Source organism: Streptococcus sp. 27098_8_69, from assembly GCF_041432445.1.
Classification (GTDB): Bacteria; Bacillota; Bacilli; order Lactobacillales; family Streptococcaceae; genus Streptococcus.
Genome location: NZ_JAPVZO010000012.1, coordinates 1 through 55828 on the forward strand (window position 1 = coordinate 1; position 55828 = coordinate 55828).

Sequence of the window (55828 nt, forward strand, 5' to 3'; positions counted from 1 at the left end):
GAATAAAATCCGAGCAAACGCTTCTGCTATATCATGTGATTCCTGGAATTTTTGCTGTAATTTCTCTAACTTCTCGGCAGTAGTCTCTAGTTCTTTCAACTCAGTTTGCTTAGTTGATAAATTGAACAAAATCCGAGCATACCGCAAAGCTATATCATGTGATTCCTGGAATTTTTGCTGTAATTTCTCTAACTTTTCGACAGTAGCCTTCCGTTCTTTTAACTCAGTTTGCTTAGTTGATAAATTGAACAAAATCCGAGCATACAGCAAAGCTATATCATGTGATTCTTGGAATTGTTGCTGTAATTTCTCTAACTTTTCGACAGTAGCCTTCCGTTCTTTCAACTCAGTTTGCTTAGTTGATAAATTGACCAAAATCCGAGCAAACGCTTCTGCTATATCATGTGATTCCTGGAATTGTTGCTGTAATTTTTCTAACTTTTCTGCAGAAGCCTTTCGTTCTTTCAACTCAGTTTGCTTGGTTGACAAATTAACCAAAATTCTAGCACATGCTTCTGCAAGTTTTTCAGATTTTGGGAATATCTCCTGTAATTCTTTTATCTTTTCCGTAATAAGTGTAAAGTCAGGGGAGTCTGTATCGTTAGTCGTTGACTCAACAAGTTTATCTAGCTCCGCTATACTCTCTTCAAGACTGAATGTCTGTTCGTTCATTCACTTTACCTCTCTAAAATCATTACTATTGGTAATTTGAACTAATTTATTTTTTCGTTTTATAATTAGTTTCTACATATTTTATTATATCAAAAACCACATTTTTCTCCTAGTATATGTATGATGCTTTTTAAATATATACTCATACAAAAAACCAGACTCAGTCTGGCTTGAAAAGTATGTTTATCTGTGGTAAATTCTAACCCCTTTTTAGAGGATTTTCTTAGTTTTATCTACCATAAAGAGGGAGATTGTCATGATGACATCAATGATGAGGAGAGCCAGAACAGCTGGAATCCAAGATTGAAACATGTCAAAACTATAGCCAAACAGAGTTGGTCCAAAGGCAGCTAGAATGTAACCACCGGTCTGGGCAAGTCCAGATAATTGAGCCGTTTTTTCAGGCGAGCTTGTTTTAATAGAGAAGCAAACCATGAGATAGGGGAAAAGTGCGCTACAGGCCGTGCCAATCAAGAGGTGAGCCATCAGCCAATAAAAGAAATTACTACTTGGGTATAAAAGCATAGCAATTCCTAACATACCAGCCAGAGAGATGACTGCTAACATGATTTGACGGTGACGATTTGACAAACGCGTCGTTAAACTTGGAATGGTCATGGAGAAGGGAATGCTAATTAGTGAAAAGATAGAAGCCAGAAGTCCGGCATCCGTATGAGCTAGCCCTGCACTGATGGCCATGGTTGGTAACCAGGTCATGCTGGTATAGAAGAGTAGGGACTGAAGTCCACCGAAGACAATAATAGCCCAAACTTGCTTGCTTTTTAGGATATTCTCTTTTTCTTTTTTCTCTTCATGCCCTTCTAGAAAATGATTGTGGCCATGGTTGGGGAACCAGACCAATAAGGTTAGCAGGCAGACCATGGACAGACAGAGAATCAGCCCCTTCCAAGATGTTGCCTGAGTAATGGGTACAGAGAGGTAGGAAGCTAGTGCTGTCGCGATTCCCATAGTCGTCACATAAACCGTTGTCAGGAAGCTAATCTTTTGTGGGTAGTTTGCCTGAATCATACTAGGAAGAAGTACGTTAAAAATAGCGACACTTGCTCCGATGAGTAAGGTTCCCAGATAGAGTAGAGGAAGATTGAAGATACGAATCACTGAACCGACGGTCAAGACGATAAGACTATAGGTGAAAAGATGCTCAAGTCCAATTTTTTGAGCCAAACGTGTCGCAAAAGAGGAGAAAAGAGCAAACATCAAGAGTGGAAGGCTGGTCAAAACCCCAAGTGAACTGACCTCAACTCCTAAACCTTGAGCAATATCTCCTAAAATAGTCGGTAAGGCCGTAAAAGGAGCTCTTAAGACCGCTCCGATTAAGATAATTCCTAGAATAAAAAAGAGTGATCGTTTTTTCATGTGAACCTCAATAAGCTGATTTTAATAACAGCTTATTTTAAGGCTTTTTCCAATAGATGTCAAGATGGTGCGAGAAAATCCGCTCCTTAGTTGCGCGAAATCATGGGGAAAAAAGAAGGATAGATTTACTAGTTTTTTTCTGGGATTCAAATAAAAATAGGAAAGTCTGGGAATTTGTGATAAAATAGTGAAAGAAAATCTATACATTGGAGAACTGCTGTGTCTGAAAATCGGAAATTTAGCGTCTTGATGTCAGTCTACATCAAAGAAAATCCTGTCTTTTTAGAAGAGGCTGTAAAAAGTATCTTACATCAAACGCTCAAACCTAGTGAAGTGGTTATCGTTGAAGATGGTCCACTGACACCTGAACTATATCAAGTTTTGGAGGAATTGGAAGTACAGTCAAGTATTCCAATCAAACGCTGTCCATTGGAGAAAAACCGTGGTTTGGGCTTGGCGCTACAGTATGGTGTTTTACAGTGTCAGTATGATGTCATTGCCCGTATGGATACGGATGATATTGCTGTTGAAGATCGTTTCGAGCAACAGTTTGACTTGATGGAAACAGAAAATTTGGACTTGCTAGGCGGTCATATTGCAGAATTCATCGATCAACCTGATGAAATTGTTTCTTATCGTCGTGTGCCGATTAAGCACGAAGAGATTATCGCCTACCAACGTATGAGAAGTGCCTTTAATCATATGACGGTTATGTTTAAAAAAGAGATGGTTCTCAAGGCAGGTAACTATGAAGATGGGCTCTATATGGAAGACGATTTGCTCTGGCTCAATATGATTAGTGCTGGTGCTCGGACTGGAAATGTGGATCAGATTCTTTGTAAGGTACGCGTGGGAGCGGGGATGTTTGAACGTCGTGGTGGCCTTCGCTATCTCAAACTCTATCGCCAAGCACGTCAAAGAATGCACGCGCGTGGACAGATTTCTTATGGCGAATATCTGAAAAGTGTTTTAATCCAAGTTGTCGTTGCCCTCTGCCCAGGATTTATCCGACAGTTTATATTTTTAAAACTATTGAGAAAAAGTAAATAGCTAATCAGTTTGAAAAAAACGTCTTGTAATTACTAGAAAATGTGATTTTGTGTAGGAGGATACCATTCACATGAATAAAAAAATGACAGATTATGTAATTGATCTGGTTGAAGTACTAAATAAACAACAAAAACAAGTCTTTTGGGGGATTTTTGATGCTGTCAGCATGATTTCCTCAATCATTGTTTCTTATATCTTGTTTTATGGATTGATCAATCCAGCTCCTGTGGACTATGTCATCTATACAAGCTTGACCTTCCTTTTCTATCAAATCATGATTGGATTCTGGGGGCTCAATGCTAGCATTAGTCGTTATAGCAAAATCACAGACTTTATGAAGATATTCATCGGAGTAAGTGTCAGCAGTGTTTTGTCTTATCTTCTTTGCTATGCCTTCTTGCCACTATTCTCTGTGCGTTTCATCGTTCTCTTTATTTTGCTCAGCACCTTCTTGATCTTGCTCCCACGTATTACTTGGCAATTGATCTATTCAAGACGCAAAAAGGGTGATGGAGAAGGGGAACATCGTCGTACCTTCTTGATTGGTGCGGGAGACGGTGGAGCTCTCTTTATGAACAGCTACCAACATCCTACGAGTGATCTTGAGTTAGTGGGTATTTTGGATAATGATGAAAAGAAAAAAGGTCAAAAACTAGGTGGAATCCCAGTCTTAGGATCTTATGAACAGTTGCCAGAACTCTCTAAACGTCATCAGATTGAAAAAGTTATCGTTGCGATTCCTTCTCTCGATCCATCAGAGTATGAGCGTATCCTAAAAATGTGTAACCAACTTGGCTTGAAGTGTTATAAGATGCCCAAGATTGAGTCGGTTGTACAAGGATTGCATCCTCAGGTAGGTGGTTTCCAAAAAATCGATATTACTGACCTTTTGGGACGTAAAGAAATTCAACTAGATGAGTCACGCCTAGGCTCAGAAATTACTGGAAAAACCATCTTAGTGACAGGTGCAGGAGGTTCTATCGGGTCTGAGATTTGCCGTCAGGTTAGTCGCTTTAATCCAGAGCGCGTGGTTCTCTTGGGGCATGGGGAAAACTCTATTTATCTGATCTATCATGAATTGATTCGTAGCTTCCAAGGAATTGACTATGTTCCTGTGATTGCAGACATCCAAGACTACGATCGCTTGCTTCAAGTATTTGAGCAGTACCAACCAGCCATTGTTTACCACGCTGCTGCCCATAAGCACGTGCCGATGATGGAACGTAATCCAAAAGAAGCCTTTAAAAATAACATCCTCGGAACTTATAACGTTGCCAAGGCAGTTGATGCAGCTAAGGTGCCGAAGATGGTCATGATTTCGACAGATAAGGCTGTTAATCCACCGAACGTTATGGGAGCTACCAAACGTGTGGCAGAGTTGATTGTTACAGGATTTAACCAGCGTAGCCAGTCTACCTATTGTGCCGTTCGTTTCGGGAATGTTCTTGGTAGTCGTGGTAGTGTTATTCCAGTCTTTGAGCGTCAGATTGCAGAGGGTGGTCCAGTGACCGTGACAGACTTCCGTATGACTCGTTACTTTATGACCATTCCAGAAGCTAGTCGTTTGGTGATCCATGCAGGAGCTTATGCTAAAGATGGGGAAGTCTTTATCCTTGATATGGGCAAACCAGTTAAGATTTATGATTTGGCCAAGAAAATGGTTCTTCTTAGTGGACGTACTGAAAATGAAATTCCGATTGTAGAAGTGGGGATTCGTCCAGGTGAGAAACTCTATGAGGAGTTGTTGGTATCTACTGAATTAGTTGATAATCAAGTCATGGATAAGATTTTTGTTGGTAAGGTTAATGTCATGCCACTTGAAGTCATCAATCAAAAGATTGAAGAATTCCGTGCCTTGCAAGGTTCAGAGTTGAAGCAAGCTATTATCGGTTTTGCTAACGAAACAACTCACATTCATTAAAAAAGTAAAAAGGTATGATTCCTAGCTTCATGTTAGAGGTGAGTGGAATTATACCTTTTCTTGATAACTGCTACTCCTTTACCAATTTTTGAACAAACTTGTCAATGTTGAACATTTATGGTAAACTAAATTTATACTATTTGAAAATCAAAGTAAATGAGGTCTGCATCGTTTGACTGTACTTAGATATGGTTTATAACGAACTTTCTAATTTGCTCTTTCATTTTCATTTCGTATGAATTAAAAAAATAGGGAGTAACTTATGATTAACGCATATAAGAATTTCTTTAAAGGTTATGTAGATTTTACAGGCCGTTCAACACGCTCAGAGTATTGGTGGATTTGGTTAACAAATATGATCCTCCTTGTCCCTTTTTACTCAGCATATTTTAAGGTGCTAGCAAATCCAAGAAATGAGGCTGCTCTAGTGGCCTTGGGTGGAATTGCTATTATCTACATGATTTTCGGGCTAGCCCTAATATTACCTATGTTAGCTTTGACAGTTCGTCGTCTACGTGATGCTGGTTTCCACTGGGCTCTAATCTTTATCATTTTTATTCCCATGGTTGGACCTCTTGTTCTTTTAGTTTTGTTAGCTATGCCAACGAAACAAGTAGAAGTAGTAACCATCAATGAAACTGAAGAAGTTGTAGAAGTTTCACCATTCGAAGAATCAAACAAAGACTAAGAAGTTTAGGTTTTACAAGTGAAACTGTTTTAGAGTTTTCTTTATATTGTTAAGCAAATATCTGACACTCCCATTTCTAAAAATAGATTTGGGAGTGTTTTAGAACGATGAGGCTACTTTATAGTATACAGTTGTTAAAAAGGAGAAATATCTTGTTTAGGGCTTATATAAATTTTTTAAAAGGTTATGTAGATTTTGTAGGACGCTCAACACGTCCAGAGTATTGGTGGGTTTGGCTGATGAATCATATTTTGTTTCTACCTCTGTATATCCTTATCTTCAATAATGAGATAAACCAAGGTCCTGCTCTGAACTTTACTTTAGTTATATTGGTTGTTAGTATTTATGCCATTTTGGCTATACTCTTTTTGTTGCCTACTTTAGCGTTAAAGATTCGACGTTTGCGTGATGGAGGTTTCCACTGGGCCTTCATCTTCCTTCACTTCGTTCCAATGGGTGGTATCGCTCTTTTGGTTTTGCTAGCTATGCCCACTAAGGAAGTAGAAATAGTCACTATCGATAGATCTAAAGAAGTTGAAGCCGAAGAAGTTTCCCCTTTTGAATAATTGGACGAGTACGGGGAATGTCATTCTCCTCATTAAGATCAGACAAAAAGCTCCCAAACCTAACTTTTAGGCTGGGAGTCTTTTGTTTAACGTTTTAATTGTAGATGCTGTAAAATGTCTGCCGGGTGGTGAGCAATCCAGTCAGGATTATAGTCCATTAGGTCTTTCTCCTCGCCAAATCCCCAGGTTACCGCTAATTTTTTAATACCAGTTTCTTGGGCACCAATCATATCAAACTTGGTATCTCCGATAATAACAACTGTTTCGGGCGCTAGATGATGAGTTTCCAGAGCCTGACGAATGACATCAGCCTTGTGTAGGGCTTGAGGGCTTGAACCATAAATGCCATCAAAGAAGTGGTCAATCCCAAAATTGCTAGTCATGTCAACTGCGGTTGGTGTATTCTTCGTAGTAGTGATATAAAGAGGATAATGCTCAGCTAGTTCTACAAGTAAATCTTTGATATGTGGAAAGAGTTGGGCTTCGTAAACACCCTTTTCCTTATAATAAGAACGATAGAGCTGAATGGCTTCTTCTATCTGCTCAGCTGGCAAACAACTAGCAAAGCTGGTCTCTAGTGGGGGCCCCATAAAACCTCGAATGGTTTTGGCACCAGGACTAGAAACTCCAAGTTGGTCAAAGGTATAGGTGAAACCATTGTGAATACCGATAGAACTATCAACTAGCGTTCCATCTAAGTCAAAAAAGATAGCAGATATAGATGACATTGATTCTCCTCATAATGATGAAATTATTCGCCGAAGATTTCTTTTTGAAGGCGACGGCCTGTCGGTGTGGCAGCGAGCCCCCCTTCAGCAGTTTCACGAAAGGCAGTTGGTAAGCTAGATCCTACTTGATACATGGCGTCAATGACCTCATCAACTGGAATTTTGGATTCAATACCAGCCAGAGCCATATCGGCTGCGATGAAGGCAAAACTTGCTCCCATGGCATTCCGCTTGACGCAAGGAACTTCAACCAAACCTGCAACGGGGTCGCAAATGAGACCGAGCATGTTTTTGATAACGAAGGCGATAGCCTGGCTCGCTTGATAAGGCGTTCCGCCTGCAGCTAGAGTTAGGGCAGCGGCACTCATGGCTGAAGCTGAACCGACTTCGGCCTGGCAGCCACCTTCGGCTCCCGAGATAGAAGCGTTGTTAGCAATCACGAGTCCAAAAGCACCTGCAGCGAATAAGAAGTCTAGTTGTTGTTCATGAGTTAAATCCAACTTTTGAATAGCAGCAGTGAGAACGGCTGGAAGACAACCGGCACTACCAGCAGTAGGTGTTGCACAGACCAGTCCCATCTTGGCATTGTGTTCATTAACGGCGATAGCATTACGGGCTGCAGACAAGACAGTAAAGTCTGATAGGGTCTTTCCTTTTTTGATGTAGTGGTCAAGCTTGGCAGCGTCACCACCTGTTAAGCCACTACGAGATTTTTTTTCACTAAGACCAAGCTCAACTGAAGCTTTCATGACTTCAAGGTTGCGTTCCATGAGAAGGAGAACTTCTTCACGTTCACGACCGGTTAGTTCAAACTCGGTCGTAATCATGAGTTCCGCAACGTTTCCTTTAAAATCAAGTTCGGCTTGTTGGACTAATTCTTTGATAGAGTAAAACATATTTTCTCCTATTGAAAGAAATTGACATTATGCAAATGAGGAATTTTACGAATCTCTTCGATAGATTCGTCACAGTTGCGACTATCAACTTCGATAATCATAATGGCTTTCTCACCAGCTTTTTCTCGGGTTACATTCATTTGGGCGATGTTAATGTCAAAGCGAGAGAGGGCCTCTGTTACGTGAGCGATCATACCAGGAACATCCTGATGAACGATGATAATGGTAGGGGTGTTCATGTTGAGGGATACGGCAAAGCCATTGAGCTCTGTCACCTGGATGTTACCACCACCGATTGAAATTCCTGTCACACTGATGGTCTTGTGCTTATTCTTAACAGTGATTTTCGTAGTATTTGGGTGAGGGGCGTTACTATCTTTCTGGATAGTCCAGACAATTTTGATGCCACGCTTATGGGCAATTTCTAAACTATTTGGAATTTCTGGATCATCTGTGTCCATTCCTAAGATTCCAGCGACAAGGGCTAGGTCAGTTCCGTGCCCGCGATAGGTTTTTGCAAAAGAATTAAAAAGCTGGAACTCGACCTCGGTTGGAGTATCGTCAAAGATAGAAGAGACGATTTTACCGATACGAACAGCTCCTGCCGTGTGACTACTAGATGGGCCAATCATGACTGGCCCAATGATATCAAAGACAGATTGAAAACGAAGTGATTGCATCTGTTTCCCCTTAAAAAGATTCTTAACTCTATTATATCAAAGATTAGATGCAAGCGCTCAATTCCATGATAAAATATCTAAAATCCCCATAAAGCCTATAAAATCAAGCCTTTTGTAACAAAAAGAGGCTATTTAAGTGAAATAAAACATAGTCTTGTAACATTTCTACATAAAACCGTCAAGAAACAGTAATAATAGTAGGGTATGATGGAAATATAAGAAAGAAGGAGAATCTTTTAATATGAAATCAACAACTAACAAAATTAAAACAGGACTTGTAGGAGTAGCAGCAGCGCTTGCTTTCCTTGCACCATCACTTACTTTTGCACAAGAAACAACAACTTACACAGTAAAATCAGGTGACACTCTATCAGGAATCGCTGAAAAATACAATACAACCGTTGAAAAATTGGCAGAAAAAAATAAGATTAAAGATATTCATTTGATCTATGTAGACCAAGTATTGGTTATTGATGGTGAAGCACCAGCAACTTCAACTACTTCAACTGCGACAGCAGAAGCTCCAGTAGTAGCACCTGCAGCTACTGAAACAACAACTTATGAAGCGCCAGCAGCAAGCGTAACTGTTGCAGAAGAAACTGTTGCTACAACAGAAACTTCAGCATCAACTTCAACTGTAAGCGGATCTGAAGCAGAAGCTAAAGAATGGATCGCTCAAAAAGAATCAGGCGGTAGCTACACAGCTACAAACGGACGTTACATCGGACGTTACCAATTGACAGATTCATACTTGAACGGTGACTATTCAGCAGAAAACCAAGAACGTGTAGCAGACGCTTATGTAGCAGGACGTTACGGTTCATGGACAGCTGCTAAGAACTTCTGGCTTAACAACGGTTGGTATTAAGAACTAACTAGCAGAATAAGATGCAAAAGTCGAGGGATTTCCTCGACTTTTTTATATTTCCTTTGCTTGATAACAGGTCTCTACTTCCTTTTTGAGGTAAGATAGCATTGAGGTTTCATCAGTTAACTCCAGAAGGGAGAAGCCCTTTTGAATAAGATGTTCATTACTAGTGCAAATACCTATTCGAACATAAGTGATTGCCAAAATATCGTATCTTTTCTTTTTCTGGGCATCCTCTAGTAAGGTGTAGCAGATTTGTTGACAGGTATTTTTATCTTGATTGTACAAGTAGATGGTGGACAGATTGAGTAGGATTGTCATTCGCAATTCATATAAATGTTGATAGTTTTTATATTCTTCCAAGCGCTGCAAGATTTGTTCAGTGATGAGGTGGAGGTGTTCGATGGGAAAGCTAAAAAGTATGGTGTTGAGGATTTTTAGGTCGCTTTCATACCATGTATCTTGTTTTTCAATTTTTTCCCAAAGCTTTTTTACAGTTTGTTCCACTTGGATTGAAAGTTGTCCTGTTCCATGTTGACGGATATAAATGACAATTTCCAGCATATCTCTGATTTCCTCTATAGGGATATCGTGATGAATCTTGAGATAGTCTTGGCATGTTTCAAATAAATTGACTAGACTACTGGTACCAAAGATGGAACTTGTATTGAGATAGGTTTGCATGATTTCTGTCCGTTGACTCGGCTGATAGAGATGGCAGATGTATTCAAACTCTTCAAAACTCATATTGATTTGACGGAGAAGAAACTCCATGTTTTCATATTTTGGAGTTGCCTTGCCACTTTCAAACTTGGAAAGACTGGTTCTTGAAAGGACATTTCCACAGACCTCTTCTTGGGTCAATCCTTTTGACTCGCGTATGTCTTTATATACTTTCCCGAAATCATAGCGCATGATTTTCTCCTCTTCGTGAAAAAAGTTAACAATAAATTGAATTCTATTAAACATATTGTATCATAAGAATATAGAAAGTAAATAAGAGGTATCATGTAGCTAGAAAATAATAGATTGGAGGTTGTTTCAATGCGTAAAAATAAAGATCTATTTCGGGTAATCATTGTCTTTGTGGCAGGGGTTATTTTGATTCTAGCAACACCAGTGTTATTTAGAGTTGTTATAGAACTACTGTCAAAATAAAATCTGCATTGATTAGATTCATTAGGATTTAAAATCATTACATGAGAGCTTCTGGATAAATTTAATTTGCTGTAAGATTTGCTTATTTCATCAATTGCTTTTAGTTAGAATCCTGATTTTTCATTTACCATATTTATATTCACAGAAGTTCTAATCAAGACATTAAAGTGGATATCATGAGAAGAAAATAAGAAAGGTGATTTTATCTATAGTAGGTAGAATCTAAAAAATAAATTATGATTCATTTAAAATTTTATATCAAATCCGTTCTTTGTTCATTGGTATTTTTTATCCTTTTAATTCTTTTTATTAAAAATATATATTACCCTGCTCTAAAGATAACTATTGAAGTTATTATGACGTTTTCGATAGGTAGTCTTTGTTATGCCATTTTTTGTAAAACAAATCGTGCTGCTTTTCTGCCAATTTCGGTTGTTTTATTTTTGCTGACACTCTATTTGATGGGAGCATAGTGTTTTAGCAGGAACTTTGTCAGTTTGCATTTTTTGATGATTGAAATTGCTACATTTGTATTAGGTTTATAATCAAGGAGTTAGGATAATTTTTTGCCTTGTGCGAACTAGAATAAGGATATTGTAAAATTATAATGCGTAAACTAATTATTTTCTTACTAATGCTCCCTCTTTTGGTCTTGTGGTTAGAGTTGTATGTCTTAGTGAATAATTTACCTTTGAATCGAGAAATTCCCCTTGATTTTATGATCAGTATGTGTCTTACTTTCTGTAGTTTGCTTATCTCAAAAATAGTTTTAGATCTACTATATGCATTGAAAGATGTATACAAGAAAGAAGGTCTTATTACGATTTTTCCTTTTATTTTTATAGGAAAGAAGAAAGTAAATGCGAGATTCTCACCCTATTTTTCATTCCATCGTAAAAGTTTGTCTACGGATGATTTAAAATTTAGAATTATATGGAGTTTCTTTCTTGAGATAGCCATTATCCTAGCATTTATTTTAAAAATTCCTTTTGCTATCATCATGCTTACTACAATATTTTTCTGGACTATAATGGATATCAACCATCTCGTTTTTAATAAGACGGAATTTCTTTTCAATCAAAATAAATGGCAAAAAGAAGATTCGTTTGACAGGAATTTGACCAATGCGTTAAAGGATAAAATACAAAAATCAGATTTAAGTTATTCTGATTTAATGTGTATTCTGCTGTATGATGCGATCAACCAATCCACCTTTTTAGCGAATAGTGACCTCTTTGAGGATATTTTGAAAACAATTGAAGATTTTCATAACACCCTTCTGTGTACAGCTCTTGTCGAGTTACTGATGTATGAGATTTCTATTAGTAACAATAACAACTGGTCCAACAAGCTTGATAAAATTAAGATACAGCTCATCAGAATCAATCAATTAAATTTTTTCTATTATACAAGTTGGTTAAGAAATAATTTTAATTTCTGTATGAACAGAGAGTATCATAAGATGAAATCACGAAGGATATTTATTAGCAATAAGAAGATAATCTAGATTCGTCTTGTGAGTTCAATAAATGAAAATATTTCAACAAATTAGTTTTACAAATTTGTTCATTTATAAAACATGATTAGGCAAAAAAGAGCATCTTATCTAGGTGATGAAGAGATGAAAAGTAAGCTGTCTATAGTTAGGACACTATCCTAACCATGCCACGTTCAAGAAGGGAAATCTTATGAAGTTAGTATTACCAAATAATAATAGAAGTTGTGATATTAACGGGAACTTTTATCCCTGGGAAGGATTAGACAGATGAGTAATGTAGATAAGATTCGAAAAATACATATTATCGTTTGTTGGATGTATATATTTTTGTCATTTAAGCCGATAATCAGTAACACGGAGTATTTTTTACTTATTTTTTTAGCTTTTATCTACTCAATAGTATCGCTACCTCTATATTCTGTGAAAAATAAAATAGTATCTATCTGTCTAGCCATAAATTCGGTTCTGTTAATGAGTTTCCCCATTTTAATCAATAAATTTTTCCCAGAAAATTTTTTCACTTATATCGTATTAATAAGTGTTTTTATTACAGAGTTGATAATTTTTCATTTAATTGATAAAGGTTTTGCTACTAAATTGACTAACGAATATAAGAAAATTAGTCAGTTTAGAAGCGAGGTGTATCAATTTCCTTGGATAAAATATTTAGAGATTTCTAGTTTCATATTAGCTATATTTCCTTTTATTCTTCATGGTACAGTTGATATTTCTGTACTGACTCTTATCTTTTTGATAAAAATTTGTATAGATACTATGATAAAATTTTTATTTATCAGATTATTTGATGCAGGTACTTTAATGAAGAGGAGAATATTTTTTCTTTTCGCATTGGATGCTATAGCTTACTTAGTTTTAGGATATCTTTTAGTGATTCAAAAAGCAGGTTATTTGTTTTCGGTTTTACTTCTTTTCTCTAATTTTTCAATTCCCTTTATCAGAGAAAAAGAGTATGAATTATTTAAAAATAGCAAGTAATAGAAATATGGGTGAAATCTTAGAATGGCTTAAAATCAGATATGATAAAGGGAAATAGTCTTATCTAGGTAACTAAGTACTACAAACACAGTCGAGGATCACTTATTAGGATTACACTTTAATTAGGCTTAATAAGAATGGAGTATTCCTATGGAAATCGTATGACTCTTAAGCTTCGAATACCTTAGTTCTCGTGATTTTGAGCTATTCTAGCTTTAGAATCCTTCAAAAAGTAAAATGTTAGGCAATAAAAGACTTAGAACAACCTCAAAACATTTATTTTATAGCAATTCTAAACTTAGAATCGTATGGATTCAATCTGTTCGATGGTTAGGACAGCTCTATTCTGGAAAATCTGGATGATCAATGGTTTAGAATAGTATTTCGCCAATGGTTTTTGTGGAAGGATTGATTGTTTTATGATAGTCTAAAATAAAACTGATTTAATGGAGCAAATGGAGAATCGTTACATGAAACATTTTTTTGCAGGAATTGGTGAGATTCATTTTTTGTTATTTTTATTATATCTAAGTATGTCCAATCACTAGTCCAATTATTGGACTAGTGATTGGACATACTAAAATAAATCTAATAAATTCTATTATTATTATAGTTCTTGGTATGATATTGGCATTAATTTTGGTATTATCAAGGGTGTATAGAAAATATTTTTATAGAGACGAAGATGACTAAAGTTTTAATCAATAATTGGCTCCATAATATCTATAGGGAATTTACCTACTACAAATATCATAGAGCCCTAAAAAAGAGCCTGGAATGGCTCTTTTTATGTACTATTATTTTTATTTGATGTAAACATTAGTGGTAGCAGATTTATTAAGGCTCTGACAAGTTTATGGATTTTCTACACCTGAATTAGTAGGTTGATGACTATTTGTATTGCTATCTTCAGCATTATTACTATTGGTATTAGCCTCTGCTTGATCTCCTGTATTGACAACATTATTTCCACCACTACCAGATGAATATTGCTCAGCTGCAGGTGCTTGGGAATTATTCAGGTTTCCATATGATTCAGAGTAGGTTGGAGTGTAGTTGCTATCTTCTGAATTGTAGGATTCTACTCTCTGAACGCTACTAGTCGTTTCAGTCTGGTTAGACTTTTGTTCTTCTTTTTTAGTCAAGACTTCAATTTGTTTTTGAAATTTAGAGATTAGTTCTTGAATTGGTTTAATCTTTTCTTCAAGAGCAGTTTGATCGTTTGCAGAATTGATATTTTTAATGATTTCTAGTATTTTTTGTAAGGAAGTAATGGCTGTTTCGAGTGTTTGTTTATCTTGAAACTGGCTATCAGAATCTTTTATATCTAGTTTTAAAGCTTTTTCACTATAATGATTTGTGACTTTATCGGCAGTAGAAGTAAGAAAGTCTGCTAGTGTTTTTTTGCCTTCATCAGTAGTTGGTTTCAATTCTTGGATTTTTTTCCAATCTTCTATAATGGTTTCAGAATCAATATTGAAGTTTTTAATAGCGTTTTTTACTTGTTCAACATCTTGATGATTCTTTTGATGGTTGACGAGAGCAACATTCCCTCTCTCTGCTTGGATTTTTTCTTGATGGAGGACTAAGCCTGTCAAAAGTCCAATACCTGCAATAAGTGTAATAATAAAAATAGTATTTTTTGATTTTAGAATATCTTTGTAGTTGTTCACATTAGTCCTACGCACATGGATGATGGTGTATATATGGAATCATGTGCGCATTCCTCCTTATTACAGTATATCATTTTTAGTTGATTTTAAAAAATAAGTTTATAAAGAGAATAGAGATTTAGGTATGAATTGATTTCTTTTGTATTCTTATCTTCATGTATTTACAGAAGAGGGTGATAGATTGTCAGCCTCTTTCTTGTCTTCTCTAACCAAGCGTGTTATAATGAATACTGCTCAAGCGACCTTCAATCGTTAAAGCACACACGACCTTCAATCGTGAACTAGTCATTTCGTTTATCTTTTATTACGTCGTTAACTCGAAATGAGATGCAAGCTGAGCTTGTCTGATTTATAACCTCAATCAGTCTCCCAGACTGATTGAGCGAACTCAAGTTATGCCTGCGACTCGTTGCCTAGTACTAAAAGCAAACGAAAAGACTATACTCGAAGAAATTCTATTGAAAGTCATAATAAATAGAATTTTGAAGGGTATGAATAAACGAATAGATGGGAGAACTACCATGAGTGATAACTCTAAAACACGTGTTGTCGTGGGGATGAGTGGTGGTGTTGATTCGTCGGTGACGGCTCTCTTGCTCAAGGAGCAGGGCTACGACGTGATCGGTATCTTCATGAAGAACTGGGATGACACAGATGAAAACGGCGTCTGTACGGCGACCGAAGATTATAAAGATGTGGCTGCAGTGGCAGACCAGATTGGCATTCCTTACTACTCTGTCAATTTTGAAAAAGAGTACTGGGACCGCGTTTTTGAGTATTTCCTAGCGGAATACCGTGCAGGGCGCACGCCGAATCCAGACGTTATGTGCAACAAGGAAATCAAGTTCAAGGCCTTTTTGGACTATGCCATGACCTTGGGTGCAGACTATGTAGCGACTGGTCACTATGCCCGTGTAGCGCGTGATGAGGATGGCATCGTTCATATGCTTCGTGGCGTGGACAATGGCAAGGACCAGACCTATTTCCTCAGCCAACTTTCGCAAGAACAACTTCAAAAAACCATGTTCCCACTGGGGCATTTGGAAAAACCTGAAGTACGAAAAATAGCTGAAGAAGCAGGACTTGCGACTGCTAAGAAGAAAGACTCGACAGGGATTTGCTTTATCGGAGAAAAGAACTTTAAAGAATTTCTCAGCAACTACCTACCAGCTCAGCCTGGTCGCATGATGACTGTGGATGGACGTGATATGGGCGAACATGCTGGTCTGATGTATTATACGATTGGTCAGCGTGGTGGCCTAGGTATTGGTGGACAACACGGCGGTGACAATGCTCCTTGGTTTGTTGTTGGAAAAGACCTGAGCAAGAATATCCTCTATGTCGGCCAAGGCTTCTACCATGATTCGCTCATGTCAACTAGCCTAGAGGCGAGTCAAGTCCACTTTACTCGTGACATGCCAGAGGAATTTACGCTCGAATGTACGGCTAAATTCCGCTACCGTCAGCCGGACTCGAAGGTGACTGTACATGTCAAAGGAGACAAGGCAGAGGTCATTTTCGCAGAACCGCAACGCGCCATTACACCAGGACAGGCAGTTGTCTTTTACGATGGTGAAGAATGTCTCGGTGGTGGTTTGATTGATAATGCCTACCGCGATGGCAAGGTTTGTCAGTATGTCTAACTGGAGTTAAGTAAAAACGATGAGTTCTCAATTTTTTTATGCATTTATGGCATTTTTCGCTATAATGAACCCAATTTCAAATCTTCCTGCTTACATGGCTTTAGTAGCAGATGATAGTCAAAAAATTTCACGAAAAATTGCTTTTAGGAGTCTTTTGATTGCCTTTGTTATTGTAACTGTTTTTATCTTTTCAGGAGATTTCATTTTTAAAGTATTTGGAATTACAATTGTTTCTTTCAGAATTGCTGGTGGAATATTAGTGGCCGTTATCGGTTATCATATGATTAATGGTAATCATTCACCCAGCTATAAAGGAATGGAGCAGCAAGCAGTAAATTCAGATCCAATGTCTATTGCTATTTCTCCTCTTGCAATGCCACTTTTTGCGGGACCAGGTACAATTACAACTGCTTTAAGTCTGGCTAATGGAGGTTTGCAGAATCAACTGATAACCGTAGTTGCTTTTGCTCTACTATGTGTCATCACTTATCTCCTGTTAAGAAGTGCAAAACAAATTGCAGGCTTCTTGGGAGAAAATTTGATGAAAATTATAACGAAAATGATGGGACTTTTACTATTCTCGATAGGAATACAGATGATTATCGTCAGTGTGCAGACCTTGCTCAAACAGTGATTTGCATTGACAAAATGATTTGATTTGATAAAATAACTTTAACAATAGTCATGATGGTCAAAGCTCATGGATATTGCAGGCTTTTTGTTCTGCACTTCTTACGAGTTTTGACTGTTTTTGTGTCGTTTAGAGGAAAGGATAAAAATGACTCAACAAGACTTTCGGACAAAGGTGGGGAACACAGTTTTTGGCGTTCGGGCGACAGCCTTGATTCTCCAAAATGGCAAACTTCTAGTCACAAAAGATAAGGGCAAGTATTACACTATCGGCGGTGCGATTCAAGTCAATGAAAGCACGGAAGACGCGGTAGTCCGTGAAGTGAGGGAAGAACTGGGTGTAAAAGCTCAAGCTGGGCAGCTAGCTTTTGTGGTTGAAAATCGTTTTGAAGAAGACGGCGTCTATTATCACAACATCGAGTTTCATTATTTAGTGGACTTACTTGAGGATGCCCCATTGACCATGCAGGAAGATGAGAAAATGCAGCCCTGTGAGTGGATTGATTTGGACAAGCTTGAGGATATTCAGCTAGTTCCAGCCTTTTTAAAGACAGCCCTGCCTGATTGGGACGGTCAACTAAGACACATTCATCTTGAGGAATAGGAGAGAAAATGATGGTTAAGCTTATTGCCCATGTACTTGTTCATAGTGGTGGTGATTATTTGCTCATTCAGCGTTCGGAAATTAAAAGAGGACAACCCAACGTTTATCCAACTTACTGGGATATTCCTGGTGGTGGGGTTGAAAAGGGTGAACTTCCGCGAGATGGAGCTCTTAGAGAATGTATTGAAGAAGCGGGAGTTAGGCTAGACAGCAGTTCGCTCAAACTTCTTCACGAAGATAGTCAACTGGATACCTCTAAGGATACTGTCTTTACTCGCTTAGTTTATAAAGCAGAGTGGGTTGGGGAGAAGCCAATTATCAGATTAGATCCTGAAGAGCATACGCACTTTAAATGGGTTACCATGGATCAAGCTCTAGAGGAGGGGAAGTTAGTTCCTTATTTGCGAGAAATTTTTGAAAGGTTAAGAAATGACTTATAATTTTACAGAAGAATACGATATTATTGTAATCGGTGCTGGGCATGCGGGAGTAGAAGCCTCTCTAGCAGCTAGCCGTATGGGTTGCAAGGTCTTACTTGCGACTATTAACATTGAAATGTTGGCTTTCATGCCATGTAATCCCTCTATCGGTGGTTCTGCCAAGGGGATTGTCGTGCGCGAAGTCGACGCCCTTGGTGGGGAAATGGCCAAGACCATTGACAAGACTTACATCCAGATGAAGATGCTTAACACTGGGAAAGGTCCAGCTGTTCGTGCCCTTCGTGCGCAAGCTGACAAGGAGCTCTACTCTAAGGAAATGCGCAAGACAGTTGAAAACCAAGAAAATCTAACCCTACGTCAAACTATGATTGATGAGATTTTGGTGGAAGATGGCAAGGTTGTCGGTGTGCGTACTGCGACCCATCAAGAGTATGGAGCTAAGGCTGTTATCGTGACAACAGGGACTGCCCTCCGTGGGGAAATCATCATCGGAGACCTCAAGTACTCATCGGGTCCAAATCATAGCCTAGCTTCTATTAATCTAGCTGATAATCTCAAGGAACTCGGCCTCGAAATCGGTCGCTTCAAGACAGGAACGCCTCCACGTGTCAAGGCTTCCTCTATCAACTATGATGTTACAGAAATCCAGCCAGGAGACGAAGCGCCTAATCACTTCTCATACACTTCACGTGATGAGGACTATGTTAAAGACCAAGTACCGTGCTGGTTGACTTATACCAATGGTACTAGTCATGAGATTATCCAAAACAACCTCCACCGTGCGCCTATGTTTACAGGTGTGGTCAAGGGAGTGGGGCCTCGTTACTGTCCATCGATTGAGGATAAAATTGTGCGTTTTGCGGACAAGGAACGCCACCAACTCTTCCTTGAACCAGAAGGGCGTAATACAGAAGAAGTATATGTCCAAGGTCTCTCAACCAGCCTTCCTGAGGATGTGCAACGTGACTTGGTACATTCCATCAAAGGTTTGGAAAATGCAGAGATGATGCGAACTGGTTATGCTATCGAGTACGACATGGTCTTGCCTCATCAATTGCGTGCGACTCTGGAAACCAAGAAAATCTCAGGACTTTTCACAGCTGGTCAGACCAATGGAACGTCAGGTTACGAAGAAGCAGCTGGCCAAGGGATTATCGCTGGTATCAATGCGGCTCTGAAAATCCAAGGTAAGCCTGAGTTGATTCTGAAACGAAGCGACGGTTATATCGGAGTGATGATTGACGACTTGGTAACAAAGGGTACCATTGAACCTTACCGTCTCTTGACCAGTCGTGCTGAGTACCGTCTCATCCTCCGTCATGACAATGCCGATATGCGATTGACAGAGATGGGACGCGAGATTGGTCTTGTGGATGATGAACGTTGGGCACGCTTTGAGATCAAGAAAAATCAATTTGACAATGAGATGAAGCGCCTAGACATCATCAAACTTAAGCCGGTCAAGGAAACTAACGCCAAGGTCGAAGCGATGGGATTCAAACCATTGACTGATGCAGTCACTGCCAAGGAATTCCTCCGTCGTCCAGAAGTCTCTTACCAAGATGTGGTTGCCTTCATCGGACCTGCTGCTGAAGAATTGGATGACAAAATTATCGAATTGATTGAAACGGAAATCAAGTACGAAGGATACATCTCAAAAGCCATGGATCAGGTTGCCAAGATGAAACGCATGGAAGAAAAACGTATTCCAGCCAACATCGACTGGGATGACATTGACTCTATCGCGACTGAAGCTCGCCAGAAGTTCAAACTCATTAATCCAGAAACCATCGGTCAAGCCAGCCGTATCTCAGGAGTAAACCCAGCAGATATCTCCATTCTTATGGTGTATCTGGAAGGGAAAAATCGAAGCATTTCAAAAAATTTAGAAAAAAAGGCTGACTAAATACAAAGTGCTGAATTCTCTTTTAGGAATTCAGCTTTTTTGATAGAATAGTCCTCTATTTTCGAATAAAGAGAAAAGGAGGAATGATTATGCTGACGGTAGAAGAAAAAATTTTTTTAGACCACTATAAAAATGCTCCCTATCATCGTTTTTATGAGATTGAGCGCTTCACTAGTCTCTGTCAAAAGTTAGACAAATGGCCACCACAGGCTGACAAGCTTTAGACTTTTTGATATACTAGAACAAATTAAAACATAGGAGAGAATGAATGAACGTATATGGCAGATTAGAAGAGGAACCAACTCCATCTTGGACGGGAATTCAGGATGATTTAGTTGGGAGAGAGGAGCGCTTCGAGGATGAACCAAGTTCATTTGCTCCCTTACCATTATTTAAGATCCTAATCTGGAGCACTCTAGTTGTACTTGTATCTGTAGTTCTTCCTTTTTTGCTAGGACTAACTAGCCCAGAGCAGGCACAAGATTTTTATATGGGATGGGCGATGCACCAGGGTGGAGATATCTACACAGACTATTTTGGAACGAGTGGTCTTCTCTATTACTTTTTACAGTATCTAAGCAAGGGTAGTATTTTGTTTGCAGCCTTTACTTGGCTTGCTCTAGTGGGTGCTGGGATTTTTCTTTTCCGTTCAACTTACACCTTGACGGAGGAGAACAAGCAGTCGCAACAAGTGTTGACAATCTTTTATCTTCTTGCTGGAGGACTTAGCTTTGGCGGTGGTTATGCCACCATTTTGGCCCTTCCATTTCTGTTTTACGCTCTTAGTTTAGTAACAAGGTATTTGGTAGAGTATAATCATGACAAAGGTTTCTTGCGTATCGGGATGAGTTTGGCGCTTGCCTTCTTCTTGGCCCCTCTAGTCGCAGTTCTATATACTCTTGTCTTGTTTTTAGCCTTATTAGCCTTTAATATCGGACGTGGTCGCTTGGTTCATGGGTTCTATCAATTCTTTGCAGCTGGTCTTGGGTTCTCACTTTTCTTTTATCCAATTGGTTACTATACGGCTTATAATGGGAGTTTCGGGAATGCTATTAGTCAAATTCTCTATCCAGTAGATAGTTTGAAGTTTATGTCCAATCCGTCCTTGCTAGACAACCTCCTTTTTTATGGATTGTTAACAATTGGTCTTGGAGGATTAAGATTCGTATTTACAGGGCTTTTCCAGTCTAAGCCAAGCAAGCAATACGTCTTATCTATTTTTGCTTCAGTAGCTATCTTATCGTTACTAGGATTGGAAATTTTCTCTACAGAACCGATTCACGGTAGTCGTCTAGCTACTTTTCTTCCGTTCTTGTCCATTCTTCTATTGACTCACATTCGAACTGGGGAATTAGAAGGAGCCAATCGCCGTAGAAGACATCGAGAAGTACCCTCAATATGGGCAATATTTCTTCAGGGTAATGTCTATTTGCCAGTGTTAGCTTTGGCCTACCTATTTTTTGCTCCTCTGGTAGCCCGTTATGTTCTTCACTCAGAACAATATCAAGAACGAACTCGTATAGAAGCTACGGTTAAAGGTCAAACACAGGCAACAGATCGTATTTATATATGGGATGATCTTACTAATGGTTATAAGACTAGTGAACGTTTAGCAGCTAGTCAGTTGCTATCACCCAAATTATATACTGGACTTGATGCAAATCGTAGCAAACTTGTCAATGATTTACGTGATAATCAGCCTAAAGTGATTGTGGTCAATACCAAAACAGCTCTCTGGACAGAAGTAGAACAGCTTCTGGCAGAAAGTTATCAACCAGTTCAAAGTGAATTCAAAGACTTTAAACTTTACAAATTAAAATAAAATAATCAATATCTAGTGTAAATTTTATGAAAATATGAATTTTGCTACTAGATATTGATTTTTATTTTTATAGTGATATAATACTTTAAGAAAGAATATTTAAGAAAAGAGCCTGGATATGATTGTATTGGAAGAGAAAACAAACCCTGATCCAACCTTATTTGTTGAAAAGCGCGACGGTAGACGCGTCATTTTTGATATAGATAAGATTGATAAAGCCTTGCACAAGGCTGCAGAAAAAGTCATGAATGTCACCCCCTTGGTAGAAAAGCGTCTTAATACTCTAGTTGAACGTATTGTAGAAGAGATTCATAGTCGCTTTCCTCAAGGTGTAAAAATCTATGAAATCCAAAATATCGTAGAACATGAGTTATTGGAAGCTAAAGAATATGCCTTGGCAGAGGAATATATCACTTACCGAACTCAAAGGGATTTTGAGCGCTCAAAAGCAACAGATATCAACTTCAGTATCCATAAACTTCTCAACAAAGACCAGGCAGTTGTCAATGAGAATGCTAATAAAGATAGTGATGTTTTTAATACCCAGCGTGATTTGACGGCGGGGATTGTTGGGAAATCAATCGGTCTTCAAATGCTTCCTAAGCATGTGGCTAATGCCCACCAAAAAGGGGATATCCACTATCACGATTTGGACTATAGCCCTTACACCCCGATGACCAACTGCTGTCTGATTGATTTCAAGGGCATGTTGGAAAATGGTTTTAAGATTGGGAATGCTGAGGTAGAGAGTCCTAAGTCTATTCAGACTGCGACTGCTCAGATATCGCAAATCATCGCCAACGTTGCATCAAGTCAGTATGGAGGCTGTTCAGCAGACCGTATTGATGAAGTCTTGGCTCCTTATGCAGAAAAAAATTACCAAAAGCACCTCAAAGATGCAGAGGAATGGGTCCTACCTGATAAACGCGAAGAATATGCCTGGAAGAAAACCCAAAAAGACATCTATGATGCCATGCAATCTCTAGAGTATGAGATTAATACCCTCTTTACATCAAATGGGCAAACACCCTTTACTTCCCTTGGTTTCGGTCTAGGAACCAATCGTTTTGAACGAGAAATTCAAAAGGCAATTTTAAACATTCGTATCAAGGGGCTTGGTTCAGAACACCGTACAGCTATCTTCCCTAAATTGATCTTCACTCTTAAAAGAGGACTTAATCTGGAGGAAGGTTCTCCTAACTACGATATCAAGCAGTTGGCCCTTGAGTGTGCAACTAAGCGCATGTATCCAGATGTCTTGTCTTATGATAAGATTATTGAGTTGACAGGTTCTTTCAAGGTTCCGATGGGATGCCGTTCTTTCCTCCAAGGTTGGAAGGATGAAAATGGAGTAGAAGTTAATTCAGGTCGTATGAATCTAGGTGTCGTGACAGTCAATCTTCCTCGTATCGCCCTCGAGTCTGAAGGCGACCTGAACAAGTTCTGGGAAATTTTCAACGAGCGTATGAATATTGCTGAAGATGCTCTAGTTTATCGTGTGGAAAGAACCAAGGAAGCCACTCCAGCTAATGCTCCTATCCTTTATCAATTCGGAGCTTTTGGCCGTCGTCTTGGGAAAGAAGAAAGTGTTGACGAGCTCTTTAAGAATCGCCGTGCTACTGTTTCGCTTGGCTACATTGGACTTTATGAAGTAGCGACAGTATTCTTTGGTAACAATTGGGAAACCAATCCAGAAGCTAAAGAATTCACCCTTGATATCATTCGAGATATGAAACATCGAGTAGAAGAGTGGTCAGACCAATATGGCTATCACTTCTCGATCTACTCAACGCCATCTGAAAGTCTGACAGACCGCTTCTGTCGTTTGGATACAGAGAAATTTGGCTCTATTCCAGACATTACAGATAAAGAGTACTACACAAATTCCTTCCATTATGATGTGCGTAAAAATCCAACTCCTTTTGAAAAATTGGACTTCGAGAAGGTTTATCCAGAAGCGGGTGCATCAGGTGGCTTTATCCATTACTGTGAGTACCCAGTTCTTCAACAAAATCCAAAGGCCTTGGAAGCTGTTTGGGACTATGCTTATGACCGTGTAGGTTATCTAGGAACTAATACTCCGATCGACCGTTGCTACAAGTGTGATTTTGAAGGAGATTTTGAACCAACTGAGAGAGGATTTGCTTGTCCTAACTGTGGGAATAATGATCCTAAAACAGTAGATGTTGTTAAACGGACCTGTGGCTATCTTGGAAATCCGCAAGCGCGTCCGATGGTGAATGGTCGTCACAAGGAAATTGCTGCGCGTGTGAAACACATGAACGGTTCTACTATTAAAACAGCAGGGCATGAAGTAAGAAATTAGAAAGAGATAGAATGGGAAAATATCAATTAGACGATAAGGGCAAGGCCTTGGTTCAACGGTTCCACGAGAAACATTCAAAAGGTGGAGTTAATAAAAAAGACCGAGTGGCTAGCCTTAGAGAGCAATTTTTAAATAAGAATAAGAAAAAGTGAGAGTCCGCTCTCACTTTTCTCTTAGTTGGAGGTAAAGATGATACTACGCAGACCAAGATTGGCAGATAAAGAAACAATTTTAGAGATGATGTCAGAGTTTGAGCAGACTCAATCAGCCCACGATGGTGGATTTTGGGATGCTGAGGGTTTTTCTTACGAGAATTGGCTAGAAACTAACCTTAATAAAGAAATGGGAATAAACTTGCCTGAAAATCGCGTCCCATCAATTCAGTTCGTATTGTTTGATGAATCAGGCCATGCTTTAGGTTTTTTAAATTTACGATTGAGACTGAATGAGGGACTGCTGAATTATGCTGGCCATATCGGCTATTCCATCCGCCCTTCTGAAAGGGGAAAAGGTTATGCTAAGGAAGCTCTCCATCAAGGTCTAAAAATTGCTAAAGAAAAGAATATCAAACGAGCGCTTGTGACTTGTAGCACAGAAAATCCTGCCAGCCGAGCTGTTATCTTAGCTAATGGTGGAGAGTTAGACGATGTTCGAAATGGAACGGAGCGCTATTGGATAGAGTTGGAGTAGAAAGCATGACATGGAATACACCAAAACCAGGAGAGTGGAAAAGTGAAGAACTCAGTCAAGGGCGTATCATTGACTATAAGGCTTTTAACTTTGTGGATGGAGAAGGGGTGCGCAATTCTCTCTATGTAGCCGGCTGCATGTTTCACTGTGAGGGCTGTTACAATGTAGCGACCTGGTCTTTCAATGCAGGAATTCCTTATACGCCAGAATTGGAAGAACAAATCATGGCAGACTTAGCCCAGCCCTATGTTCAAGGATTGACTTTGCTAGGAGGAGAGCCATTCCTCAATACAGGTATTCTTTTGCCCCTTGTAAAACGCATTCGTAAAGAATTGCCAGAAAAAGACATCTGGTCTTGGACAGGCTACACTTGGGAAGAAATGATGCTGGAAACTCCAGATAAGCTAGAACTCTTATCATTGATTGACATCCTTGTCGATGGACGGTATGATAAAAGCAAGCGTAATCTCATGCTACAGTTCCGTGGCTCTTCCAACCAACGGATTATCGATGTGCAAAAGTCTCTCCAAAGTGGAAAGGTAGTCATTTGGGACAAGCTTAACGATGGAAAAGAAAGCTATGAACAGGTGAAGAGAGAATGAAGAAAAAAGAGTTAATAGAAAGACTAGTATCAGAGATAGAGTCGGGAAGAATTAGGACGCTAGGTATCTACGGCCACGGCGCTTCAGGGAAATCAACTTTTGCTCAAGAATTATACCAAGTATTGGATGCTGAAAAGGTAAATTTACTAGAGACAGATCCCTATATTACTTCGGGACGACATTTAGTGGTACCTAAAGAGACACCAGACCAAAAGGTGACAGCATGTTTACCAGTAGCGCATGAGCTGGCAAGTTTACAAAGAGATATTCTTGCTCTGCAAGCGGGTATGGACATCTTAACAATTGAGGAACCCTGGAAGGCTAGTGAAGTCTTATCGGGAGCAAAACCAATTCTGATAGTCGAAGGGATGTCTGTGGGTTTTCTACCCAAGGAACTCTTTGACAAAACCATTTGTTTCTACACAGATGAGGAGACCGAATTAAAGAGGCGACTAGCTCGAGATACGACTGTGAGAAATCGTGATGCATCCTTTATATTAGCTAGTCAGCAGATGAGACGGGAGCAGTATCTACAATACTATAAAGAAACCGAGTCAAGAGCTGATATCTTGGTAGATCAATCAGATGATAAATTTCAAATTAAAACTAACTGTATATAGAAGAAAAGTCAGAAAATCCAGCACTTAAATATGCAAATTCATTAAAATGGAACAAGAAAACAGTTTCATTTAAAAAATTTAAAAAAACCTGTCAAATCCCTTGCAATCGCAGGGGCTTTGTGTTATTCTATTATGGTGCTGTAAATTACAGCTTTAGCTTTGATGCAAGAGGTTGCGACACGCTCGGTTGCATTGCCACGCAACGCGCGTCGGTTTTCTTGTGGAGCTAGCCTATTATCTTAAATAGACGAAAAGGAGAAAAAGATGGCAAACAAAAAAATCCGTATCCGTTTGAAAGCTTACGAACACCGTACGCTTGACACAGCGGCTGCAAAAATCGTAGAATCAGCTACTCGTACAGGTGCACAAGTTGCGGGTCCAATCCCACTTCCAACTGAGCGTAGCCTCTACACAATCATTCGTGCGACTCACAAATACAAAGACTCTCGCGAACAATTTGAAATGCGTACACACAAACGTTTGATCGATATCGTTAACCCAACTCAAAAAACAGTTGACGCTTTGATGAAATTGGATCTTCCAAGTGGTGTAAACGTAGAAATCAAACTTTAATTTAAAGCTTGATAACTTGAGCATAAAAAACGCTCGTTAAAAACTTTTTGAATAAAAAATATAGAAAAGGATCTATTTTCTCATGACAAAAGGAATCTTAGGGAAAAAAGTGGGAATGACTCAAATCTTCACTGAAGCTGGCGAATTGATCCCTGTAACAGTTATTGAAGCAACTCCAAACGTTGTTCTTCAAGTTAAAACTGTTGAAACAGACGGATACAACGCTATCCAAGTTGGTTTCGATGACAAACGCGAAGTATTGAGCAACAAACCTGCTAAAGGACATGTAGCAAAAGCTAACACGGCTCCTAAGCGCTTCATTCGTGAATTCAAAAACGTTGAAGGCTTGGAAGTTGGTGCTGAAATCACAGTTGAAACTTTCGCAGCTGGAGATGTTGTTGACGTAACTGGTACTTCTAAAGGTAAAGGTTTCCAAGGTGTTATCAAACGCCACGGACAATCACGTGGACCTATGGCTCACGGTTCTCGTTACCACCGTCGTCCAGGTTCTATGGGACCTGTTGCACCTAACCGCGTATTCAAAGGTAAAAACCTTGCAGGACGTATGGGTGGCGACCGTGTAACAATTCAAAACCTTGAAGTTGTACAAGTTGTTCCAGAAAAGAACGTTATCCTTATCAAAGGTAACGTACCAGGTGCTAAGAAATCTCTTATCACTATCAAATCAGCAGTTAAAGCTGGTAAATAATAAGGAAAGGGGAATACAGTCAAAATGGCAAATGTAACATTATTCGACCAAACTGGTAAACAAGCGGGCGAAGTTGTTCTTAACGATGCAATCTTTGGTATCGAACCAAACCAATCTGTTGTGTTTGATGTCATCATCAGCCAACGTGCTAGCCTTCGTCAAGGAACTCACGCTGTTAAAAACCGTTCAGCCGTTTCAGGTGGCGGACGCAAACCATGGCGTCAAAAAGGAACTGGACGTGCTCGTCAAGGTTCTATCCGCTCTCCACAATGGCGTGGTGGTGGAATCGTCTTCGGACCAACTCCACGTAGCTATGCGTACAAACTTCCTCAAAAAGTTCGTCGCCTTGCACTAAAATCTGTTTACTCAGAAAAAGTTGCTGAAAACAAATTTGTAGCCGTTGATTCTCTTGAATTTACAGCTCCAAAAACTGCTGAATTTGCAAAAGTTCTTGCAGCTTTGAGCATCGATTCTAAAGTCCTTGTTATTCTTGAAGAAGGAAACGAATTCGCAGCTCTTTCAGCTCGTAACCTTCCAAACGTGAAAGTTGCGACTGCTACAACTGCAAGTGTTCTTGACATCGCAAATAGTGACAAACTTCTTGTTACTCAAGCAGCTATCTCTAAAATCGAGGAGGTTCTTGCATAATGAATTTGTATGATGTTATCAAAAAACCTGTTATCACTGAAAGCTCAATGGCTCAACTTGAAGCAGGAAAATATGTATTTGAAGTTGACACTCGTGCTCACAAACTTTTGATCAAGCAAGCTGTTGAAGCTGCTTTCGAAGGTGTTAAAGTTGCAAATGTTAACACAATCAACGTAAAACCTAAAGCTAAACGTGTTGGACGTTACACTGGTTTTACTAACAAAACTAAAAAAGCTATCATCACTCTTACAGCTGATTCAAAAGCAATCGAGTTGTTTGCTGCTGAAGCTGAATAATCTAAGGAGGAAATATCGTGGGAATTCGTGTTTATAAACCAACAACAAACGGTCGCCGTAATATGACTTCTTTGGATTTCGCTGAAATCACAACAAGCACACCTGAAAAAACTTTGCTTGTTGCTTTGAAGAACAAGGCTGGTCGTAACAACAACGGTCGTATCACAGTTCGTCACCAAGGTGGTGGACACAAACGTTTCTACCGTTTGGTTGACTTTAAACGTAACAAAGATAACGTTGAAGCAGTTGTTAAAACTATCGAGTACGATCCAAACCGTTCTGCAAACATCGCTCTTGTACACTACACTGACGGTGTGAAAGCATACATCATCGCTCCAAAAGGTCTTGAAGTTGGTCAACGTATCGTTTCAGGTCCTGAAGCAGATATCAAAGTAGGTAACGCTCTTCCACTTGCTAACATCCCAGTTGGTACTTTGGTTCACAACATTGAGTTGAAACCAGGTCGTGGTGGTGAATTGGTTCGTGCTGCTGGAGCTTCTGCTCAAGTATTGGGACAAGAAGGTAAATACGTTCTTGTTCGTCTTCAATCAGGCGAAGTTCGTATGATTCTTGGAACTTGTCGTGCTACAGTTGGTGTTGTCGGAAACGAACAACATGGACTTGTAAACCTTGGTAAAGCAGGACGTAGCCGTTGGAAAGGTATCCGCCCAACAGTTCGTGGTTCTGTAATGAACCCTAACGATCACCCACACGGTGGTGGTGAAGGTAAAGCACCAGTTGGTCGTAAAGCACCATCTACTCCATGGGGCAAACCTGCTCTTGGTCTTAAAACTCGTAACAAGAAAGCGAAATCTGACAAACTTATCGTTCGTCGTCGCAACGAGAAATAATTTAAAACTAGTCGCTTAAGCAACTAGGAAATTCCGCCAGCTCGGTAGCGCTCCATGTGAGCGCAAGCCGCTGTGGTACAACATTTAAAGGAGAAAATATAAAAATGGGACGCAGTCTTAAAAAAGGACCTTTCGTCGATGAGCATTTGATGAAAAAAGTTGAAGCTCAAGCTAACGACGAAAAGAAAAAAGTTATCAAAACTTGGTCACGTCGTTCAACGATCTTCCCAAGTTTCATTGGTTACACAATCGCAGTTTATGATGGACGTAAACACGTACCTGTTTACATCCAAGAAGACATGGTAGGTCACAAGCTTGGTGAATTTGCACCAACTCGTACTTACAAAGGTCACGCCGCAGACGACAAGAAGACACGTAGAAAATAAGGAGAACATAAATGGCAGAAATTACTTCAGCTAAAGCAATGGCTCGCACAGTACGTGTTTCACCTCGTAAATCACGTCTTGTTCTTGACAACATCCGTGGTAAAAGCGTAGCCGATGCAATCGCAATTTTGACATTCACTCCAAACAAAGCTGCTGAAATCATCTTGAAAGTTTTGAACTCAGCTGTAGCTAACGCTGAAAACAACTTTGGTTTGGATAAAGCTAACTTGGTAGTATCTGAAGCATTCGCAAACGAAGGACCAACTATGAAACGTTTCCGTCCACGTGCGAAAGGTTCAGCTTCACCAATCAACAAACGTACAGCTCACATCACTGTAGCTGTTGCAGAAAAATAAGGAGGTAAAATCGTGGGTCAAAAAGTACATCCAATTGGTATGCGTGTCGGCATCATCCGTGATTGGGATGCCAAATGGTATGCTGAAAAAGAATACGCGGATTACCTTCATGAAGATCTTGCAATCCGTAAATTCGTTCAAAAAGAACTTGCTGACGCAGCTGTTTCAACTATTGAAATTGAACGCGCAGTAAACAAAGTTAACGTTTCACTTCACACTGCTAAACCAGGTATGGTTATCGGTAAAGGTGGTGCTAACGTTGATGCACTCCGTGCTAAACTTAACAAATTGACTGGAAAACAAGTACACATCAACATCATCGAAATCAAACAACCTGATTTGGATGCTCACCTTGTTGGTGAAGGAATTGCTCGTCAATTGGAGCAACGTGTTGCTTTCCGTCGTGCACAAAAACAAGCAATCCAACGTGCAATGCGTGCTGGAGCTAAAGGAATCAAAACTCAAGTATCAGGTCGTTTGAACGGTGCAGATATCGCCCGTGCTGAAGGATACTCTGAAGGAACTGTTCCACTTCACACACTTCGTGCAGATATCGATTACGCTTGGGAAGAAGCAGACACTACATACGGTAAACTTGGTGTTAAAGTATGGATCTACCGTGGTGAAGTTCTTCCAGCTCGTAAAAACACTAAAGGAGGTAAATAACCAATGTTAGTACCTAAACGTGTTAAACACCGTCGTGAATTCCGTGGTAAAATGCGCGGTGAAGCTAAAGGTGGAAAAGAAGTAGCATTCGGTGAATACGGCCTTCAAGCTACAACTAGCCACTGGATCACTAACCGCCAAATCGAAGCTGCTCGTATCGCCATGACTCGTTACATGAAACGTGGTGGTAAAGTTTGGATTAAAATCTTCCCACACAAATCATACACAGCTAAGGCTATCGGGGTTCGTATGGGATCTGGTAAAGGGGCACCTGAAGGTTGGGTAGCACCAGTTAAACGTGGTAAAGTAATGTTTGAAGTTGCTGGTGTATCTGAAGAGATCGCTCGCGAAGCGCTTCGTCTTGCAAGCCACAAATTGCCAGTTAAATGTAAATTCGTAAAACGTGAAGCAGAATAAGGAGAAGGCATGAAACTTAATGAAGTAAAAGAATTTGTTAAAGAACTTCGTGGTCTTTCTCAAGAAGAACTCGCGAAGCGCGAAAACGAATTGAAAAAAGAATTGTTTGAACTTCGTTTCCAAGCTGCTACTGGTCAATTAGAACAAACAGCTCGCTTGAAAGAAGTTAAAAAACAAATCGCTCGTATCAAAACAGTTCAATCTGAAGCGAAATAATAGACTAGGGAAGGAGAAATTTCAATGGAACGCAATAATCGTAAAGTTCTTGTTGGACGTGTTGTATCTGACAAAATGGACAAGACAATCACAGTTGTAGTTGAAACAAAACGTAACCACCCAGTCTATGGTAAACGTATTAACTACTCTAAAAAATACAAAGCACATGATGAAAACAATGTTGCCAAAGAAGGCGATATCGTACGTATCATGGAAACTCGTCCGCTTTCAGCTACAAAACGTTTCCGTCTTGTAGAAGTCGTTGAAGAAGCGGTTATCATCTAATCAAACCTGAAAGGAGAAAACTGAAATGATTCAAACAGAAACTCGTTTGAAAGTCGCAGACAACAGCGGTGCACGCGAAATCTTGACTATCAAAGTTCTTGGTGGTTCTAAACGTAAATTTGCGAACATCGGTGATGTTATTGTGGCATCTGTAAAACAAGCTACTCCTGGTGGTGCGGTTAAAAAAGGTGACGTTGTTAAAGCAGTTATCGTTCGTACTAAATCAGGTGCTCGTCGTGCTGATGGTTCATACATCAAATTTGACGAAAACGCAGCAGTTATCATCCGTGAAGATAAAACTCCTCGCGGAACACGTATCTTTGGCCCAGTTGCACGTGAATTGCGTGAAGGTGGCTTCATGAAGATCGTGTCACTTGCTCCAGAAGTACTTTAATTGATTGTTCAAAGAAAATTAAAACAAGTCTAGGAAGTAAGACGAAAGCATAACTTAAGTTAGGTGAGTTGAAACTGACGAAGGATTGCTTTAATTTTCACAGAGCAAAAACAAACAAACACAGTCCCCTGGCCTAGCCAGGGTGCCCATTGGGCGTAAGAATAAAAGGAGAAAAAAATGTTTGTAAAAAAAGGCGACAAAGTTCGCGTAATCGCTGGTAAAGATAAGGGAACAGAAGCTGTTGTCCTTACTGCCCTTCCAAAAGTAAACAAAGTTATAGTTGAAGGTGTTAACATCGTTAAGAAACACCAACGTCCAACTAACGAACTTCCTCAAGGTGGTATCATCGAGAAGGAAGCAGCTATCCACGTATCAAACGTTCAAGTTTTGGACAAAAACGGTGTAGCTGGTCGTGTTGGTTACAAATTTGTAGACGGTAAAAAAGTTCGCTACAACAAAAAATCAGGCGAAGTGCTTGATTAATCACGAAGGAAAGGAGAAGTATAATGGCAAATCGTTTAAAAGAAAAATATCTTAATGAAGTAGTTCCTGCTTTGACAGAACAATTCAACTACTCATCAGTGATGGCTGTGCCTAAAGTAGATAAGATCGTTTTGAACATGGGTGTTGGTGAAGCTGTATCAAACGCTAAAAGCCTTGAAAAAGCTGCTGAAGAATTGGCGCTTATCTCAGGTCAAAAACCACTTATCACTAAAGCTAAAAAATCAATCGCCGGCTTCCGTCTTCGTGAAGGTGTTGCGATCGGTGCAAAAGTTACCCTTCGTGGTGAACGTATGTACGAATTCTTGGATAAATTGGTTTCAGTTTCACTTCCACGTGTGCGTGACTTCCATGGTGTTCCAACAAAATCATTTGATGGACGCGGAAACTACACACTTGGTGTGAAAGAACAATTGATCTTCCCAGAAATCAACTTTGATGACGTTGACAAAACTCGTGGTCTTGATATCGTTATCGTAACTACTGCTAACACTGACGAAGAGTCACGTGCATTGCTTACAGGCCTTGGAATGCCTTTTGCAAAATAATATAGGAGGTATAACTAATGGCTAAAAAATCTATGATTGCTAAGAACAAACGCCCAGCGAAGTTCTCTACTCAAGCATACACTCGCTGTGAACGTTGTGGACGTCCACACTCAGTTTACCGCAAGTTTAAACTTTGCCGTGTTTGCTTCCGTGAATTGGCATATAAAGGTCAAATCCCTGGTGTAACAAAAGCATCTTGGTAATTTAAGATATCAAGGGCGTCAAAACTCCAAGTGAAAATAGGAAACTTGACGAAGAAACTTTAGTTTCTAGAAAAGTTTATCTTTTTCACACAGAGTTTAGCCCGGGTTCAGTTGGGCTTGCCAATTTGAACACGAGCTACAGCTTTGGCAAAAAAGACCAATTTGCTTTGGAGCATGGCTCCTGCATCAAATTGCCTATTTTTGCTCTTGCTGTTACGCTCTTTGTATCATGTATTAACTAGCAAGTGCAACTTGCAAACTACTAGTAAGAGGAGAAAAATAAAATGGTTATGACTGACCCAATCGCAGACTTCCTAACTCGTATTCGTAACGCTAACCAAGCAAAACACGAAGTACTTGAAGTACCTGCATCAAACATCAAAAAAGGGATTGCAGAAATCCTTAAACGCGAAGGTTTTGTTAAGAACGTAGAAATCATCGAAGATGACAAACAAGGCATCATCCGTGTATTCCTTAAATACGGACCAAACGGTGAAAAAGTTATCACAAACTTGAAACGTGTTTCTAAACCAGGACTTCGTGTATACAAAAAACGTGAAGACCTTCCAAAAGTACTTAACGGCCTTGGAATTGCTATCCTTTCAACTTCTGAAGGTTTGCTTACTGATAAAGAAGCACGCCAAAAGAACGTTGGTGGAGAAGTTATCGCTTACGTTTGGTAATATTTAGCTCCCAATTTCTTTGTGACTCGTCGTTATCGTCTCTTGCCTAACCTAAAGTTATGCCTGCGAGACGATGCCTAGATTCACTTTGAAATTAAAACCTAAATATTCCTTTAAATCGAGAAATCGATTTAACCCCGTGAAAACTGGCCAACATGGCCTGACAATTTAACAGGAGAATAAAAACATGTCACGTATTGGTAATAAAGTTATCGTGTTGCCTGCTGGTGTTGAAATCACTAACAATGACAACGTTGTAACTGTAAAAGGACCTAAAGGAGAACTTACTCGTGAGTTCTCAAAAGATATTGAAATTCGTGTGGAAGGTACTGAAGTAACTCTTCACCGTCCAAACGATTCAAAAGAAATGAAAACTATCCACGGAACTACTCGTGCTCTTTTGAACAACATGGTTATTGGTGTATCAGAAGGATTCAAGAAACAACTTGAAATGCGTGGGGTTGGTTACCGTGCACAACTTCAAGGATCAAAACTTGTTTTGGCTGTTGGTAAATCACATCCAGACGAAGTTGAAGCTCCAGAAGGAATTACTTTTGAACTTCCAAACCCAACAACAATCGTTGTTAGCGGAATTTCAAAAGAAGTAGTTGGTCAAACAGCTGCTTACGTACGTAGCCTTCGTTCACCAGAACCATACAAAGGTAAAGGTATCCGTTACGTTGGCGAATATGTTCGTCTTAAAGAAGGTAAAACAGGTAAATAATATTGAGTGGTTGATTTTCAGCCACCAATATCATTTCCAACTTTGTGCATAGCACACGATTTAAAACTAAAGAGGTGAAAACTGTGATTTCTAAACCAGATAAAAACAAACTCCGCCAAAAACGCCACCGTCGCGTTCGCGGAAAACTCTCTGGAACTGCTGATCGCCCACGTTTGAACGTATTCCGTTCTAATACAGGCATCTACGCTCAAGTTATTGATGACGTAGCGGGTGTAACGCTCGCAAGTGCTTCAACTCTTGACAAAGAAGTTTCAAAAGGAACAAAAACTGAACAAGCCGTTGCTGTCGGTAAACTCGTTGCAGAACGTGCAAACGCTAAAGGTATTTCAGAAGTGGTGTTCGACCGCGGTGGATATCTATATCACGGACGTGTGAAAGCTTTGGCTGATGCAGCTCGTGAAAACGGATTGAAATTCTAATAGGAGGACACTAGAAAATGGCATTTAAAGACAATGCAGTTGAATTAGAAGAACGCGTAGTTGCTGTTAACCGTGTTACTAAAGTTGTTAAAGGTGGACGTCGTCTTCGTTTTGCAGCTCTTGTAGTCGTTGGTGACCACAATGGTCGCGTAGGATTTGGTACTGGTAAAGCTCAAGAAGTTCCAGAAGCAATCCGCAAAGCAGTAGAAGATGCTAAGAAAAACTTGATCGAAGTTCCTATGGTTGGAACAACAATCCCACACGAAGTTATTTCAGAATTCGGTGGAGCTAAAGTATTGTTGAAACCTGCTGTAGAAGGTTCTGGGGTTGCCGCTGGTGGTGCTGTTCGTGCCGTTATCGAGTTGGCAGGTGTAGCTGATGTTACATCTAAATCTCTTGGCTCAAATACTCCAATCAACATTGTTCGTGCAACTGTTGAAGGTTTGAAACAATTGAAACGCGCTGAAGAAGTTGCTGCCCTTCGTGGTATTTCAGTTTCTGATTTGGCATAAGAAAGGGGATAAAATGGCTCAAATTAAAATTACTTTGACTAAGTCTCCAATCGGACGCATTCCATCACAACGTAAAACTGTTGTAGCACTTGGACTTGGCAAATTGAACAGCTCTGTTATTAAAGAAGATAACCCAGCAGTACGTGGTATGATCACTGCAGTATCTCACTTGGTAACAGTTGAAGAAGTAAACTAATTAAATTTTAGGGGATGTGCAGTATACCATCCCCTAAAACTAGATATAGTCATCTTTGATGACAAACGTATAGGCGAGTTGATAGGAGAGACAACCTTTTCTCTCTTATCGGCGCTAGCATTTTACAAAAGAGGAGAAAATATATAATGAAACTTCATGAATTGAAACCTGCAGAAGGTTCTCGTAAAACTCGTAACCGTGTTGGTCGTGGTACTTCATCAGGTAACGGTAAAACATCTGGTCGTGGTCAAAAAGGTCAAAAAGCTCGTAGCGGTGGCGGAGTACGTCTTGGTTTTGAAGGTGGACAAACTCCATTGTTCCGTCGTCTTCCAAAACGTGGATTCACTAACATCAACGCTAAAGAATACGCAATTGTTAACCTTGACCAATTGAACGTCTTTGAAGATGGTGCAGAAGTAACTCCAGTTGTTCTTATCGAATCAGGAATTGTTAAAGCTGAAAAATCAGGTATCAAAATTCTTGGTAACGGTGAGTTGACTAAGAAATTGTCTGTAAAAGCAGCTAAATTCTCTAAATCAGCTGAAGAAGCTATCACTGCTAAAGGTGGTTCAGTAGAAGTCATCTAAGAGAGGTGACCTATGTTTTTTAAATTATTGAGAGAAGCCTTCAAAGTCAAGCAAGTTCGATCAAAAATTCTTTTTACAATTTTTATCGTCTTTGTCTTCCGTATCGGGACTAGCATTACGGTTCCATGGGTGAATGCCAATAGCTTGAATGCTTTGAGTGGTCTATCTTTTCTAAATATGTTAAGTTTGGTGTCTGGTAATGCCATGAAAAACTTTTCAGTTTTTGCACTTGGTGTTAGTCCATACATTACTGCTTCTATCGTTGTCCAACTCTTACAAATGGATTTATTACCGAAGTTTGTAGAGTGGGGCAAACAAGGGGAAGTTGGTCGTAGAAAGTTGAATCAGGCAACGCGATATATTGCCCTTGTTCTTGCATTCGTGCAATCTATCGGAATTACTGCTGGTTTTAATGCTTTATCTGGAGCCAAACTTTTGACTGTTCCTTTAACACCACAAGTTTTCCTTGTGATTGGAGCAATACTAACAGCGGGTAGTATGATTGTAACTTGGTTGGGAGAGCAAATTACTGATAAGGGTTATGGAAATGGTGTTTCCATGATTATCTTTGCGGGGATTGTTGCTTCAATTCCTGATATGATCAAGGGTATCTATGTTGACTACTTTGTCAATGTACCAAGCAGTCGCTTGACTTCATCCCTCATTTTTGTTGCTATCTTAATTGTAGCAGTCTTATTGATCGTTTACTTTACAACTTATGTTCAACAAGCTGAATATAAGATACCAATTCAGTATACTAAGGTAGCACAAGGAGCACCGTCAAGTTCCTATCTTCCATTGAAGATTAACCCTGCAGGAGTTATTCCAGTTATCTTTGCTAGCTCAATTACAGCAGCACCAGCGGCAATTTTACAATTTGTAAGTGCATCTGGTCTTGATTGGGCCTGGGTACGTAGTGCTCAGGAGTTGCTATCTACAACAGCCCCTACAGGTATCGCTTTGTACGCTCTGTTGATTATCCTCTTTACATTCTTCTATACATTTGTACAGATTAATCCAGAGAAGGCGGCAGAAAATTTGCAAAAGAGCGGTGCTTATATCCACGGTGTCCGTCCTGGTAAAGGGACAGAAGAGTATATGTCAAAACTTCTTCGTCGTCTCGCAACAGTCGGTTCCCTCTTCCTAGGTGTTATTTCTATTTTACCTATTGTAGCTAAGGATTTATTCGGTCTTTCAGAAGTCGTTGCTTTTGGGGGAACAAGTCTTTTGATCATTATCTCAACAGGTATTGAAGGAATTAAACAATTGGAAGGTTATTTATTGAAACGTAAGTATGTTGGTTTCATGAATACAACAGAATAATTGTAATAGAAAAGAAAATTCACTATTGCTCAGAGAGTGGAGTTTAAAAATCAAAGACCTTGTCAGATTTTTATCTCCTCTCTTCTATTTTGTTTTTAAATAGGAGTTGAAATGAATTTTTGCTTCTATTTAAAAACAAAAAAGGAGTTTGAATCATGAATCTTTTGATTATGGGCTTACCTGGTGCAGGTAAGGGTACACAAGCAGCAAAAATTGTTGAACAATTTCATGTTGCTCATATCTCAACAGGTGATATGTTCCGTGCAGCAATGGCTAACCAAACTGAAATGGGTGTCTTAGCTAAGTCTTATATCGACAAAGGTGAGTTGGTTCCAGATGAAGTTACAAACGGAATCGTAAAAGAGCGTCTTTCACAAGATGACATTAAAGAAACGGGTTTCTTGTTGGACGGATACCCACGTACAATTGAGCAAGCTCATGCCTTGGATAAAACTTTAGCTGAATTAGGGATTGAGCTTGAAGGTGTTATTAACATCGAAGTAAATCCAGATTGTCTTTTGGAGCGTTTGAGTGGTCGTATCATTCACCGTGAAACTGGCGAAACTTTCCATAAAGTTTTCAACCCACCAGTTGACTACAAAGAAGAAGACTATTACCAACGTGAAGATGACAAACCTGAAACAGTAAAACGTCGTTTGGATGTTAATATTGCCCAAGGTGAACCAATTATTGCCCACTATCGTGCAAAAGGTTTGGTACATGATATCGAAGGTAACCAAGATATCAATGATGTCTTTGCAGATATCGAAAAAGTATTGACAAAATTGAAATAAAAGCGTTTTTCATGCTTGCAAAATGTCTCTACAAATGTTATACTGAGTTAGTCTGACTTATAATTGTTGTCTCTGTGTCTAGAGGCATCAAATCGAAATTTATGGAGGTACTTTTGCGTGGCAAAAGACGATGTGATTGAAGTTGAAGGTAAAGTAGTTGATACTATGCCGAATGCAATGTTTACGGTTGAACTTGAAAATGGACATCAGATTTTAGCAACAGTTTCTGGTAAAATTCGTAAAAACTATATTCGTATTTTAGCGGGAGATCGTGTTACTGTCGAAATGAGTCCATATGACTTGACACGTGGACGTATCACTTACCGCTTTAAATAATCGAAAAACTTGGAGGGATAAGAAATGAAAGTAAGACCATCGGTCAAACCAATTTGCGAATACTGTAAAGTAATTCGTCGTAATGGTCGTGTTATGGTAATTTGCCCAGCAAATCCAAAACACAAACAACGTCAAGGATAAGATAGAAAGGAGAAAACATGGCTCGTATTGCTGGAGTTGACATTCCAAATGACAAACGCGTAGTAATTTCATTGACTTATGTGTACGGTATCGGACTTCCAACATCTAAGAAAATCTTGGCAGCTGCTGGAATTTCAGAAGATGTACGTGTTCGCGATCTTACACCAGATCAAGAAGATGCTATCCGTCGTGAAGTGGATGCAATTAAAGTTGAAGGTGACCTTCGTCGTGAAGTTAACTTGAACATCAAACGTTTGATGGAAATCGGTTCATACCGTGGTATCCGTCACCGTCGTGGACTTCCTGTCCGTGGACAAAACACTAAAAACAACGCTCGCACTCGTAAAGGTAAAGCTGTTGCGATTGCTGGTAAGAAAAAATAATATAGGAGGTAAAAGTCTTGGCTAAACCAACACGTAAACGTCGTGTGAAAAAGAATATCGAATCTGGTATTGCTCATATTCACGCTACATTTAATAACACTATTGTTATGATTACTGATGTGCATGGTAATGCAATTGCTTGGTCATCAGCTGGTGCTCTTGGTTTCAAAGGTTCTCGTAAATCTACACCATTTGCTGCTCAAATGGCTTCTGAAGCTGCTGCTAAATCTGCACAAGAACACGGTCTTAAGTCAGTTGAAGTTACTGTTAAAGGTCCAGGTTCTGGTCGTGAGTCAGCTATTCGTGCTCTTGCTGCCGCTGGTCTTGAAGTAACAGCAATTCGTGATGTGACTCCAGTGCCACACAATGGTGCTCGTCCTCCAAAACGTCGCCGTGTATAATCATAACCTTACACTGCTTTTCGTTTAAGAGGGAGTAACTAAATGATCGAGTTTGAAAAACCAAATATAACAAAAATTGATGAAAATAAAGATTATGGCAAGTTTGTAATCGAACCGCTTGAACGTGGTTACGGTACAACACTTGGTAACTCTCTTCGTCGTGTACTTCTAGCTTCTCTTCCAGGGGCTGCTGTAACATCTATCAATATCGAAGGTGTATTGCATGAATTTGATACAGTTCCGGGTGTTCGCGAAGACGTGATGCAAATCATTCTGAACATCAAAGGTATTGCAGTAAAATCTTACGTTAAAGACGAAAAGATCATTGAACTAGATGTGCAAGGTCCTGCTGAAATTACAGCTGGAGATATCTTGACAGATAGCGACATTGAAATTGTAAATCCAGATCATTATCTCTTTACAATCGGTGAAGGTTCTTCTCTAAAAGCGACAATGACTGTTAACAGTGGTCGTGGATATGTACCTGCTGATGAAAACAAAAAAGATAATGCACCAGTTGGAACACTTGCTGTAGATTCTATTTATACACCAGTTACAAAAGTCAACTATCAAGTTGAACCTGCTCGTGTAGGTAGCAATGATGGTTTCGACAAATTAACCCTTGAAATCTTGACTAATGGAACAATTATTCCAGAAGATGCTTTAGGGCTTTCAGCACGTATCTTGACAGAGCACCTTGATTTGTTTACAAATCTTACAGAGATTGCTAAGTCAGCAGAAGTGATGAAAGAAGCTGATACTGAATCGGACGACCGTATCTTGGAGCGTACGATTGAGGAACTTGACTTGTCTGTGCGTTCATACAACTGTTTGAAACGTGCCGGTATCAACACTGTGCATGATTTGACAGAAAAATCTGAAGCAGAGATGATGAAAGTAAGAAATCTTGGACGCAAGAGTTTGGAAGAAGTGAAAGTCAAACTCATTGATTTGGGTCTTGGATTAAAAGATAAATAAAGGAGGAATAAATGGCTTACCGTAAACTAGGACGCACTAGCTCACAACGTAAAGCAATGCTTCGCGATTTGACAACTGACCTTTTGATCAATGAATCAATCGTGACAACTGAAGCTCGTGCTAAAGAAATCCGTAAAACTGTTGAAAAAATGATTACTCTAGGTAAACGTGGTGATTTGCATGCACGTCGTCAAGCAGCTGCTTTCGTACGTAATGAAATCGCATCTGAAAACTATGATGAAGCAACTGATAAGTACACTTCTACTACAGCACTTCAAAAATTGTTCTCAGAAATCGCACCTCGTTATGCTGAACGTAACGGTGGATACACTCGTATCCTTAAAACTGAACCACGTCGTGGTGATGCAGCGTCAATGGCGATCATCGAATTAGTATAAAATCATCAATTTTGTTGAGTGTTATGATGATGGAGTCTTGTGCTCTTAGTCTAGCTCTGGTCTACCGCTAGGACTTATGTCCTAGCGGGAACACTCATCATAAGATGATAAGGTAGACGCTTGTTTACGAAATTGTTTTTACTTAAGAACAATTTCGTAAGCAGGCGTTTTTGAGTATTTTAGTAAGAAATATGCTATACTATTGAAAAAGAAAATCAACAATGTTCATTTTCTCAAAAATATTCTATAAAGAGGTTATGTGCCAATAAATTATCAGTTTTAAGTTCTAAACTAGCGACTTGGTAAAAAATATTAGCCTGGTACAAGATCACCTAAGAGATTTTTTTAGGGTTTCAACTTGGATAATTATTCACTATTAAGTGATTTAGTTACTCTATCCTCCTTTTTCATTTTATTTTTGTCCAAAATGGATATCGTTTTGTGTTAGAAATGGAGTTTAATCATGAAAGCTATTATTACTGTTGTTGGTAAAGATAAATCTGGAATTGTTGCAGGTGTTGCGACAAAAATTGCTGAATTAGGCTTAAATATTGATGATATCTCACAAACAGTCTTAGACGAATTCTTTACTATGATGGCTGTGGTATCTAGTGATGAAAAACAAGATTTTACACATCTTAGAAACGAATTTGAGGTTTTTGGTCAGACTTTGAATGTCAAAATCAATATTCAAAGTGCAGCTATTTTTGATGCTATGTACAATATCTAGGAGGTATTTATGGATATTAGACAAGTTACCGAAACAATCGCAATGATTGAGGAGCAAAACTTTGACATTAGAACCATTACCATGGGGATTTCCCTTTTGGACTGTATCGATCCAGATATCAATCGTGCTGCAGAAAAAATATATGAAAAAATTACTACAAAAGCAGCTAATTTAGTGGCTGTTGGAGATGAAATTGCGGCTGAGTTAGGAATTCCTATTGTGAATAAACGTGTGTCAGTAACTCCAATTTCCTTGATTGGTGCTGCTACCGATGCGACGGATTATGTAGTCTTAGCTAAAGCACTGGATAAAGCTGCGAAAAAAATTGGTGTTGACTTTATTGGTGGTTTTTCAGCCTTGGTACAAAAGGGTTATCAAAAAGGTGATGAAATCCTTATCAACTCCATTCCTCGTGCTTTGGCAGAAACGGATAAGGTGTGTTCATCAGTAAATATTGGTTCGACTAAATCGGGTATCAATATGACTGCAGTAGCGGATATGGGACGCATTATCAAGGAAACAGCTTCTTTATCTGATATGGGGGCGGCTAAACTGGTTGTATTTGCCAACGCGGTAGAGGACAATCCTTTTATGGCAGGCGCTTTTCATGGGGTTGGTGAAGCAGATGTCATTATCAATGTCGGTGTTTCTGGTCCAGGTGTTGTTAAACGTGCCTTGGAAAAGGTTCGTGGTCAGAGCTTTGATGTTGTTGCTGAAACTGTTAAAAAGACAGCCTTCAAGATTACCCGCATTGGTCAATTAGTCGGTCAAATGGCTAGTGAGCGACTTGGAGTTGATTTTGGAATTGTCGATTTGAGTTTGGCTCCAACTCCAGCAGTGGGTGATTCTGTAGCCCGTGTCCTTGAGGAAATGGGGTTAGAGACAGTTGGGACTCATGGAACGACTGCTGCCTTGGCTCTCTTGAACGACCAAGTTAAAAAAGGTGGAGTTATGGCTTGCAACCAAGTTGGTGGTTTGTCTGGTGCCTTTATCCCAGTTTCTGAGGACGAGGGGATGATTGCTGCTGTGCAAAATGGCTCCCTTAATTTGGAAAAACTAGAAGCTATGACGGCTATCTGTTCAGTTGGTTTGGATATGATTGCCATTCCTGAAGATACACCTGCAGAAACAATTGCGGCGATGATTGCGGATGAAGCTGCTATCGGAGTCATCAATATGAAAACAACTGCTGTACGTATTATTCCAAAAGGAAAAGAAGGCGATATGATTGAATTTGGTGGCCTTTTGGGAACGGCTCCAGTCATGAAAGTTAACGGTGCCTCGTCTGTTGACTTCATTGCACGTGGAGGGCAAATCCCGGCTCCGATCCATAGTTTTAAAAATTAAAAAGAAGTGGAATCTGTTTAAGTTGGGTTTAAGGAAAGACAGGTATACTATAGTCATTAAATAAAGACCTCCTAACTTTATTTAATTAAAATCCTAACTTTTTCATAATAATCTCCTACAAAAGTCACTCTTTGGAGTGACTTTTGTTTTATATCAAGATAAAATAAAGAAAGTAGCATGTTCAAATTTGTAAATTTGTTCAAAAATAAGATGATTTAAAGGATAAAACCAGTTTTTTCATTCTGTAAAATGGGCTAAAACCTTGCTATTATTGGCTTTTTGAAAAATTATGGTATAATAGTAGTAGTTTTAATAGATGGAGTTGAATTTTGAAAAAACGCTTTCGTGTAAAAAAAGAGAAAGATTTTAGTGCAATATTTAAAAAAGGGGAGAGTTTTGCTAATCGTAAATTTGTTATTTATCGATTAGAAAATAATGAACAGCATTTTCGAGTTGGTCTATCTGTCAGTAAAAAATTAGGAAACGCTGTCACGAGGAATCAGATCAAGAGAAGAATTCGACATATTCTGATTGAACATAAAAATCAGCTGGTTGAAAATGTAGATTTTGTTGTGATTGCTCGAAAAGGTGTTGAGATCTTGGACTACGCGGAAATGGAAAAAAATCTACTTCACGTATTAAAGTTATCAAAGATTTACCAGGAAGGAAATGGGAGTGAAAAAGAAATTACAGTTGACTAGCTTAATGGTGCTTGCTTTATTTGTGATGAGCGCCTGCACGGCTAGTGGTACGACGAGTGAGATTACAGCTGAATCAACAGGTTTTTGGAGTAAATTTGTTTATTTTTTTGCTGAAACCATTCGCTTTTTATCATTTGATACAAGTATTGGTCTGGGGATTATTTTATTTACCCTTCTAATCAGAACCATTCTTTTACCAGTCTTTCAGATACAAATGGTGGCATCTAGAAAGATGCAAGAAGTACAACCACTGGTTAAGGAGTTGCGAGAACGTTATCCGGGACGGGATATGGAGAGCCGTACCAAGTTGGACCAAGAAATGCGTCAGTTGTTCAAGCAACATGGTGTCAAACAGTCAGCTTCTCTTTGGCCAATCTTAATCCAAATGCCAGTCTTGTTGGCCTTGTTCCAAGCTTTGAGTAGGGTAGAATTTCTAAAAACGGGTCATTTCTTATGGATTAACCTTGGTGGTGTTGATACGACTTTCGTTTTGCCTATTTTGGCAGCTATCTTTACTTTCCTTAGCACCTGGTTATCCAATAAGGCCATGGTTGAGAAAAATGGCGCCATGACAGGAATGATGTATGCAATGCCAGTCATGATTTTCTTCTTTGCCATGTATTCACCAAGTGGGGTTGCCTTATACTGGGCGGTATCCAATGCTTATCAGGTGCTCCAAACCTATCTGCTCAACAATCCATTCAAGATTATTGCAGAGCGTGAGGCGGGAGTACAGGCTAAGAAGGATTTAGAAATCAAGAAGAGAAAAGCTCTCAAGAAAGCACAGAAAAAGAAAAAGTAAGGAGGAATCTTGTAATGGTATTATTTACAGGTTCAACTGTTGAGGAAGCAATCCAAACGGGATTGAAGGAATTGGGGATTCCTAGAATGAAGGCACATATTAAGGTTGTCTCAAGGGAGAAAAAAGGTTTCTTTGGTCTTTTTGGGAAGAAACCTGCGCAAGTTGATATCGAAGCAATTAGTGAGACAACTGTTGTGAAGGCAAATCAGCAAGCAGTCAAAGGAGTTCCAAAGGAAGTTAATGCTAAGAACGAACCCGTTAAGACTGTTAGTGAAGCAACAGTAGACTTAGGTCATGTTGTTGAAGCAATCAAGAAAATCGAGGAAGAAGGACAAGGAATCTCTGAAGAGGTTAAGGCCGAAATTCTAAAAAATGAGAAAGAAGCTAGTACAATTTTAGAGGAGACTGGTCATATTGCCATTCTAAAAGATTTACTGCCAGAAGAATCTAAAGAGCAGGAGGAAGTCGAGCAGAATGATGATTTAGAAAATCTAGGTTTGAAGATTGAACCGACCTATGATATTGACCAGGTGGTCGAAGAAGTGACCAACTATGTTCAAGGTATTATTGATGATATGGATGTTGAGGGAGCAATTTCAAGTACCTCAAATCGCCGTTCTATCAATATGCAAATTGATACTAATGAACCGGGCCGTATTATCGGTTACCATGGTAAGGTTTTGAAATCTCTTCAGCTTTTAGCACAAAATTATCTTTATAACCGCTATTCAAGAACCTTCTATATTACCATCAATGTTAATGATTATGTAGAACACCGTGCAGAAGTCTTGCAGAGCTATGCACAGAAATTAGCTACACGTGTCCTAGAAGAGGGGCGTAGTCAGGTGACTGATCCAATGTCTAGCAGCGAACGTAAAATCATCCATCGTATCATTTCACGTATGGAGGGTGTCACTAGTTATTCAGAAGGTGATGAACCAAATCGTTACGTTGTGGTTGATACAGAATAATCAAAGCAAAATCAGGGGCACCCTGATTTTTTGCTAGCTAAGGGAGGTTGATCCTATGTTGAATACAATGAGAGAATATCTAGCTTACTCTGGTTTACAGTATCAAAAACCCGAGAAGGCAGGTCAAGAAGCTGAAAATATGCTTTATTTGAGAAGCAAGGGGCAGGAGGCCAGAAAGGTCTTTACACACTTAGCCAAGGCTTTTCAAGAAAGACATCCAGAATGGGATCTCCAAGGGACGAGTCAGTGGATGAATCAAGCCCAACGTTTGCGACCGCATTTCTGGGCCTATCTACAGCGTGAGGGAGAAGTGACAGAGCCTATGTTGGCTCTTCGTTTATATGGGAGCCCTTCTGATTTTGGAGTTTCACTAGAAGTGAGTTTTATAGAACGTAAGAAGGATGATAAAACTTTAGACAAACAGGCCAAGGTCCTAGAAGTTCCAGTAGTAGACGGAATTTACTATCTAGTCTACTCAAATGGAGAAAGTCACAAGATGGAGGCTACTGAGGAAAATCGTCAAATTTTAAGAGAAAAATTATCCCATCAGGAAGTCCGCAAAGTTTTAGTGAAGGTAGATGTTCCAGTGGCCGAAAATTCATCTGAAGAAGAAATCGTAGAAGCCCTACTGGAATCTTATGAAACAATTCTTCCCTTTTATCTAGCTACGAGAAAATAAGATAAACCGTAAAATATCATAAATCATACAGTCCAAGAGTGAACAGTCCGCTGTGTAATTCTTGGTCTTTTTGTTTCCGTTTTCAAAGTATATAATAAACTTACAAAAACAATTCAAAAGGAGAACAATTATGGAAGTCATTTCAAGTGTTCTAAATTGGTTTTCTAGCAATATTTTGCAGAATCCCGCATTTTTCGTAGGTTTATTGGTGTTGATAGGATATGCACTTTTGAAAAAACCTGCTCATGATGTTTTCTCAGGTTTCGTTAAAGCAACAGTAGGCTATATGTTGCTCAACGTGGGTGCTGGTGGTTTGGTTACAACTTTCCGTCCAATCTTGGCAGCCCTTAACTACAAATTCCAAATTGGTGCAGCGGTTATCGACCCTTACTTTGGACTTGCTGCAGCAAACAACAAAATTGCAGCTGAATTTCCAGATTTTGTCGGAACTGCAACTACAGCTCTGTTGATCGGTTTTGGAGTAAATATCTTGCTTGTAGCTCTACGCAAGATTACGAAAGTAAGAACCCTCTTTATTACTGGTCACATCATGGTACAACAAGCTGCGACTGTATCTCTTATGGTTCTATTCTTAGTCCCACAATTGCGCAATGCTTATGGTACAGCAGCAATCGGTATCATCTGTGGCCTTTACTGGGCAGTTAGTTCAAATATGACTGTTGAGGCAACTCAACGTCTGACTGGTGGTGGCGGATTTGCGATTGGTCACCAACAACAATTTGCAATCTGGTTTGTAGATAAAGTGGCAGGACGCTTTGGTAAGAAAGAAGAAAGTCTAGACAATCTTAAATTGCCTAAGTTCCTCTCAATCTTCCATGATACTGTTGTTGCATCTGCTACTTTGATGCTCGTATTCTTTGGAGCCATTCTGTTAATCTTGGGTCCAGATATTATGTCTAATAAAGAAGTCATCACTTCAGGAACTCTATTCAATCCTGCAAAACAAGATTTCTTTATGTACATTATCCAAACAGCCTTCACCTTCTCAGTTTACTTGTTCGTTTTGATGCAAGGTGTCCGCATGTTCGTATCTGAGTTGACAAATGCCTTCCAAGGTATTTCAAACAAATTGTTGCCTGGTTCATTCCCAGCAGTCGACGTTGCAGCTTCTTATGGATTCGGTTCTCCAAACGCGGTCTTATCAGGATTTGCCTTTGGTTTGATTGGTCAATTGATTACAATTGTCTTGCTCATCGTCTTTAAAAACCCTGTCCTTATTATTACAGGATTTGTACCAGTGTTCTTTGATAATGCAGCCATCGCGGTCTATGCTGATAAGCGTGGCGGATGGAAAGCAGCCGTTATCCTATCCTTCATTTCAGGTGTCCTCCAAGTTGCTCTAGGAGCTCTCTGTGTAGCCCTTCTCGACTTAGCATCTTACGGTGGTTACCATGGAAATATCGACTTTGAATTCCCATGGCTTGGATTTGGCTATATCTTCAAATACCTCGGTATCGTTGGTTATGTACTTGTATGTCTCTTCTTGCTCGTTATTCCTCAACTTCAATTTGCAAAAGCAAAAGATAAAGAGAAATATTACAACGGTGAAGTTCAAGAAGAAGCTTAGTGTCTAGAAAAGGAGAAATAAAATGGTTAAAGTATTAGCAGCGTGCGGAAATGGAATGGGTTCATCTATGGTTATCAAGATGAAGGTTGAAAATGCCCTCCGTAAGCTTAATCAAACAGACTTTACAGTCAATTCATGCAGTGTCGGTGAAGCAAAAGGTTTAGCAGCAGGCTATGACATCGTAATCGCTTCTCTTCATTTGATCCAAGAATTGGAAGGTCGGACTAATGGGAAGTTAATCGGGCTTGACAACTTGATGGATGATAAAGAAATCACTGAAAAACTCAGTCAAGCACTACAGTAAAAGGTTGGAGGGGGCTGGACAGAAACTGGGAGTTATCGTTTCTGTCCTTCTCCCTCTTTAAATAAAGGAGGCAGATATGAATTTAAAACAAGCTTTAATTGACAATGACTCAATCCGACTAGGCTTAGAGGCTAAAGATTGGAAGGAAGCAGTCAAGGTAGCAGTAGATCCCTTGATTGAAAGTGGAGCAATTTTGCCAGAGTATTACGATGCTATTATCGAATCAACTGAAGAGTATGGCCCTTACTATATCTTAATGCCAGGTATGGCTATGCCCCATGCTAGACCAGAAGCTGGAGTGCAAAGAGATGCCTTTTCATTGATCACCTTACAAAATCCTGTTGTATTTTCAGATGGGAAAGAGGTCTCTGTTTTGTTAGCACTAGCGGCAACAAGCTCAAAAATTCACACAAGTGTAGCCATTCCACAAATCATTGCCTTGTTTGAATTAGAAGATTCTATTGCACGTTTACAGGCTTGCCAGACTAAAGAAGATGTCTTGGCGATGATCGAAGAATCTAAGGATAGCCCTTATCTTGAAGGATTGGATTTGGAAAGTTAGAAAGAGGAATAAAGAAATGACAAAAAGAATACCTAATTTACAAGTTGCATTAGACCATTCAGACTTGCAAGGAGCGATTAAAGCAGCTGTTTCTGTTGGTCACGAAGTAGATATTATCGAAGCTGGAACTGTTTGCTTGCTTCAAGTTGGAAGTGAACTGGTTGAAGTCTTACGTAGCCTTTTCCCAGATAAGATTATTGTAGCAGACACAAAATGTGCCGATGCTGGTGGAACAGTTGCCCAAAATAATGCCGTTCGTGGAGCAGATTGGATGACTTGTATCTGTTGTGCAACCATCCCTACTATGGAAGCAGCTCTAAAGGCTATCAAGGCTGAACGTGGAGACCGAGGAGAAATCCAAATCGAGCTTTATGGTGATTGGACTTTTGAACAAGCTCAGCTTTGGCTAGATGCAGGTATCTCACAAGCTATCTATCACCAATCTCGTGATGCCCTTCTTGCTGGTGAAACTTGGGGTGAAAAAGACCTTAATAAGGTTAAAAAACTCATTGACATGGGCTTCCGTGTTTCTGTAACAGGTGGTCTAGATGTAGATACTCTCAAACTCTTTGAAGGCGTTGATGTCTTTACCTTTATTGCAGGTCGTGGAATTACAGAGGCTGCCGATCCAGCAGGAGCAGCGCGCGCCTTCAAGGATGAAATCAAACGAATTTGGGGGTAAACCATGGCACGTCCAATTGGAATTTATGAAAAGGCAACCCCGACACACTTTACTTGGCTAGAACGTTTAAATTTTGCCAAGGAGTTAGGCTTTGATTTTGTCGAGATGTCTATTGACGAACGTGATGAGCGCTTAGCAAGACTTGACTGGAGCAAGGAAGAGCGCTTGGAAGTTGTCAAAGCGATTTATGAAACTGGTGTTCGTATTCCCTCTATCTGTTTTTCAGGCCATCGTCGTTACCCATTGGGATCGAATGATCCAGTTCTAGAGGAAAAATCTCTGGAACTCATGAAAAAATGTATCGAATTAGCTCAAGATTTGGGAGTTCGTACGATTCAATTAGCTGGTTACGATGTTTACTATGAGGAAAAGTCACCCCAGACACGCCAACGTTTTATCAAAAATTTGAGAAAAGCTTGTGACTGGGCTGAAGAAGCTCAGGTGGTACTTGCTATTGAAATTATGGATGATCCTTTCATCAATAGCATCGAAAAATACTTGGCTGTAGAAAAAGAGATTGACTCTCCCTACCTCTTTGTATATCCAGATATTGGTAATGTGTCTGCATGGCATAATGATGTTTACAGTGAATTTTATCTCGGCCATCATGCAATTGCAGCTCTCCATCTCAAGGATACTTATGCAGTGACAGAAAGTTCAAAGGGTCAATTCCGAGATGTACCTTTTGGGCAAGGGTGTGTCAAATGGGAAGAAGCTTTCGATATTTTAAAGCAAACCAATTATAATGGTCCTTTTCTAATCGAAATGTGGTCTGAAAATTGTGAAACTGTAGAAGAAACACGCGCAGCCATTCAAGAGGCCCAAGCCTTTCTCTACCCACTTATTAAGAAAGCAGGTCTGATGTAAGATGAATCAAGTAATTAATGATATGCGTAAACGAGTCTGTGATGCCAATCAATCATTGCCAAAACATGGACTTGTTAAATTTACCTGGGGCAATGTATCGGAAGTCAATCGCGAACTCGGTGTCATTGTTATCAAACCATCAGGTGTGGATTATGACGAATTGACACCTGAAAATATGGTGGTAACTGACCTGGATGGCAAGGTTCTAGAAGGAGATTTAAGACCATCTTCTGACCTTCCAACTCATGTGCAGTTATATAAGGCTTGGTCAGAGATTGCTAGTGTGGTCCATACCCATTCGACTGAAGCCGTTGGTTGGGCTCAGGCAGGTCGTGATATTCCTTTCTATGGAACAACCCATGCGGATTATTTCTACGGTTCAATTCCTTGCGCTCGTAGTTTGACTAAGGATGAAGTAGAAGTAGCCTATGAAAAAGATACTGGCCTAGTTATCGTCGAAGAGTTTGAACGTCGTGGTCTCAATCCTGTTGAAGTACCAGGGATTGTTGTACGTAATCACGGCCCATTCACCTGGGGCAAAAACCCAGAGAATGCTGTCTATCACTCTGTTGTACTAGAGGAAGTATCTAAGATGAATCGCTTTACAGAGCAAATCAATCCAAGAGTTGAACCTGCTCCTCAGTACATCCTAGAAAAACACTACCAACGTAAACATGGACCAAATGCTTATTACGGTCAAAAGAAATAAGAAATTGAATTGAAAAGAGGCTAGGACCTTTCGATCCAAGCCTCGCTTTTGTAGTTGTAAGTATCCACTGTTAGGAGTTTACAGCATATAATTGCAAAGTCTGTACGAATGTGATACCATTATAAAGTTGTTTTGGAAGCGATTGACAAATAGAGGAGTATGAATTATGGTTTTAGATAAGGCGAGCTGTGACTTGCTTCAATATTTGATGGATCAAGAAACGTCCAAAACGATTATGACGATTTCGAAAGATCTAGCTCAATCTCGAAGAAAAATCTACTATCACATTGATAAAATCAATGATGCTTTGGATGATGAGAATTTGCATATCATCAGTCTGCCTCGGATTGGTATTTACTTGACCGAGGAACAAAGAGAAGCTTGTCGTCAATTATTAGACGAAGTTGATTCTTATGATTACATCATGAGTGCCAACGAGCGGATGCAGCTGATGCTCCTTCTGATTGGTATTTCTAAAGAGAGAATCACGCTTGAAAAACTCATGGAATTAACAGAAGTCTCTCGAAATACGGTCCTAAATGATTTAAATACTATTCGTTACCAGCTGACACTAGAGCAGTATCAAGTAACGCTTCAAGTTAGTAAATCTCGCGGTTACTATCTAAATGCACATCCTCTTAATAAAATCCAGTATCTTCAATCCCTTCTCTATCATATCTTTATGGAGGAAAATTCAGCCTTTGTTGCTATTTTAGAGGAAAAAATCAAAGAACGATTAGACGGTGAGATGCTTCTTTCCGATGAGGTCAATCAATTTCTCAAAAAACAGGTTCCGTTGGTTGAGCAGGATTTGGGGAAAAAAATAAACCATCACGAAGTCACTTTTATGTTACAGGTCCTCCCCTATCTTCTACTTGGATGTGATACCGTTACTCGTAATCAGGACAAACATCAAGAAATTGAGCAAGAGTTTTCATTGATTCGAAAGAGAATTGAATATCAGGTATCCAAAAAACTAGGAGAGCGCTTGTTTGAAACATTTGGAATCTCATTTTCAGAATTAGATAGATCTCTGTTAGCCATTCTTTTGTTATCCTATCGAAAAGATCGAGACATCCATGCAGAAAGTAAAGATTTTCAACATCTGAGAATGGCTTTAGAAGAGTTTATTTGGTATTTTGAATCCCAAACCAGAATGGAAATTGAACAGAAAGAAGACTTATTGAGGAATCTTGTGATTCATTGTAAGGCGCTATTATTCAGAAAGAACTATGGTATTTTCTCAAAAAATCCTTTGACACGTCAGATTCGTTCTAAGTATAGTGAACTTTTCGTAATTACAAAAAAATGTGCAGAAGTGTTAGAAGAAGCTTGGCAGATTCGATTGACGGATGATGAGATTGCCTATTTGACCATTCATGTTGGAGGTTTTTTAAAGTATACTCCATCGATTCAAAACAATACCAAGAAGATTTATATTGTGTGTGATGAAGGAGTGGGCGTCTCTAAACTTTTACTCAAACAGTGTCGCTTCTATCTTCCAAATGAACAGATAGGGGCAGTCTTTACAACTGAGCAGTTCAAAAGCGTAGAGGATATTACTCAGGTTGATTTACTGATCACAACCAACGATGAACTTGAGAGTCATTTCCCGGTTTTAAAGGTAAATCCTATACTTGAGGCAGAAGATATTTTACGCATGACAGACTTTATGAAGAATAAGGTTCTTAGAAAAGACGGTCGAACCTTCAAGGAAAATCTATCAACCATTATCGGCACCTATATATCGGATAAACATGCAGCGGCAAAATTACAAGAAGAAATTCAACTTTTAATCAATCAAGAATTAGTCATCCAAGCTTTTTTAGATGAATCATAAACATCACAGTCCAATGATGAACACAAACCTGTGTTTTTCTTGGTCTTTTTTAATATATCGGTCGGTGTTATACTAAGTATGAAATAAATACTTGAACAAAATATGGAGGATTTCAAATGCCAAACGTAAAAGAAATTACGAGAGAATCATGGATTTTAGCTACTTTCCCAGAGTGGGGAACATGGTTGAATGAAGAAATCGAAGAAGAAGTCGTGCCTGAAGGCAACTTCGCCATGTGGTGGCTAGGCAACTGTGGTACTTGGATTAAGACACCAGGTGGTGCTAACGTTGTCATGGACCTTTGGTCAAACCGTGGAAAATCAACCAAAAAAGTGAAAGATATGGTTCGTGGACACCAAATGGCAAATATGGCAGGTGTTCGTAAATTGCAACCAAACTTGCGTGTTCAACCAATGGTTATCGATCCATTTGCTATCAATGAACTCGACTACTACTTGGTTTCACACTTCCATAGTGACCATATCGACCCATACACAGCTGCAGCAATTCTCAACAATCCTAAGTTAGATCATGTTAAGTTTATCGGTCCTTACCATTGTGGTCGAATCTGGGAAAGCTGGGGTGTTCCAAAAGAACGAATCATCGTTGTCAAACCAGGTGATACTATCGAACTAAAAGACATGAAGATTCATGCAGTAGAATCATTTGACCGTACTTGCTTGGTAACTCTACCAGTAAATGGAGCTGACGAAACAGGCGGTGAACTTGCTGGGTTGGCTGTTACAGATGAAGAAATGGCTCAAAAAGCTGTTAACTATGTCTTTGAAACACCAGGTGGAACCATCTATCATGGTGCGGATTCACACTTCTCTAACTACTTTGCGAAACATGGTAAAGACTTCAAAATTGATGTTGCTTTGAATAACTATGGTGAAAACCCAGTAGGTATCCAAGATAAAATGACTTCAATCGACCTTCTTCGCATGGCAGAAAATCTACGTGCCAAAGTCATTATCCCAGTTCATTATGATATCTGGTCTAACTTCATGGCTTCTACCAATGAAATCCTAGAACTTTGGAAAATGAGAAAAGATCGCTTGCAATACGATTTCCATCCATTTATCTGGGAAGTTGGTGGTAAATACACTTATCCTCAAGACCAACACTTAATAGAATACCATCACCCACGTGGTTTTGATGACTGCTTCGAACAAGACTCAAATATCCAATTCAAAGCCTTGCTTTAATATAAAAATTTTTTCTGGAGGTTATCCGTATGTTGCACGATACGGATAATTTTCATATAATAGTACAAATAGAATATGTGATAGACCTATCACCTCAAAGAGAAAGGAAATTCTATGTCAAATCTATCTGTTAATGCGATTCGTTTTCTAGGTATTGACGCTATCAATAAAGCGAACTCAGGTCACCCAGGGGTGGTTATGGGAGCTGCACCGATGGCATACAGCCTATTCACTAAAGAACTTCGTATCAATCCAGCTCAACCAAACTGGATTAACCGCGACCGTTTCATTCTTTCAGCTGGTCACGGATCAATGCTCCTCTACGCCCTTCTCCACCTTTCTGGTTTTGAAGATGTGAGCATGGATGAAGTAAAGAACTTCCGTCAGTGGGGCTCTAAAACTCCAGGTCACCCAGAATTTGGGCATACTGCAGGGGTTGATGCAACAACAGGTCCTCTAGGACAAGGGATTGCGACTGCGACAGGTTTTGCACAAGCAGAACGTTTCCTTGCAGCTAAGTACAACCGTGAAGGTTATAACATCTTTGACCACTACACTTACGTTATCTGTGGAGATGGTGACTTGATGGAAGGTGTCTCAAGCGAAGCTGCTTCTTATGCAGGCTTGCAAAAGCTTGACAAGTTGGTTGTTCTTTATGATTCAAATGATATCAACTTGGATGGTGAGACAAAAGATTCATTCACAGAAAGTGTTCGCGATCGTTACAATGCCTACGGTTGGCATACAGCCTTGGTAGAAGATGGAACAGACTTAGAAGCTATTCATGCAGCTATCGAAGAAGCTAAGGCTTCAGGAAAACCATCTTTGATCGAAGTGAAAACTGTTATTGGTTATGGTTCTCCAAACAAACAAGGGACTAACGCTGTGCACGGAGCTCCTCTTGGAGCGGATGAAACTGCAGCAACTCGCCAAGCCCTTGGTTGGGACTACGAACCGTTTGAAATCCCAGCAGAAGTTTATGCTGATTTCAAAGAAAATGTTGCAGACCGTGGCGCATCAGCATACGAAGCATGGACAAAACTAGTCGCAGATTACAAAGAAGCTCACCCAGAACTTGCTGCAGAAGTGGAAGCAATCATCGAAGGACGCGATCCAGTTGAATTGACTCCAGAAGACTTCCCAGCTTTAGAAAATGGCTTCTCTCAAGCAACTCGTAACTCAAGTCAGGATGCTTTGAATGTAGTAGCTGCTAAATTGCCAACCTTCCTCGGTGGATCAGCTGACCTTGCTCATTCAAATATGACTTACATCAAAACTGATGGACTTCAAGATGATGCAAATCGCTTAAATCGTAACATCCAGTTTGGTGTTCGTGAATTTGCAATGGGTACTGTCTTGAACGGAATGGCTCTTCACGGTGGACTTCGAGTTTATGGTGGAACTTTCTTCGTATTCTCAGACTATCTTAAGGCAGCGGTTCGATTGTCAGCTCTACAAGGTCTTCCTGTAACTTATGTCTTCACCCACGATTCAATTGCAGTCGGAGAAGATGGTCCAACTCATGAACCAATTGAGCACTTGGCAGGTCTTCGTGCGATTCCAAACCTCAATGTTTTCCGTCCAGCAGATGCGCGTGAAACTCAAGCAGCTTGGTACCAAGCTGTCAAAAGCGAGAAAACTCCGACTGTTCTTGTCTTGACTCGTCAAAACTTGACTGTTGAAGAAGGAACAGACTTTGACAAGGTTGCAAAAGGAGCTTATGTTGTATATGAAAATGCAGCAGACTTTGACACTATCTTGATTGCAACAGGTTCAGAAGTGAACTTAGCAGTAGCAGCCGCTAAAGAATTGGCAAGTCAAGGTGGGAAAGTTCGCGTA

At 39.6% G+C, this 55828-nt stretch carries 69 protein-coding genes and 2 pseudogenes (1 of these 71 cut by a window edge); 64 read left to right on the plus strand and 7 right to left on the minus strand.

Features of this window, described 5'->3' with window-relative positions; all coding sequences use genetic code 11:
* Together O3658_RS05505 and O3658_RS05510 are read right to left on the minus strand one after the other, a co-directional pair.
* A pseudogene (locus tag O3658_RS05505) lies at nt 1-672 on the minus strand (hypothetical protein); the annotation flags it as partial.
* Between the two features lie 210 nt (nt 673-882).
* Nucleotides 883-2049: a CynX/NimT family MFS transporter gene (locus O3658_RS05510; protein ID WP_371559850.1), complete on the minus strand. Its 1167-nt coding sequence runs from the start codon at nt 2047-2049 to the stop codon at nt 883-885.
* A 219-nt stretch (nt 2050-2268) separates the two neighbouring features.
* Between O3658_RS05510 and O3658_RS05515 the strand changes: the two genes are divergently transcribed.
* The 4 genes from O3658_RS05515 (at nt 2269) to O3658_RS05530 (ending at nt 6274) form a co-directional block, all read left to right on the plus strand.
* Nucleotides 2269-3099 (plus strand): glycosyltransferase, encoded by an 831-nt coding sequence (locus tag O3658_RS05515; protein ID WP_371559852.1) that lies wholly within the window; start codon nt 2269-2271, stop codon nt 3097-3099.
* Nucleotides 3100-3169: 70 nt separating this feature from the next.
* Nucleotides 3170-5020: a polysaccharide biosynthesis protein gene (locus O3658_RS05520; RefSeq protein ID WP_371559854.1), complete on the plus strand. Its 1851-nt coding sequence runs from the start codon at nt 3170-3172 to the stop codon at nt 5018-5020.
* Nucleotides 5021-5282: 262 nt separating this feature from the next.
* Nucleotides 5283-5708 (plus strand): DUF805 domain-containing protein, encoded by a 426-nt coding sequence (locus O3658_RS05525; RefSeq protein ID WP_223140400.1) that lies wholly within the window; start codon nt 5283-5285, stop codon nt 5706-5708.
* Between the two features lie 152 nt (nt 5709-5860).
* Nucleotides 5861-6274 (plus strand): DUF805 domain-containing protein, encoded by a 414-nt coding sequence (locus O3658_RS05530; protein WP_371559857.1) that lies wholly within the window; start codon nt 5861-5863, stop codon nt 6272-6274.
* A gap of 86 nt (nt 6275-6360) precedes the next feature.
* Here O3658_RS05530 and O3658_RS05535 read toward each other — a convergent pair whose 3' ends face one another.
* The 3 genes from O3658_RS05535 to sdaAB are packed head-to-tail and all read right to left on the minus strand — an operon-like array spanning nt 6361 to nt 8578.
* Entirely contained in the window at nt 6361-7002 is a 642-nt protein-coding gene (locus tag O3658_RS05535) for an HAD hydrolase-like protein (RefSeq protein WP_371559859.1), read from the minus strand.
* A 23-nt stretch (nt 7003-7025) separates the two neighbouring features.
* On the minus strand, nt 7026-7898 hold the full coding sequence (gene sdaAA / locus O3658_RS05540; protein ID WP_371559860.1) for an L-serine ammonia-lyase, iron-sulfur-dependent, subunit alpha: 873 nt from the start codon (nt 7896-7898) through the stop codon (nt 7026-7028).
* 8 nt (nt 7899-7906) lie between these two features.
* On the minus strand, nt 7907-8578 hold the full coding sequence (gene sdaAB, locus O3658_RS05545; protein ID WP_045762455.1) for an L-serine ammonia-lyase, iron-sulfur-dependent subunit beta: 672 nt from the start codon (nt 8576-8578) through the stop codon (nt 7907-7909).
* 241 nt (nt 8579-8819) lie between these two features.
* On the opposite strand from sdaAB, the gene O3658_RS05550 reads away from it, so the two are divergent.
* Nucleotides 8820-9446: a LysM peptidoglycan-binding domain-containing protein gene (locus tag O3658_RS05550; protein ID WP_371559863.1), complete on the plus strand. Its 627-nt coding sequence runs from the start codon at nt 8820-8822 to the stop codon at nt 9444-9446.
* A 51-nt stretch (nt 9447-9497) separates the two neighbouring features.
* Here the strand turns inward: O3658_RS05550 and O3658_RS05555 are convergent, their stop codons facing one another.
* Entirely contained in the window at nt 9498-10361 is an 864-nt protein-coding gene (locus tag O3658_RS05555) for a helix-turn-helix domain-containing protein (RefSeq protein ID WP_371559864.1), read from the minus strand.
* A gap of 847 nt (nt 10362-11208) precedes the next feature.
* Here O3658_RS05555 and O3658_RS05560 point away from each other — a divergent pair.
* The 3 genes and pseudogenes from O3658_RS05560 to O3658_RS05570 all read left to right on the plus strand — a co-directional run bounded on the left by O3658_RS05560 (nt 11209) and on the right by O3658_RS05570 (nt 13791).
* Nucleotides 11209-12111 carry a hypothetical protein gene (locus tag O3658_RS05560; RefSeq protein ID WP_371559988.1) on the plus strand — a complete coding sequence of 301 codons (903 nt, stop codon included), beginning with the start codon at nt 11209-11211 and terminating at the stop codon, nt 12109-12111.
* 258 nt (nt 12112-12369) lie between these two features.
* Nucleotides 12370-13098, plus strand: a complete 729-nt coding sequence (locus O3658_RS05565; RefSeq protein ID WP_371559866.1) for a hypothetical protein — start codon at nt 12370-12372, stop codon at nt 13096-13098.
* 470 nt (nt 13099-13568) lie between these two features.
* A pseudogene (locus tag O3658_RS05570) lies at nt 13569-13791 on the plus strand (hypothetical protein).
* Nucleotides 13792-13952: 161 nt separating this feature from the next.
* Here O3658_RS05570 and O3658_RS05575 read toward each other — a convergent pair.
* Nucleotides 13953-14771 carry a hypothetical protein gene (locus O3658_RS05575; protein WP_371559868.1) on the minus strand — a complete coding sequence of 273 codons (819 nt, stop codon included), beginning with the start codon at nt 14769-14771 and terminating at the stop codon, nt 13953-13955.
* Nucleotides 14772-15292: 521 nt separating this feature from the next.
* Between O3658_RS05575 and mnmA the strand changes: the two genes are divergently transcribed.
* The 56 genes from mnmA to tkt form a co-directional block, all read left to right on the plus strand.
* Nucleotides 15293-16414 (plus strand): tRNA 2-thiouridine(34) synthase MnmA, encoded by a 1122-nt coding sequence (gene mnmA / locus O3658_RS05580; protein WP_223140405.1) that lies wholly within the window; start codon nt 15293-15295, stop codon nt 16412-16414.
* A 19-nt stretch (nt 16415-16433) separates the two neighbouring features.
* Nucleotides 16434-17048 carry a MarC family protein gene (locus O3658_RS05585; protein WP_002894248.1) on the plus strand — a complete coding sequence of 205 codons (615 nt, stop codon included), beginning with the start codon at nt 16434-16436 and terminating at the stop codon, nt 17046-17048.
* Between the two features lie 144 nt (nt 17049-17192).
* A complete protein-coding gene (locus O3658_RS05590; protein WP_371559870.1) occupies nt 17193-17648 on the plus strand; it encodes an NUDIX hydrolase in 456 nt (151 codons plus the stop codon).
* 8 nt (nt 17649-17656) lie between these two features.
* Nucleotides 17657-18088, plus strand: a complete 432-nt coding sequence (locus O3658_RS05595) for an NUDIX hydrolase (protein WP_371559872.1) — start codon at nt 17657-17659, stop codon at nt 18086-18088.
* A complete protein-coding gene (mnmG, locus tag O3658_RS05600; RefSeq protein ID WP_371559874.1) occupies nt 18078-19994 on the plus strand; it encodes a tRNA uridine-5-carboxymethylaminomethyl(34) synthesis enzyme MnmG in 1917 nt (638 codons plus the stop codon). Before O3658_RS05595 ends, mnmG begins: the two co-directional genes overlap by 11 nt.
* An 89-nt stretch (nt 19995-20083) precedes the next feature.
* Nucleotides 20084-20218 carry a hypothetical protein gene (locus tag O3658_RS05605; RefSeq protein WP_371559876.1) on the plus strand — a complete coding sequence of 45 codons (135 nt, stop codon included), beginning with the start codon at nt 20084-20086 and terminating at the stop codon, nt 20216-20218.
* Between the two features lie 44 nt (nt 20219-20262).
* Nucleotides 20263-21816, plus strand: a complete 1554-nt coding sequence (locus tag O3658_RS05610; RefSeq protein ID WP_371559878.1) for a damage-inducible protein CinA — start codon at nt 20263-20265, stop codon at nt 21814-21816.
* Nucleotides 21817-21934: 118 nt separating this feature from the next.
* Nucleotides 21935-24142 (plus strand): anaerobic ribonucleoside-triphosphate reductase, encoded by a 2208-nt coding sequence (nrdD, locus tag O3658_RS05615; protein ID WP_371559880.1) that lies wholly within the window; start codon nt 21935-21937, stop codon nt 24140-24142.
* Nucleotides 24143-24153: 11 nt separating this feature from the next.
* Nucleotides 24154-24294, plus strand: a complete 141-nt coding sequence (locus O3658_RS05620; RefSeq protein WP_000521611.1) for a hypothetical protein — start codon at nt 24154-24156, stop codon at nt 24292-24294.
* 37 nt (nt 24295-24331) lie between these two features.
* On the plus strand, nt 24332-24832 hold the full coding sequence (locus tag O3658_RS05625) for a GNAT family N-acetyltransferase (protein ID WP_371559882.1): 501 nt from the start codon (nt 24332-24334) through the stop codon (nt 24830-24832).
* A gap of 5 nt (nt 24833-24837) precedes the next feature.
* A complete protein-coding gene (nrdG, locus tag O3658_RS05630; protein ID WP_045613165.1) occupies nt 24838-25434 on the plus strand; it encodes an anaerobic ribonucleoside-triphosphate reductase activating protein in 597 nt (198 codons plus the stop codon).
* Nucleotides 25431-26054, plus strand: coding sequence for a uridine kinase (locus O3658_RS05635; RefSeq protein ID WP_371559884.1), 624 nt, complete (start codon nt 25431-25433; stop codon nt 26052-26054). The genes nrdG and O3658_RS05635 overlap by 4 nt, the downstream gene beginning before the upstream one ends.
* 264 nt (nt 26055-26318) lie before the next feature.
* Nucleotides 26319-26627 (plus strand): 30S ribosomal protein S10, encoded by a 309-nt coding sequence (gene rpsJ / locus O3658_RS05640; protein ID WP_001284513.1) that lies wholly within the window; start codon nt 26319-26321, stop codon nt 26625-26627.
* Between the two features lie 82 nt (nt 26628-26709).
* Entirely contained in the window at nt 26710-27336 is a 627-nt protein-coding gene (gene rplC / locus O3658_RS05645) for a 50S ribosomal protein L3 (RefSeq protein ID WP_000160197.1), read from the plus strand.
* Between the two features lie 24 nt (nt 27337-27360).
* A complete protein-coding gene (gene rplD, locus O3658_RS05650) occupies nt 27361-27984 on the plus strand; it encodes a 50S ribosomal protein L4 (protein WP_000024549.1) in 624 nt (207 codons plus the stop codon).
* Nucleotides 27984-28280, plus strand: coding sequence for a 50S ribosomal protein L23 (locus O3658_RS05655; protein ID WP_001055347.1), 297 nt, complete (start codon nt 27984-27986; stop codon nt 28278-28280). The genes rplD and O3658_RS05655 overlap by 1 nt, the downstream gene beginning before the upstream one ends.
* Nucleotides 28281-28297: 17 nt before the next feature.
* Nucleotides 28298-29131, plus strand: coding sequence for a 50S ribosomal protein L2 (rplB, locus tag O3658_RS05660; RefSeq protein ID WP_000512914.1), 834 nt, complete (start codon nt 28298-28300; stop codon nt 29129-29131).
* 104 nt (nt 29132-29235) lie between these two features.
* Complete coding sequence (gene rpsS, locus O3658_RS05665) at nt 29236-29517, plus strand: 30S ribosomal protein S19 (protein WP_000533766.1); 282 nt, start codon at nt 29236-29238, stop codon at nt 29515-29517.
* Nucleotides 29518-29528: 11 nt separating this feature from the next.
* Nucleotides 29529-29873, plus strand: a complete 345-nt coding sequence (gene rplV, locus O3658_RS05670; protein ID WP_000818137.1) for a 50S ribosomal protein L22 — start codon at nt 29529-29531, stop codon at nt 29871-29873.
* Nucleotides 29874-29885: 12 nt separating this feature from the next.
* On the plus strand, nt 29886-30539 hold the full coding sequence (rpsC, locus tag O3658_RS05675; RefSeq protein WP_000529936.1) for a 30S ribosomal protein S3: 654 nt from the start codon (nt 29886-29888) through the stop codon (nt 30537-30539).
* A 3-nt stretch (nt 30540-30542) separates the two neighbouring features.
* A complete protein-coding gene (gene rplP / locus O3658_RS05680) occupies nt 30543-30956 on the plus strand; it encodes a 50S ribosomal protein L16 (RefSeq protein ID WP_000960948.1) in 414 nt (137 codons plus the stop codon).
* A 9-nt stretch (nt 30957-30965) separates the two neighbouring features.
* Nucleotides 30966-31172 carry a 50S ribosomal protein L29 gene (gene rpmC / locus O3658_RS05685; RefSeq protein ID WP_000772918.1) on the plus strand — a complete coding sequence of 69 codons (207 nt, stop codon included), beginning with the start codon at nt 30966-30968 and terminating at the stop codon, nt 31170-31172.
* Between the two features lie 24 nt (nt 31173-31196).
* On the plus strand, nt 31197-31457 hold the full coding sequence (gene rpsQ / locus O3658_RS05690) for a 30S ribosomal protein S17 (protein WP_000440801.1): 261 nt from the start codon (nt 31197-31199) through the stop codon (nt 31455-31457).
* 25 nt (nt 31458-31482) lie between these two features.
* Nucleotides 31483-31851 (plus strand): 50S ribosomal protein L14, encoded by a 369-nt coding sequence (gene rplN, locus O3658_RS05695; protein WP_000616548.1) that lies wholly within the window; start codon nt 31483-31485, stop codon nt 31849-31851.
* A gap of 177 nt (nt 31852-32028) precedes the next feature.
* On the plus strand, nt 32029-32334 hold the full coding sequence (gene rplX, locus O3658_RS05700; protein ID WP_000497691.1) for a 50S ribosomal protein L24: 306 nt from the start codon (nt 32029-32031) through the stop codon (nt 32332-32334).
* Nucleotides 32335-32357: 23 nt separating this feature from the next.
* Entirely contained in the window at nt 32358-32900 is a 543-nt protein-coding gene (gene rplE, locus O3658_RS05705) for a 50S ribosomal protein L5 (RefSeq protein ID WP_000013542.1), read from the plus strand.
* 17 nt (nt 32901-32917) lie between these two features.
* Nucleotides 32918-33103 carry a type Z 30S ribosomal protein S14 gene (locus tag O3658_RS05710; RefSeq protein ID WP_001085699.1) on the plus strand — a complete coding sequence of 62 codons (186 nt, stop codon included), beginning with the start codon at nt 32918-32920 and terminating at the stop codon, nt 33101-33103.
* Nucleotides 33104-33387: 284 nt separating this feature from the next.
* Nucleotides 33388-33786, plus strand: a complete 399-nt coding sequence (gene rpsH / locus O3658_RS05715; RefSeq protein WP_000245504.1) for a 30S ribosomal protein S8 — start codon at nt 33388-33390, stop codon at nt 33784-33786.
* Nucleotides 33787-33973: 187 nt separating this feature from the next.
* Complete coding sequence (gene rplF, locus O3658_RS05720; RefSeq protein ID WP_000086625.1) at nt 33974-34510, plus strand: 50S ribosomal protein L6; 537 nt, start codon at nt 33974-33976, stop codon at nt 34508-34510.
* 83 nt (nt 34511-34593) lie between these two features.
* Entirely contained in the window at nt 34594-34950 is a 357-nt protein-coding gene (rplR, locus tag O3658_RS05725) for a 50S ribosomal protein L18 (protein ID WP_000624044.1), read from the plus strand.
* Nucleotides 34951-34967: 17 nt separating this feature from the next.
* Nucleotides 34968-35462 carry a 30S ribosomal protein S5 gene (gene rpsE, locus O3658_RS05730; RefSeq protein ID WP_000874203.1) on the plus strand — a complete coding sequence of 165 codons (495 nt, stop codon included), beginning with the start codon at nt 34968-34970 and terminating at the stop codon, nt 35460-35462.
* Nucleotides 35463-35475: 13 nt separating this feature from the next.
* The gene (gene rpmD, locus O3658_RS05735) at nt 35476-35658 is read left to right on the plus strand and encodes a 50S ribosomal protein L30 (protein ID WP_000057243.1); all 183 of its coding nucleotides are present in this window, start codon (nt 35476-35478) and stop codon (nt 35656-35658) included.
* 146 nt (nt 35659-35804) lie between these two features.
* Nucleotides 35805-36245 carry a 50S ribosomal protein L15 gene (gene rplO, locus O3658_RS05740; RefSeq protein ID WP_000766079.1) on the plus strand — a complete coding sequence of 147 codons (441 nt, stop codon included), beginning with the start codon at nt 35805-35807 and terminating at the stop codon, nt 36243-36245.
* Between the two features lie 12 nt (nt 36246-36257).
* Nucleotides 36258-37568: a preprotein translocase subunit SecY gene (secY, locus tag O3658_RS05745; RefSeq protein ID WP_000465391.1), complete on the plus strand. Its 1311-nt coding sequence runs from the start codon at nt 36258-36260 to the stop codon at nt 37566-37568.
* A gap of 155 nt (nt 37569-37723) precedes the next feature.
* Nucleotides 37724-38362, plus strand: coding sequence for an adenylate kinase (locus O3658_RS05750; RefSeq protein WP_001050432.1), 639 nt, complete (start codon nt 37724-37726; stop codon nt 38360-38362).
* Nucleotides 38363-38479: 117 nt separating this feature from the next.
* Nucleotides 38480-38698: a translation initiation factor IF-1 gene (gene infA, locus O3658_RS05755; protein WP_001029883.1), complete on the plus strand. Its 219-nt coding sequence runs from the start codon at nt 38480-38482 to the stop codon at nt 38696-38698.
* Nucleotides 38699-38722: 24 nt separating this feature from the next.
* Nucleotides 38723-38839, plus strand: coding sequence for a 50S ribosomal protein L36 (rpmJ, locus tag O3658_RS05760; RefSeq protein ID WP_001808836.1), 117 nt, complete (start codon nt 38723-38725; stop codon nt 38837-38839).
* A 17-nt stretch (nt 38840-38856) separates the two neighbouring features.
* A complete protein-coding gene (gene rpsM / locus O3658_RS05765) occupies nt 38857-39222 on the plus strand; it encodes a 30S ribosomal protein S13 (RefSeq protein WP_000090783.1) in 366 nt (121 codons plus the stop codon).
* A gap of 17 nt (nt 39223-39239) precedes the next feature.
* The gene (gene rpsK, locus O3658_RS05770; protein ID WP_001118385.1) at nt 39240-39623 is read left to right on the plus strand and encodes a 30S ribosomal protein S11; all 384 of its coding nucleotides are present in this window, start codon (nt 39240-39242) and stop codon (nt 39621-39623) included.
* Nucleotides 39624-39665: 42 nt separating this feature from the next.
* Entirely contained in the window at nt 39666-40601 is a 936-nt protein-coding gene (locus O3658_RS05775) for a DNA-directed RNA polymerase subunit alpha (RefSeq protein ID WP_000568996.1), read from the plus strand.
* Nucleotides 40602-40612: 11 nt separating this feature from the next.
* Nucleotides 40613-40999 carry a 50S ribosomal protein L17 gene (gene rplQ, locus O3658_RS05780; protein WP_247918025.1) on the plus strand — a complete coding sequence of 129 codons (387 nt, stop codon included), beginning with the start codon at nt 40613-40615 and terminating at the stop codon, nt 40997-40999.
* Nucleotides 41000-41462: 463 nt separating this feature from the next.
* Nucleotides 41463-41729, plus strand: a complete 267-nt coding sequence (locus O3658_RS05785; protein WP_000644115.1) for an ACT domain-containing protein — start codon at nt 41463-41465, stop codon at nt 41727-41729.
* 9 nt (nt 41730-41738) lie between these two features.
* Nucleotides 41739-43076, plus strand: a complete 1338-nt coding sequence (locus tag O3658_RS05790; protein WP_371559969.1) for a PFL family protein — start codon at nt 41739-41741, stop codon at nt 43074-43076.
* Nucleotides 43077-43405: 329 nt separating this feature from the next.
* The gene (gene rnpA / locus O3658_RS05795) at nt 43406-43777 is read left to right on the plus strand and encodes a ribonuclease P protein component (RefSeq protein ID WP_045762469.1); all 372 of its coding nucleotides are present in this window, start codon (nt 43406-43408) and stop codon (nt 43775-43777) included.
* Nucleotides 43752-44579 carry a YidC/Oxa1 family membrane protein insertase gene (locus O3658_RS05800; protein ID WP_000728106.1) on the plus strand — a complete coding sequence of 276 codons (828 nt, stop codon included), beginning with the start codon at nt 43752-43754 and terminating at the stop codon, nt 44577-44579. The genes rnpA and O3658_RS05800 overlap by 26 nt, the downstream gene beginning before the upstream one ends.
* Nucleotides 44580-44593: 14 nt before the next feature.
* Nucleotides 44594-45550 carry an RNA-binding cell elongation regulator Jag/EloR gene (gene jag, locus O3658_RS05805; RefSeq protein WP_049504883.1) on the plus strand — a complete coding sequence of 319 codons (957 nt, stop codon included), beginning with the start codon at nt 44594-44596 and terminating at the stop codon, nt 45548-45550.
* Between the two features lie 55 nt (nt 45551-45605).
* Complete coding sequence (locus tag O3658_RS05810) at nt 45606-46229, plus strand: HI_0552 family protein (RefSeq protein ID WP_371559972.1); 624 nt, start codon at nt 45606-45608, stop codon at nt 46227-46229.
* A gap of 130 nt (nt 46230-46359) precedes the next feature.
* A complete protein-coding gene (locus tag O3658_RS05815) occupies nt 46360-47817 on the plus strand; it encodes a PTS ascorbate transporter subunit IIC (protein ID WP_060956301.1) in 1458 nt (485 codons plus the stop codon).
* A 22-nt stretch (nt 47818-47839) separates the two neighbouring features.
* Nucleotides 47840-48121 (plus strand): PTS sugar transporter subunit IIB, encoded by a 282-nt coding sequence (locus O3658_RS05820; RefSeq protein ID WP_000241466.1) that lies wholly within the window; start codon nt 47840-47842, stop codon nt 48119-48121.
* Nucleotides 48122-48197: 76 nt separating this feature from the next.
* Complete coding sequence (locus O3658_RS05825) at nt 48198-48683, plus strand: PTS sugar transporter subunit IIA (RefSeq protein WP_001049925.1); 486 nt, start codon at nt 48198-48200, stop codon at nt 48681-48683.
* A 16-nt stretch (nt 48684-48699) separates the two neighbouring features.
* A complete protein-coding gene (locus O3658_RS05830; RefSeq protein ID WP_371559975.1) occupies nt 48700-49365 on the plus strand; it encodes a 3-keto-L-gulonate-6-phosphate decarboxylase UlaD in 666 nt (221 codons plus the stop codon).
* Nucleotides 49366-49368: 3 nt separating this feature from the next.
* Nucleotides 49369-50232 carry an L-ribulose-5-phosphate 3-epimerase gene (locus O3658_RS05835; protein WP_006153346.1) on the plus strand — a complete coding sequence of 288 codons (864 nt, stop codon included), beginning with the start codon at nt 49369-49371 and terminating at the stop codon, nt 50230-50232.
* Nucleotide 50233: 1 nt separating this feature from the next.
* The gene (locus O3658_RS05840) at nt 50234-50941 is read left to right on the plus strand and encodes an L-ribulose-5-phosphate 4-epimerase (RefSeq protein ID WP_371559977.1); all 708 of its coding nucleotides are present in this window, start codon (nt 50234-50236) and stop codon (nt 50939-50941) included.
* Between the two features lie 166 nt (nt 50942-51107).
* A complete protein-coding gene (locus O3658_RS05845) occupies nt 51108-52781 on the plus strand; it encodes a transcription antiterminator (protein WP_371559979.1) in 1674 nt (557 codons plus the stop codon).
* Nucleotides 52782-52897: 116 nt separating this feature from the next.
* Nucleotides 52898-53989 carry an L-ascorbate 6-phosphate lactonase gene (gene ulaG / locus O3658_RS05850; RefSeq protein ID WP_316108501.1) on the plus strand — a complete coding sequence of 364 codons (1092 nt, stop codon included), beginning with the start codon at nt 52898-52900 and terminating at the stop codon, nt 53987-53989.
* 114 nt (nt 53990-54103) lie between these two features.
* A protein-coding gene (tkt, locus tag O3658_RS05855) for a transketolase (protein ID WP_070458897.1) crosses the window boundary here: on the plus strand, nt 54104-55828 show its 5' portion. Its footprint extends 252 nt past the window's final position; only the first 1725 of its 1977 coding nucleotides appear in the window; it begins with the start codon at nt 54104-54106; its stop codon lies beyond the right edge, outside the window.

What these genes read in the sequence shown, in the direction of transcription:
- O3658_RS05510 (WP_371559850.1), bottom strand. Translation starts at nt 2,049, where the DNA reads ATGAAAAAACGATCACTCTTTTTTATTCTAGGAATTATCTTAATCGGA.
- O3658_RS05520 (WP_371559854.1), top strand. Translation starts at nt 3,170, where the DNA reads ATGAATAAAAAAATGACAGATTATGTAATTGATCTGGTTGAAGTACTA.
- O3658_RS05525 (WP_223140400.1), top strand. Translation starts at nt 5,283, where the DNA reads ATGATTAACGCATATAAGAATTTCTTTAAAGGTTATGTAGATTTTACA.
- O3658_RS05535 (WP_371559859.1), bottom strand. Translation starts at nt 7,002, where the DNA reads ATGTCATCTATATCTGCTATCTTTTTTGACTTAGATGGAACGCTAGTT.
- sdaAA (WP_371559860.1), bottom strand. Translation starts at nt 7,898, where the DNA reads ATGTTTTACTCTATCAAAGAATTAGTCCAACAAGCCGAACTTGATTTT.
- sdaAB (WP_045762455.1), bottom strand. Translation starts at nt 8,578, where the DNA reads ATGCAATCACTTCGTTTTCAATCTGTCTTTGATATCATTGGGCCAGTC.
- O3658_RS05550 (WP_371559863.1), top strand. Translation starts at nt 8,820, where the DNA reads ATGAAATCAACAACTAACAAAATTAAAACAGGACTTGTAGGAGTAGCA.
- O3658_RS05555 (WP_371559864.1), bottom strand. Translation starts at nt 10,361, where the DNA reads ATGCGCTATGATTTCGGGAAAGTATATAAAGACATACGCGAGTCAAAA.
- O3658_RS05565 (WP_371559866.1), top strand. Translation starts at nt 12,370, where the DNA reads ATGAGTAATGTAGATAAGATTCGAAAAATACATATTATCGTTTGTTGG.
- mnmA (WP_223140405.1), top strand. Translation starts at nt 15,293, where the DNA reads ATGAGTGATAACTCTAAAACACGTGTTGTCGTGGGGATGAGTGGTGGT.
- O3658_RS05585 (WP_002894248.1), top strand. Translation starts at nt 16,434, where the DNA reads ATGAGTTCTCAATTTTTTTATGCATTTATGGCATTTTTCGCTATAATG.
- O3658_RS05590 (WP_371559870.1), top strand. Translation starts at nt 17,193, where the DNA reads ATGACTCAACAAGACTTTCGGACAAAGGTGGGGAACACAGTTTTTGGC.
- O3658_RS05595 (WP_371559872.1), top strand. Translation starts at nt 17,657, where the DNA reads ATGATGGTTAAGCTTATTGCCCATGTACTTGTTCATAGTGGTGGTGAT.
- mnmG (WP_371559874.1), top strand. Translation starts at nt 18,078, where the DNA reads ATGACTTATAATTTTACAGAAGAATACGATATTATTGTAATCGGTGCT.
- O3658_RS05605 (WP_371559876.1), top strand. Translation starts at nt 20,084, where the DNA reads ATGCTGACGGTAGAAGAAAAAATTTTTTTAGACCACTATAAAAATGCT.
- O3658_RS05610 (WP_371559878.1), top strand. Translation starts at nt 20,263, where the DNA reads ATGAACGTATATGGCAGATTAGAAGAGGAACCAACTCCATCTTGGACG.
- nrdD (WP_371559880.1), top strand. Translation starts at nt 21,935, where the DNA reads ATGATTGTATTGGAAGAGAAAACAAACCCTGATCCAACCTTATTTGTT.
- O3658_RS05620 (WP_000521611.1), top strand. Translation starts at nt 24,154, where the DNA reads ATGGGAAAATATCAATTAGACGATAAGGGCAAGGCCTTGGTTCAACGG.
- O3658_RS05625 (WP_371559882.1), top strand. Translation starts at nt 24,332, where the DNA reads ATGATACTACGCAGACCAAGATTGGCAGATAAAGAAACAATTTTAGAG.
- nrdG (WP_045613165.1), top strand. Translation starts at nt 24,838, where the DNA reads ATGACATGGAATACACCAAAACCAGGAGAGTGGAAAAGTGAAGAACTC.
- O3658_RS05635 (WP_371559884.1), top strand. Translation starts at nt 25,431, where the DNA reads ATGAAGAAAAAAGAGTTAATAGAAAGACTAGTATCAGAGATAGAGTCG.
- rpsJ (WP_001284513.1), top strand. Translation starts at nt 26,319, where the DNA reads ATGGCAAACAAAAAAATCCGTATCCGTTTGAAAGCTTACGAACACCGT.
- rplC (WP_000160197.1), top strand. Translation starts at nt 26,710, where the DNA reads ATGACAAAAGGAATCTTAGGGAAAAAAGTGGGAATGACTCAAATCTTC.
- rplD (WP_000024549.1), top strand. Translation starts at nt 27,361, where the DNA reads ATGGCAAATGTAACATTATTCGACCAAACTGGTAAACAAGCGGGCGAA.
- O3658_RS05655 (WP_001055347.1), top strand. Translation starts at nt 27,984, where the DNA reads ATGAATTTGTATGATGTTATCAAAAAACCTGTTATCACTGAAAGCTCA.
- rpsS (WP_000533766.1), top strand. Translation starts at nt 29,236, where the DNA reads ATGGGACGCAGTCTTAAAAAAGGACCTTTCGTCGATGAGCATTTGATG.
- rplV (WP_000818137.1), top strand. Translation starts at nt 29,529, where the DNA reads ATGGCAGAAATTACTTCAGCTAAAGCAATGGCTCGCACAGTACGTGTT.
- rplP (WP_000960948.1), top strand. Translation starts at nt 30,543, where the DNA reads ATGTTAGTACCTAAACGTGTTAAACACCGTCGTGAATTCCGTGGTAAA.
- rpmC (WP_000772918.1), top strand. Translation starts at nt 30,966, where the DNA reads ATGAAACTTAATGAAGTAAAAGAATTTGTTAAAGAACTTCGTGGTCTT.
- rpsQ (WP_000440801.1), top strand. Translation starts at nt 31,197, where the DNA reads ATGGAACGCAATAATCGTAAAGTTCTTGTTGGACGTGTTGTATCTGAC.
- rplN (WP_000616548.1), top strand. Translation starts at nt 31,483, where the DNA reads ATGATTCAAACAGAAACTCGTTTGAAAGTCGCAGACAACAGCGGTGCA.
- rplX (WP_000497691.1), top strand. Translation starts at nt 32,029, where the DNA reads ATGTTTGTAAAAAAAGGCGACAAAGTTCGCGTAATCGCTGGTAAAGAT.
- rplE (WP_000013542.1), top strand. Translation starts at nt 32,358, where the DNA reads ATGGCAAATCGTTTAAAAGAAAAATATCTTAATGAAGTAGTTCCTGCT.
- O3658_RS05710 (WP_001085699.1), top strand. Translation starts at nt 32,918, where the DNA reads ATGGCTAAAAAATCTATGATTGCTAAGAACAAACGCCCAGCGAAGTTC.
- rpsH (WP_000245504.1), top strand. Translation starts at nt 33,388, where the DNA reads ATGGTTATGACTGACCCAATCGCAGACTTCCTAACTCGTATTCGTAAC.
- rplF (WP_000086625.1), top strand. Translation starts at nt 33,974, where the DNA reads ATGTCACGTATTGGTAATAAAGTTATCGTGTTGCCTGCTGGTGTTGAA.
- rpsE (WP_000874203.1), top strand. Translation starts at nt 34,968, where the DNA reads ATGGCATTTAAAGACAATGCAGTTGAATTAGAAGAACGCGTAGTTGCT.
- rpmD (WP_000057243.1), top strand. Translation starts at nt 35,476, where the DNA reads ATGGCTCAAATTAAAATTACTTTGACTAAGTCTCCAATCGGACGCATT.
- rplO (WP_000766079.1), top strand. Translation starts at nt 35,805, where the DNA reads ATGAAACTTCATGAATTGAAACCTGCAGAAGGTTCTCGTAAAACTCGT.
- secY (WP_000465391.1), top strand. Translation starts at nt 36,258, where the DNA reads ATGTTTTTTAAATTATTGAGAGAAGCCTTCAAAGTCAAGCAAGTTCGA.
- O3658_RS05750 (WP_001050432.1), top strand. Translation starts at nt 37,724, where the DNA reads ATGAATCTTTTGATTATGGGCTTACCTGGTGCAGGTAAGGGTACACAA.
- rpmJ (WP_001808836.1), top strand. Translation starts at nt 38,723, where the DNA reads ATGAAAGTAAGACCATCGGTCAAACCAATTTGCGAATACTGTAAAGTA.
- rpsM (WP_000090783.1), top strand. Translation starts at nt 38,857, where the DNA reads ATGGCTCGTATTGCTGGAGTTGACATTCCAAATGACAAACGCGTAGTA.
- O3658_RS05775 (WP_000568996.1), top strand. Translation starts at nt 39,666, where the DNA reads ATGATCGAGTTTGAAAAACCAAATATAACAAAAATTGATGAAAATAAA.
- rplQ (WP_247918025.1), top strand. Translation starts at nt 40,613, where the DNA reads ATGGCTTACCGTAAACTAGGACGCACTAGCTCACAACGTAAAGCAATG.
- O3658_RS05785 (WP_000644115.1), top strand. Translation starts at nt 41,463, where the DNA reads ATGAAAGCTATTATTACTGTTGTTGGTAAAGATAAATCTGGAATTGTT.
- O3658_RS05790 (WP_371559969.1), top strand. Translation starts at nt 41,739, where the DNA reads ATGGATATTAGACAAGTTACCGAAACAATCGCAATGATTGAGGAGCAA.
- jag (WP_049504883.1), top strand. Translation starts at nt 44,594, where the DNA reads ATGGTATTATTTACAGGTTCAACTGTTGAGGAAGCAATCCAAACGGGA.
- O3658_RS05810 (WP_371559972.1), top strand. Translation starts at nt 45,606, where the DNA reads ATGTTGAATACAATGAGAGAATATCTAGCTTACTCTGGTTTACAGTAT.
- O3658_RS05815 (WP_060956301.1), top strand. Translation starts at nt 46,360, where the DNA reads ATGGAAGTCATTTCAAGTGTTCTAAATTGGTTTTCTAGCAATATTTTG.
- O3658_RS05820 (WP_000241466.1), top strand. Translation starts at nt 47,840, where the DNA reads ATGGTTAAAGTATTAGCAGCGTGCGGAAATGGAATGGGTTCATCTATG.
- O3658_RS05825 (WP_001049925.1), top strand. Translation starts at nt 48,198, where the DNA reads ATGAATTTAAAACAAGCTTTAATTGACAATGACTCAATCCGACTAGGC.
- O3658_RS05830 (WP_371559975.1), top strand. Translation starts at nt 48,700, where the DNA reads ATGACAAAAAGAATACCTAATTTACAAGTTGCATTAGACCATTCAGAC.
- O3658_RS05835 (WP_006153346.1), top strand. Translation starts at nt 49,369, where the DNA reads ATGGCACGTCCAATTGGAATTTATGAAAAGGCAACCCCGACACACTTT.
- O3658_RS05840 (WP_371559977.1), top strand. Translation starts at nt 50,234, where the DNA reads ATGAATCAAGTAATTAATGATATGCGTAAACGAGTCTGTGATGCCAAT.
- O3658_RS05845 (WP_371559979.1), top strand. Translation starts at nt 51,108, where the DNA reads ATGGTTTTAGATAAGGCGAGCTGTGACTTGCTTCAATATTTGATGGAT.
- ulaG (WP_316108501.1), top strand. Translation starts at nt 52,898, where the DNA reads ATGCCAAACGTAAAAGAAATTACGAGAGAATCATGGATTTTAGCTACT.